The sequence below is a fragment of the Streptomyces caeruleatus genome, from assembly GCF_001514235.1.
Lineage (GTDB): Bacteria > Actinomycetota > Actinomycetes > Streptomycetales > Streptomycetaceae > Streptomyces > Streptomyces caeruleatus.
This window is the reverse complement of the sequence record NZ_KQ948932.1, coordinates 196,530-254,200: the sequence shown is the minus strand read 5'-3', so window position 1 is coordinate 254,200 and position 57,671 is coordinate 196,530. Positions and strand designations below refer to the sequence as shown.

Sequence of the window (57,671 nt, the reverse complement as noted above, 5' to 3'; positions counted from 1 at the left end):
AGGGGCATGCCCATGGGGAACTGGTGGGCCGGGGTGAGGAGCACCGCGCCGATCGAGCGGTCCTCCCCCAACCTCCCCGGGTTCGTGCCCAGTTCGTCGAAGGCCAAGGGTGTGGTGGTCAAGCCCGCCGCCGTCAGTTGTTTCCAGTGCGGGGGCAGGCCGTACGACTCCACCGCGACCGTGTCCAGGCCGCGCGCCCGCAGCGCTCTGCCGAGGAGTTGCAGGCCGTGTACGAAGCCCGCGCACACCACCACGCGCTCGGGGTCGGCGCGCACGCCCCGCGCTCGGGCGAGGTAGCCGGCGAGGGCGGTGCGCAGCTCGGGGCGGCCGCGGGGGTCGCCGTAGCCGAGGGCCTGGTTCGGGGCGGCGAGGAAGGCGCGGCGGGCCGCCTTGAGCCACTCCGTGCGGGGGAAGGCGGCGAGATCGGGGGTGCCGGGGACCAGGTCGTAGACGGGGCGCGGGCGCTCGCGGTGCGGTGGGGCGGTCGTGCCGGTCGGCGGGATCACCGGGCGGTCGGCGACGCGTGTGCCCGAGCCCTGGCGGGCGGTGAGCCAGCCCTCGGCGACCAGTTCGGCGTAGGCCTCGGCGACCGTGTTGCGGGCGATGCCGAGGTCGGCGGCGAGGGAGCGGGAGGAGGGCAGCCGGGTGCCGGGGGCGAGGCGGCCGGTGCGGACGGCCTCCCGCAGGGCTGCGGTCAGGCCTCGGCGCAGGCCCGGTCCCGCCGGTTCCAGGTGGAGGTCGACACCGAAAGCGGCCCAAGGTTTCGCCATGGAAGTGGACCATACTCCTGGGCTGCTTCGCTCCTAGGGTCGAGATCATGACGACCACTGAAGAGAGCACCACCACGACCGTCACCTATGCGTCCGAGCCCACCCCGCGCCTGGACTGGGCCGCTCTCGCCCCCGACGTCTTCAAGGCCATGATCCGGCTCGACGCGGCGGCCGGGCGGGGGCTCGACCCGGTTCTGCGCGAGCTGGTGAAGATCCGGGCCTCGCAGCTCAACCACTGCGCGTTCTGCCTCGACATGCACACCAAGGACGCGCTCGCGGCCGGCGAGAGCGTCGAGCGGATCGTGCAGTTGAGCGCCTGGGAGGAGTCGCGGCACTTCTACACCGAGAGGGAGCTCGCGGCGCTGGAGCTGACGGAGGCCGTGACCGTGCTGACCGACGGCTTCGTGCCGGACGAGGTCTACGAGCGTGCCGCCGCGCACTTCGAGGAGGCCGAGCTGGCGCAGCTGATCGCCGCGATCAGCGTGATCAACGCGTGGAACCGGTTCGGGGTGACCTGTCGGCGGACCCCGGGGCACTACCAGCCGGGGCAGCACCTGTGACCGTCCGGACGACGCCTCGGACGACACGTCGGACGACGCTGCTCGACCCCGCCGTCGCCCAGGCCATGTCGGCCGTGAGCGCCGCCGCGAAGAAGGGCCTCGGTGATCCGGCCCTCGCCGAGCTCGTCGTGATCCGGGCCTCGCAGCTCAACCACTGCGCGTTCTGCCTGGACATGCACCTCGGGATCGCCCGCGCGTACGGGGTGAGTGAGGACCGGCTGGACATGCTGGCCGCCTGGGAGGAGGCGGAGGGCCTGTTCGACGCGCGGGAACGGGCCGCGCTGGCGCTGACCGAGGCGGTCACCGTTCTCACGGACGGCTTCGTGCCCGACGATGTGTACGACCGTGCCGCCGCGCACTTCGACGACACCCGACTCGCCCATCTCATCGCGCTGATCGTCGCCATCAACAACTGGAACCGGATGATGGTCGGCCGCCGCATTCCACCAGGGGGACACACACCATGACCAAGGTCGAGACCTTCCGTGCCCTGCACCGGCGCACGGCACCCGGCGACCCGCTCGTCCTGCCCGGACCGTGGGACGCCGCCTCCGCGCGCGTCTGCGTCGAGGCCGGTTCCCCCGCGCTGGCCACGCCCAGTGCGGCCGTCGCCGCCTCCCTCGGCTACGAGGACGGGCAGACCCCGGCCGACGAGATGTTCGCGGCGGTCGCCCGGATCGTCCGGGCGGTGGACGTGCCGGTGTCGGCGGACATGGAGGGCGGCTACGGGATCGCGCCGAAGGAGCTGGTCGAGCGGCTGCTGGAGAGCGGTGCCGTGGGCTGCAACCTGGAGGACTCCGAGGCCGGGGTCCTGAAGGACCCGCGCGCCCACGCCGAGTGGCTCGCCGAGGTGCGGTACGCGGCCGGGGACCAGCTGTTCGTCAACGCGCGCGTGGACACGTTCATCCGGGGTGTGTCCGCTCCGGAACGGGCCATCGAGCGGGCCGCGCTGTACGTCGCCGCGGGCGCCGACTGCGTGTATCCGATCGGCGCCCCCTTCGACGTACTGCCGCTGTTGCGGTCCGGCATCCAGGGGCCGGTCAATGTGCACGGCACCGTGACCGGGGACGGCCCCTCGCCCAGCGCGCTCGGCGAACTCGGGGCCACCCGGATCACGTTCGGGCCGGGGATGCAGCGCAGCGCCGCACAGGCGCTGCGCGAGATCGCCGCGCACCTGAACCAGGGCGTCAGGCCCTAGAGGATCAGGACAGCCACGCCTTCCACGTGGACTCGTGGCTGTCCACCCACTTCTTCGCCGCCTCCTCGGGCGACAGCTTCTGCTCGGCGATCATCAGGGAGACCTCGTTCTGGTCCTCGGTCGTCCACTTGAACTTCTTCAGCAGGGCCGCCGCCTCGCCGCCGCTCTTGGCGAAGTCCGCGTTGAGGTACTTCTGCAGCGGGGTGTGCGGATAGGCGCAGGCGACCTTCTCCGGGTCGGCGTCGCAGCCCTCCTTGTACGCGGGCAGCTTCACCTCGGTCATGGGGACCTTCTTGAACAGCCACTGCGGGGAGTACCAGTACGTCAGGAAGGGCTTCTTCTCCTTGGCGAACTGTTTGATCTGCGTGATCTGCGCGGCCTCCGAACCGGCGAAGACCACCTGGTAGTCCAGGCCCAGGTTCTTCACCAGCGCCTTGTCGTTGGTGACGTAGGAGGGCGAGCCGTCCATCAGCTGGCCCTTGCCGCCGCTCTCGGCGGTGCGCAGCTGGTCGGCGTACTTGTCGAGGTTCTTCCAGTCGGTGACGTCCGGGTGGGCCTTCGCGAAGTACGTCGGGACGAACCAGCCGATGTGCCCGGTGACCCCGAGGTCGCCGCCGGGCACGATCGTCTTCTTGTCCTTGACGTACCGCTGCTCCTCCTCCGGGTGCCCCCAGTCCTCCAGGAGCGCGTCGACGCGGCCCTGGCTGAGCGCGTCCCAGGCGGGGACCTCGTCGATCTGGACGGTGTCGACGCGGTAGCCGAGCTCGTGCTCCAGCAGGTACTGGGCGACGGCCACGTTGGCCTGCGCGCCGACCCAGGACTGCACGGACAGGGTTACGGACTTCGCGCCCTGGGCGTTCGCGAACGGCGAGGCCTGCTTGGTCATGTCGGCGGCACCGCAGCCGGTCAGGCCGGTGAGCAGCGCCAGCGAGGACACGCCGGCCACTACGGCAGTCGTACGCATACGAACGCGCATGTCACGCTCCCTTCTTCGCGCGGCGTTCCGTCGGCTGGGTCACCCGGTCGAGCATCAGGCCCAGGCAGACGATCGCCACACCGGCCACCAGACCGGTCGCGAGGTCGCCCTGCGCGAGTCCGGCGACGACGTCGTAGCCGAGCGCGCCTCCGCCGACCAGGCCGCCGATGATGACGACGGCGAGGACCAGGACGACGCCCTGGTTGACGGCGAGCAGCAACGCCGGGCGGGCGAGCGGGAGTTGGACCTGTCGCAGCTGCTGGGCGGGCGTCGCGCCGAGCGAGCGGGCCGACTCCAGGGCGGCCGGGTCGACCTGGCGCAGGCCCTGGGTGGTGATGCGGACGACGGCGGGCAGCGCGTAGACGACGGCCGCCGCGACGGCCGGGGCGCGGCCGACGCCGAACAGCGCGACCACCGGGATCAGGTACACGAACTGCGGCATCGTCTGGAAGACGTCCAGGACGGGCCGCAGCAGCCGCTCCACGCGGTCGCTGCGGGCGGCCGCGATACCGGTCGCGAAGCCCAGGACCAGGGTGACGGCTACGGCCGCCAGCACCTGCGAGAGGGTGTCGAGCGCCGGTGTCCACACGCCCAGGACGCCGATCGCGGCCATGGCGAGGACGGCGGTCAGCGCGGTGCGCCAGGTGCCGATCAGCCAGGCCAGCGCGGCGACGATCAGCAGGAGCGACCACCAGGGCAGCCACTGCAGGGTGTCGCGCACGGGGTCGAGGACCCAGGTGGTGAAGTGGGCCGCCCAGTCGGCGGTGCCGCCGATGACGGGGACCCCGGAGTAGAGGTGGTCGGTCATCCAGTCGACGGCGCGGTTGACCGGCTCGGCGATGTTCAGGGTCCAGGCCTCGGGCCAGTCGAGACGGCCCACGAGACGCCCGGTGACGGCCACGGCGACGGCGGCGGCCAGGGCGAACAGCCAGCGTGCCCGGCCGTTCGGCCGCGGCTCCTCACCGAGGCCCTCCCCCGCCGCGCCGGTCACCCGGTCCAGGACGACGGCGAGCAGCACGATCGGGACGCCGGCCGCGAGGGCCGCGCCGACGTCGACCGTGGACAGCGCCTGGTAGACGCGGTCACCGAGGCCGCCGGCACCGATGACCGACGCGATGACCGCCATCGACAGCGCCATCATGATCGTCTGGTTGAGGCCGAGCAGGAGTTCGTGGCTGGCCAGCGGGATACGGGCGGTCAGCAGGCGCTGCCGTGCGGTGGCGCCGAGCGACTCGACGGCCTCCAGCACCTCCTTGTCGGCGCCGCGCAGGCCGAGGGCGGTGAGGCGGGCCATCGGCGGGGCGGCGTAGACGACGGTGGCCAGGACGGCCGCGGGGACGCCCATGCCGAAGACCAGGACGACGGGGAGCAGGTAGGCGTACGCCGGGAGCACCTGCATGGTGTCCAGGACGGGGCGCAGGATCTTGTCCATCCGGTCGGACAGTCCGGCGGCGAGGCCCAGCAGCGCGCCCACGACGACGGAGGCGAGGACCGCCACGACCATCAGCGCGAGGGTCTGCATGGTCGGGATCCACATGCCGAGGAACCCGCAGGCCAGCAGCGCCACGCCGGTACCGGCGGCGAGCCTCCAGCCCGCGACCCGCCAGGCGACCAGGGACGCCGCGGCGGTGACGCCGGCCCAGCCGGCCGCGAGCAGCACCAGGTACACGGCGCGTACGGAGAGCACGACCGCGTTGCTGATGTGCCCGAAGAAGTAGACGAACAGCGGGTGGCTGTCCCGGTTGTCGATGATCCAGACGCTGGCCTTGGTCAGCTGGTCGGAGAAGTCGACGGTCAGCGCGGCGGGCCAGCTGCCGCTCGCCCAGCGGGCGTTCGCCAGCGGCACGAGGATCGCGGCGGCGAGGGCGAGCAGCAGGAGCTTGCGGAGGACGGGGTGTTTGAGGGCGCCCGGAACGCCGATGCGCGGGGCGGCAGTGGTGACGGTGGCCATCAAGCCACCTCCTTGCGCTTCCCCGCCCCCGCTACGACACCGTGCTCGGCCCCGCCCGGGTCGTGGTGCTCCGTGCCCGCCACGACGCCGAGGAGCCGTTCGTGGTCGACGACCCCCAGACAGCGCCCGCCCTCCATGACCCGGGCCGGGGCACCGGTGCGCGCCACGGCCTCGATGGCCTCGGACACCGTCGCGTCCGGCGCGACCGCCGGCCCGTCGCCGCTCTCGTCCGCCGACGCGGCACGCATGGCCGTACGCACGGTCATGACCTGCTCGCGCGGCACGTCACGGACGAACTCGCGGACGTAGTCGTCGGCCGGGGAGCCCACGATCTCCTCGGGCGTGCCCAGCTGGACGACGCGGCCGTCGCGCATGAGGGCGATACGGTCGCCCAGCTTGAGGGCCTCGCTGAGGTCATGGGTGATGAAGACCATCGTGCGGCCCTCCTCGCGGTGCAAGCGGACGACCTCCTCCTGCATGTCCCGCCGGATCAGCGGGTCGAGCGCGCTGAACGGCTCGTCGAAGAGCAGGACCTCCGGGTCCACCGCGAGCGCCCGGGCCAGACCGACCCGCTGGCGCTGACCGCCGGACAGCTGGCCCGGCCTGCGGTGCTCCATGCCCTCCAGGCCGACCTTGGCGACGACCTGGGCGGCCCGCTCACGGCGCTCGGCCCTGCCGACGCCCTGGATCTCCAGGCCGTACGCCACGTTGTCCAGGACCGTACGGTGCGGGAGCAGGCCGAAGTGCTGGAAGACCATCGCGGCACGGTGCCGGCGCAGTTCGCGCAGCCGGGTCTTGTCCATGGCGCGGACGTCCTCGCCGTCGATGGCGATGGTCCCGGCCGTCGGCTCGATCAGCCGGGTCAGACAGCGCACCAGCGTGGACTTGCCGGAGCCGGACAGGCCCATGACGACGAAGACCTCGCCCTTGCGGACGTCGAAGGAGACGTCCTGGACGGCCGCCGTGCAGCCGGTGCGGGCGCGCAGCTCGGCGGACGTGAGCCCGGCGAGCTCGGGGTCGGCGGGGACGCGGTGCGCCTTCGGCCCGAAGACCTTCCAGAGACCGTCGACAGAGAAGACAGGGGTATCAGTGGCACCAGGGGTACCAGCGGCACGAGGGGTAGTAGCGGTACCAGGGGCAGTAGCGGTACCAGGGGCAGTAGCGGTACCAGGGGCAGTAGGGGTAGTACTCATCACGCCTCACCTCCAAGCAGATCGACGGCCTTCTCCCCGACCATGAGCACCCCGATCATCGGGTTCACGGCGGTCATCGTCGGGAAGACGGAGGCGTCGGCGATACGGATGCCGTCCAGGCCTCGGATCCTCAACTGTGGGTCGACCACGGCCAGTTCGTCGTCGGCGGCGCCCATACGGCAGGTGCCGGCCGGGTGGTACACGGTGTGCGCGACCTTGCGCGCGTACTCGCCCAGCTCCTCGTCGCCGTCGACGTCGGGGCCGGGGCACACCTCCCGCTTGAGCCAGCTCGCGAGCGGTTCGGTCTTCGCTATCTCACGGGCGATGCGGATGCCGTCGACGAGGGTGCGGCCGTCGTAGTCGTCCTCGTCGGTGAAGTAGCGGAAGTCCAGCGCGGGCTTCACGGCCGGGTCGGCGCTGGTCAGGTACAGCCGGCCGCGGCTCTTCGGCTTGGGGATGTTGGGGGTCATGGACACCCCGAACTCCGGGCGCCGGTAGCCCAGTCGCTCCGGGTTGTCCGTGAACGGGATCTGGTAGAAGTGGAACATCAGGTCGGGGCCCTGGTGTTCGGGGTCGCGCCGCACGAAAAGCCCGGCGTCCGAATCCATCGCGGAGTTGTCGGGGATCGGTCCGTTCGTCTCCCAGACGATCACCGACTCGGGGTGGTCGAGCAGGTTCTCGCCGACGCCGGGCAGGTCGTGGACGACCGGGATGCCCAGCTGGGTGAGGTCCTCCTTGGGCCCGATGCCGGAGTGCATCAGCAGCCGGGGCGAGTCGACGGCGCCGGCGCACAGGACGACCTCGCGCCGGGCGCGGATCAGGACTTCCTCGCCGTCCTTGGTACGGACGTGGACGCCCTCGGCCCGGGTGCCGTTCAGCTCCAGCTTGTACGCCCAGGTCTCCAGCAGGATCGTCAGGTTCTCCCGCTCGTCCATCACCGGGTGCAGATACGCCACCGACGCCGAGGAACGCTTGTTGTTCTCGGGGTGGTAGGCGAGGTCGAAGAAGCCGACGCCCTCGGTGAAGGGCTGCTTGTTGAAGCCCTCGACACGCGGGACGCCGAGCGCGCCCTGCGCCGAGTCGACGAAGTCGCGGGCGATGGCGTTCCGGTCCTTCTCGTCGACCGGGACGATGTTGTTCTTCAGCCGCGCGTAGTACGCCTCCATCGGCACCGCGCCCCAGCCCGTGGCACCGGCCTCCTCCCACTCGTCCCAGTCGGACGGCAGCGGCTTGAAGGCGATGAGCGTGTTGTGGCTGGAACATCCGCCGAGGACACGGGCCCGGCTGTGCCGGATGTGCGAGTTGCCGCGTGGCTGCTCGGTGGTGGGGTAGTCGTAGTCGAGGTCGCCGCCGAGGAGGCCCATCCAGCGGCGCAGCGTGAGGACGTCGTCGCGGCCGACATCACTGGGGCCGCCCTCGATGACGGCGACGGTGGTGTCGGGGTTCTCGGTGAGGCGGGAGGCGATGACGGAACCTGCGGTGCCGCCGCCGATGACGACGTAGTCGTAGACAGGGGTGTTCTGGGACATCAGGGGGTTACTCCAGGATGTGGCGCCGTGGGAGGGCCTGTAGTCATACGGGTGCGGGTTTCGTTGTGGCTGGTCGCGCAGTTCCCCGCGCCCCTTGGTTGGCTGCAGTCAGCCTGTGAACCAGCGCACCGGCCTTGGCGCCAGGTTCTGATACACGTGCTTGCTCTCGCGGTACTCGGCAAGCCCGGCAGGGCCGAGCTCGCGCCCCACCCCGCTCTTGCCGAACCCGCCCCACTCCGCCTGCGGAAGGTAGGGGTGGAAGTCGTTGATCCAGACGGTGCCGTGCCGCAGCCGCCCCGCGACCCGCCGCGCCCGGCCCGCGTCGGCGGTCCAGACGGCGCCCGCGAGCCCGTACTCGGTGTCGTTGGCGAGAGCGATGGCCTCGTCCTCGGTGCGGAAGGTCTCGACGGTGAGGACCGGACCGAAGACCTCCTCGCGGACGACACGCATCTCGCGGTGGCAGTGGTCGAGGACGGTCGGCTCGTAGAAGTAGCCGTTCTCCGGCCGCTCCGGGGACGGCTCGGGACGCCGGCCGCCGGAGCGCAGCACCGCGCCCTCCTTGAGCGCGGAGTCGACGTACGCCTCGACCTTCGCGCGCTGCTGCTCGGAGACGAGCGGACCGCACTCGACGCCGTCGGCGGTGCCCCGGCCGAGCCGGATCCTGCCTGCCCTGCGGGCGAGTTCGGCGACGAAGCGGTCCCGGACCGACTCCTCGACGATGAGGCGGCCGCCCGCCGAGCAGACCTGGCCACTGTGGATGAAGGCGGCGTTGAGGGCCTGGTCGACGGCGGTGTCGAAGCCCTCCTCCGTGGCGCAGGCGTCGGCGAAGACGACGTTGGGGTTCTTGCCGCCGAGTTCGAGCGCGACCTTCTTGACCGAGGGCGCGGCGGCCTGGGCCACCTTGGTGCCGCTGACCAGGCCGCCGGTGAAGGAGACGAGGTCGACGTCGGGGTGCTCGGCGAGCCGGGCGCCGACGGAGTGGCCGGGCCCGGTGACGATGTTGGCGACGCCGGCGGGCAGTCCGGCCTCGACCAGGAGGTCGATGAGCGCGACGGTCGTCAGCGGGGTGATCTCGCTGGGCTTGATCACGAAGGTGTTCCCGGCGGCGAGGGCCGGGGCGATCTTCCAACTGGCCTGCAGGAGCGGGTAGTTCCAGGGGGTGATCAGCGCGCAGACGCCGACCGGCTCGTGCACGACGACGCTGTGGAGGTCGGACGAGCCCGCGTCGACGACCCGGCCCGGGGCCTCGGCGGCGACGAGGTCGGCGAAGTAACGGAAGGCGTCGGCGACGCAGTCGATGTCGACCCGGCCCTCTTCGAGGGTCTTGCCGGCGTCGCGGCTCTCCAGCAGGCCGAGCTTCTCGCGGTCGCGCACGAGGAGGTCGGCGACGCGACGCAGCAGGGCGGCACGCTCGGCGACGGGCGTACGCGGCCACTCCCCCTGGGCGCCGTCGAAGGCTCGGTGGGCGGCCGCGACCGCCAGGTCGGTGTCCTTCTCGTCACCCTCGGCGACCACGGCGAACGGCGTCGCGTCCGCGGGGTCGAGGATCTCGCGCGTCGCGCCGGAGACGGCGTCGCGCCACTCGCCGCCCGCGTGAATCGTCTTCTGCGCCTGCTGTCCGGTCATGATCGGTGTTGCCTTCCGTTCCTGTTCAGTGCCCCTGAGTCACACAGGTGTCACTCACGAGGACCGTGACCGCCTGCCCCGGCCCTCCCATTGCATGCGCAATCGACGACCGAAAGTGCGGTGCATCACTGAACATCCGGACAAACAGGAACGAAAGCGGGCAGTGCGTGGGGTCGACCGGAATCGGACCTTTGACTAAAGTCAAAGAACTATGGAGCCGGTATCGATGGATCATGTGACGGCCTTCCGCCGCTTCAACCGTTACTTCACGCGCCGTATCGGCGTACTGGACGACCACTACCTCGGCCAGGACCGCCCGCTCGGCGAGGCCCGGCTGCTCTTCGAGATCGGCGACGGCGCGTCCCTGCGGGAGCTCAGGAGCCGGCTCGGGCTGGACGCCGGGTATCTGAGCCGGATGGCCAAGGCGCTTCAGGCCCAGGGCCTGGCACGGCTGAGCGCGCACCCGCGGGACAACCGGCTGCGCATGATCGAGCTGACCCCGGCCGGGCGGCTGGAGGTGACGGAGCAGGACCGGCGGGCGGGCGCTGCCGCGGCCGGGCTCCTCGAAGGCCTCGGCGAGGCACAGCGCGCCGAGCTGACCCGGGCCATGGCCACCGCCCAGCGGCTGCTGCGCCTCGCCGGCATCACCGTCACCCTCGTCGACGGCGCCGCACCGGACGCCCGGGCCTGTCTGGACGCCTACGCCGCCGACATCGACGCGCGCTTCCCCGAGGGCTTCGACAAGGACGACCTCGTACGGCCGCGGGAGGTGTCCGGCGACGCCGGGGCGTTCTTCGTCGCCTACGAGGAACACCGTCCCGTGGGCTGCGGGGCGCTACGGCGCCTGGAACCCGGCGTCGGGGAGATCCGCCACGTCTGGGTGCACCCCGACGCCCGCCGCCTCGGCCTCGCCCGCCGGCTGCTCGACGCCCTCGAACAGGAGGCCTCGGCCCGGCACTTCACCGTCGTACGCCTCGACACCCACGCCGCGCTCACCGAGGCACAGGCGATGTACCGGGCGTGCGGATACACCGACATCCCCGCGTACGACGACAACGTCTACGCCAGCCACTGGTTCGAGAAGCGACTGGACGGCTGAGGGGCTGGACGGCTGAGGGGCTGGACGACTGACGGCTGACGGCTTCAGTTCGGCGTGAACGCCGCCCTGGCGCTCTCCAGCGTCTTCCGCGTCCCGGCCCAGTCCTCCGTCGTACCTCGGACGACCATCGCGTAGAGGCGGCCGTCGTCCGTCTGGAAGACCCGGTCGACGGCTCGCACCCGCTCGCCCAGGTCCTTGCTGTCGTACTCGTAGACGAGCTCGCTCGCGTTCGTCTCGTCGGCGACGGTCTCCCGGCTGATCTGTGTGAAGCCCGGCTGCCCGGACAGGCTGTCGACGGCCACGTCGAGCGCGTCGTCGGGTGTGTAGCCCGCTTCGACCACCTCGAAGATCTGCAGGAGGCCGCGCTCGTCGGGCGCGGTGTAGAAGACGACGGCTCCGTCCTTCTGCTCGCTGCGGGTCCAGTCCTCCGGGACGACGGTGGAGAAGCCCGAGGCGTCCTCGACCGCCCGGTATCCGGCGGGCACTCCGGGTGACTCGGACGCGGCCGTGAACGGGTCCTCGGAGGACGGAGCCGGATCGGACGGGGTGTCCGGGGGCGGTGCGGACCGGTCGTCGCGGGAGACGCCGGTGGTGCTCGCCGGGGCGTGGTCCGCCTTGCCGTCGCCGTCGTCCCCCGCCATGTCGACCGCCAGCCAGCTCGCGACGGCGGTGACCGCGACCGCCGCACCGACCGCGGCGGCGATGACCCTCCCCCGTCGGCCGCGCGGGGCCCCGGGGGGTGAGGGGGGCGGCTGCGGCCAGTCGAGCGGGGCGTTGCGCGGTGGGGAGGGCGGCTGCGGCCAGTCGGGCGGGGCCGCGCCGTCCGGATGCGCTCCGGCCTGCCCCTCCCCCGGCGTCCCCACACCGGGGCCGGTCGGCACCCCTGCGGCCGTCGGTGGCCGGACGGGTTTCGCGGGCGGCGGTGGCGAGGCGGGGTGACCGCCTGCGCCCACCCGTTCCCACGACTGGGTGTCCTTGTTCCACCGGACCCCGCCGGTGCCCCCGCCGCCCATCGCTCAGCCCCCGATGAGTCCGGCCACGGCCGTACCGAGGGCCGTGGCGGACGTGATCGCGCCGAGGAGGCCGCCCGCCTCTTCGAGGGCGGTGCGGAGCCGGCTCAGCACGCCGGGCTGGGCGCGGCCGGTGCTGGTCACCTGTTGCTCGGTCTCCTCCAGGCTCGCGGAGAGCTCCTGGGTCTCGGGGGTGACGGGATACCTCCGCAGGTCCTCGCTGAGGTCTCGGACGGCCTGGAGCAGGGCCTGGTGCGAGGCGTCGGCCGGTGCCGTCGTCGAGGTGTAAGCGGCACTGGCGCCCGCACCGACCGCGATGCCGTTGCCGGTGACGGACCCGCCGACGTACGTGCCGGAGCCCTGGCCGTCGCCCGCTGGCGTCTGATTCATGTCACCCTCCGTTGTCTGCTTCTTCGCCGGTCCCGCTGTACTTCTTCGCCGGTCCCGCTCTGCTGCTTCGCCGGTCCCGCTCTACTTCCACGCCGGTCCCGCTCTACTTCTTCGCGGGGCCCCCGGCGCCGGCGGCGGACGGCTTGCCCGGCGCCGAGGTGGCCTTGCTGTCGCTGCCGATGGCGATCCCGTTGCCCTGGACGGAGCCCCCGACGAATGTCCCGCTGTTGTTGAACACGTTGGTGACCTTCTGCTCGAACTCGGCGATGTCGTACCCCGCGTTCCACAGCGCCTGGCGCACCCCGCCCGCGATCCGGTCCTGTATCGACTTCAGATAGCGGGCGATGTCCATCTCCTGGAAGAGGGTCGCCCGGTCGTCCGCACCCAGTTCCCGCACCGAGACACCGGGCCCGTCCGGCAGCGTGTCCGCGTGTACGCCGGTGAGCTGCCGCCACTGCTGGGCGAGGGCGCGGACCAGGACGCGCAGGGCGTCGCCGGTCGCGGCCGGGATGCGCAGCAGGGCGAAGACGTAGCGGCCTGGGCCGCCGCGGTGCAGATGCTCGTGGGCCTTCCTGTCGGCGGTGCCGAACAGCGGGTTGACCGGCGGCAGCACATGCGGCGCGACCTCCAGCATCAGCATCCCGCCCTGCGTGTGGACGCGGACGAACACGGTGACGACGATCTCCTCGTCCCAGCCGCCGACGCGCACCCGCAGGAAGTGCCGTCGCTGCTCGCCGCCCTCCTCCACGGCGTCGGCCCGGTGCATCGCGTACGTGTCCGGCGTGTAGGGAAAGGCCATCCGGCCCGGCAGCCCCTCCGCGGGCAGGAACACGCACTCGTCCACGACGAGTTCGCGCAGCCGGTCGAGCACGCTGTCGGCCGCCTGCGGGGAGCTGCGCGCCGAAGGCTCCCGCAACTGTTCGAGCAGCGGTTTGATCTTCGCCAGGACCGTGGCGTTGTCGAGCGGCTCCGCGGGCGCGGGCACCGTTCCGGGCTTGGTGAGGGCGTGCAGCGGCGAGTCGTCGTCGACCGTCGCTCGGGGGCGGAGTTCGATCGAGAGGGACCACGGCTCGAACGGCAGTCCGGCGCCACGGAACGGATCGGACTTCGCGTAGAGCACCAGCGGCGCGTGCTGCTCCTGACGGATGCGCCGGCTCAGTTCCAGCAGCCGGTGACCGGGCGCGGCCTCGGCGGGGTCGGCGGTGATGTCCGGGAAACGCTTCTTGGACAGTTCACCCGCGATCGAGCGCGCGAACTGACCGCGCTGCCCCACGCTGAGCAGCGCGAGCAGCAGGGGCAGTGCGAGCAGGCACGCGGCGGTGAAGCGGTTGGCCTCCGCGGCGCCCGCGTCCAGCAGGCCGAAGGGGCCTTCGAGGACGCCGCTGTCCGACGAGTCGAACAAGCTGTCACCGGAAGCGCCGTAGTAGTCGGACGAGTAACCGTCGGACTCCTCGGGACCGGCGATGAGCACCCGGAACTGCAGGACGTACACCGCCAACAGGGTGAGGCGGCCGTACCAGCGCAGTACGAACGCGAGGGCGCGCCGGAACAGGGCGAACTGCCGGAACTGTGCGTCGATGCTGAGGCTGCCGCCCAGCCGGCGGCCCACCGCGATCAGCAGGATGGGCCAGATCACCATCGCGATCTGCCATTTGGTGAGTGCCGCCGCGACCACCCACAGGCCGATCATGCCGGCCGCCCACGCCACTTCCTGGCGGCGGGCGCGCAGGGCGTGGGCGAGGACGCGAGCCGCGTCGAAGCCGTAGGAGGGCGCGGCGAACCGCTCGCGGTGCACATACAGTTCGTCGATCACCGCGTCCCGATAGCCGACGTGCAGGTACGTCCCCGCGCACAGCAGCCGACAGGCCTCACTTCGCGACGGATCGACCGGACGGCGTGTTCCAGGTCTCGGTGCTTCCGCCCGTTGAGGCGGGAGCTCGGGCTGGGTCATGGATCGTCCCCCGAGGTGCAGCAGTTCGATCAACCACCCCTGAATAAAGGGAAGTTGAGCTTGTCAGGATCGATCACCATAGCATCTGTGTGACCTGAGTCACCTCAGTATGGTCGCCGCCTCACCCCTCCGCTCACCTTTCCCGCGCAACACCCGCACGCTTCCCCCGCCACCGCCCACCCTCCGCCCACCCTCCGCCCGATCGAACGCTCCGACTTGGCGAACTCTCCTTCCTGCCTGCGGAGTTCGGCCACAATGTTGCGGTGTCCACCTTTCTGGAATCAGAGTTCGACGACGGTACGCCCGTGAGATTCCTGCTCACTCCCGCGCCGTCCCCCGAAGCGCCCTCGCCCTCGCGGGACGACGACCTTCCCGAGGGCATGGGAAGGGCGGTTCCCGTCGCCACCGGAGGCCGGGCCGCCGTCGCCGACCTCGCGACCGCCACCCTGCGCGGGGCGCTCAAGCCGCTCGGGCCGTTGCTGCAGGAAGTGCACGACGCCGCCTCCGCCGTACCGGATCCGCCGAGCGAGCTGAGCGTGACGTTCGGCATCCAGGTCGGCCAGGACCTCAAGCTCGGCATCGTCGGCGGCAGCGGGCAGGCGCACCTCACCGTCACCGCCAGCTGGAAGCCCGCGCCCGGCACGGAGTGACCGTGGGGTGGTTCAGGCCGATCGAGGCGTCGCCGGGCGACGAGACGGGACCCCGCCTGGCGTCCGTGCGCCGGACGAGCGACGACAAGACGGCGGGCGCGGGCCTCCTGCTCGGCGTCGACACAGTGCTCACCTGCGCGCATGTCGTCAACGACGCCTTGGGCAGAGCGCTGTTCGAGCCCCGGCCGCCCGGGCCCGGCGAGCTGTTCGTCGAGGTGAAGGGCGTTCGCAAGACAGACCGGTACGCCGCGCGCGTGGCGCACTGGATCGCGCCACGCACCCACGAGGGCGGACCCGTGCGCAACGACGACCGGGAATGGCTCGGCGATCTGGCGGTCCTGCGGATCGACGCGCCACCCGCGGGTCTGCCCGCACCCGATCGCCGTGCCGCCATGGTTCCCGGGCAGAAAGTGCGGGCCTGGCACGGCAGCGGGCACCGCGCGACCCTCGCCGATCTGCGGGTCGTCGCCCTCGACGGCCCCGTCGGCTATCTCGACGGAAAAGCCACGGGCATGGCGGTGGGCCCCGGCTACAGCGGCGGTCCGCTGTGGTGCGAGGAGGACGGGGCCGTCGTAGGACTCGTCGCCGCGCACTTCATGCCGCCGTGCGATCCCGGCGGGGAACCGCTTCCGCACAGCCCGCAGCACCTGGTCCGGCGTAGTTGGGCGATTCCCTGGCAGCGGATCGAGGCCGAACTGCGGCCCCTCGACGTCCTTGCCGACGAGGACGAAACCCCGGCCGACCGGGACGACCCGGCCTTCGGCATGCTCGTCGCGGCGATCTCGGACGCTCTGCCGTCGGCGTACTCGCTCGGCGACGCGGCCCGCCAGCTGGCCCTCGCGTGCGGCGCCGGACAGGGCAGCCCGGTGAGCCCGCCGCCCATCGAGGAATTCGCGGCCTTTCTGCTGCGTGATCGCCGTGCCGTCGCGGCCTTCACCGAGATCCTGCGCCCCCGGAACGCGATGGCGGCCGACCGCGTGCTGGTCGCCGGGCGGCTGTCGGAGGTCCCGCTGCTGCTCTCGCCGCGCGAACACCGTCGGCTGCACCAGTTGCTGCGCAACGTCGGCCGGTCCGTACTGGAGCGCTTCCCCGAGGCGGTGCGCGAGGCCACCAAGCGGGTCGCCGCCGTGTCCGACGGCGCCACCCTGGATGTCCTGCTGGACAGGCTGGAGAAGCTGTCCGGGGACGGCCACTCGGACGACGGCGAGGTACGGGTGCCGGCGTTGTTACGGGTCGTCGAGTACGTCGCCGCGCTGTGCCCGGCGCCCCGGCAGGCGGAGTTGCGTCTGTGGTCGGACAGCGTGGCGGTGCGGCTCGGCATCCCGGGCGCGGCCCTCAGGGAGCGGCGCTCGGACGCCCAGGACTGGGTCCGGATGCGGCGCGGTACGCCCCGGCGCCAGCGGGTCCTGGTCCAGCTGGGGCGGGCCGAGCGCGGGCGCCACCGGCTGCGGATCTGGTGCGACGAGGGCACCGGACCCCGGCAGGTGTCGGTGGACAGCGACGCCTCGTACACCGGCTCCCAGGCGGCGCGTGAGCTCCTGCGTGTCCTGGAGTCCCTCAGCCCCTCGGACCGGGACGGCGGACGGCCGCTGGTGGAGGTGCTCGTGGACCGGGCCGACCTGAACCTGCCGGTCGACGAATGGGCGGCCCAGGTGCCCGGGGAAGTCGTGCCGGGAGTGCTCGGCGTGGAGTTCCCGCTGGTCGTGCACTGTCCGGAACTCCTGCGCCAGCACGAGCGTTTCCTTCCCGACTGGCATGAACGGTGGCGGCACCTCGACTCCGGAGAGACCCTCTTCGTCACCGACCCTTCGCAGGATCCGCATCAGATCTACTACGAGGGCCGGCTCGACACGGTCCGTGTCTCCATCGACGTGCCACCGGGGCCACGGGACGCGATCGTTCAGATCTGTCTCGCCGTGGGCATACCGGTGGTGGTGTGGGACCGCGGTCGAGGCACCCCCTCGCACGTCACCAAGCACATGGCGGATGTCGCCACCCGTGAACTGCCCGACGGGGTGCGGGTCTACCGGGCCAACGCCCGGGGCTCCCGAGCCCCCGAGTTCCCCGGCCGCCCGGTCCTCGCCTGGGCGGACGCCGACCGCACCGTGCCGCGACTGCACCTGAGCGAACCACAGGAGAGCGCATGACCTCCGCGTCCGAGGCCGACTGGCGCCTCTTCCGCGGCGACGGCGTCCCGCGCGCCGTCATCCTGCCCTCGGCACCGCCGTGGCGCCGCTTCACCCCCACGCAGGCCGTCCGCCCCGAACTGCCGTATCTGATCGAGCCGGAACACGCGGACGTGGTCAACGCCGCCCTGCATCTGCGCCGCCCGCTGCTGGTCACGGGCCCGGCGGGCACCGGCAAGTCGTCGCTCGCCCGGGCGGTCGCGCACGAGCTGCGACTCGGCGAGTTGCTGCGCTGGTCCATCAACAGCCGGTCGACCGTACGGGAGGCGCTCTACCAGTACGACGCGATCGGCCGCCTGCGCGAGACCACGCTCAGCCGCGACCGGGGCGAACGCGAGCCGTCGATCGGGACGTTCATCCGGCTCGGCCCTCTGGGCACGGCCCTGGTGCCGTCGGTCACCCCGCGGGCGCTGCTCATCGACGAGATGGACAAGGGGGACGTCGACCTGCCCAACGACCTGCTGACCGTCTTCGAGGAGGGCTACTTCGACATCCCCGAACTGACCCGGCTCCCCGAGGACATGGCCGACATCGAAGTGCAGACGGCCGACCACCGGGGCGCGGTGACGGTCCACCAGGGGCGGATGCAGTGCGCCGAGTTCCCGGTGGTCGTCATCACCAGCAACGGCGAGCGCGAGTTCCCGCCGGCGTTCCTGCGCCGCTGTGTACGCCTCGCCCTGCCGGTCCCCGACGAGGCCCGGCTGCGCGCCATCGTCACGGCACACCTCGGCGAGGAGGCACTGCGCGACGCGGACGAACTCATCGCCGCCTTCCTGCGCCGTCGCGCCCCCGGCGAGCTGGCGACCGATCAGCTCCTCAACGCGGTGTTCCTGCGCACCGGCGGCGTCGATCTCGACGCGGAGGGGCTGCTGGACGCCGTACTGCACCAGCTGACCGGGGCGCTGTGACGGCATGAGCACGGGCGGGGGTGGGGGTGGGGCGCGGCTCGTCGAGGTGCTGCGGGTGCTGGCGGCCTGTGGGCAGGAGCTGGACGCGGACCAGGTGCTCGACGTGCTGTGGCTGGCCCGGCGGGTGCCGGACGGGGACGACACACCACTGAGCCGCGCCGCCCGGCCCGTGCAGCCGACGCCCCAGCCGCCGCCCCCTGCCGAGCCGGACGGGACCACGCCGCCCCGGCCCACGCCGGACCCCGATCCCGCCGACCCGGAACTGCCCGATCTCACAGCCCCGTCCCTCTACGCGGCCGCCCGGCAGTCCCCACCGGTCATTCCGGGGATACGGCTGCGGCAGGACCCCGAACCGGGCAAGGCGCTCCCCGTGCGGGTCCCGGAGAACAAGGCCCTGACCGGCGAGCTCGCACTGGGTCGCGCACTGCGGCCGTTGCGGCGCCGTCAGGCCAGCCCGCACCGGCTGGAGATAGACGAGGAGCGCACGGCCGCCGAGCTGGCCGAAACCCTGCTGCCCGACGTGGTGCTACGGCCGGTGCAGGAGCGCTGGCTGCATCTCGTACTGCTCGTGGACGACGGCCTGTCGATGCTGCTGTGGCACCGGCTCGGTGCCGAACTGCGCACCCTGCTCGAACGTCTGGGCGCCTTCGCCACCACCCGGATCCTCGGTCTCGACGCCGGCGGCGTCTCCGAGCCGCGCCTGCACGCCCGCCCGTTCCGGCCGGACAGTGCCCCGGTTCCGCTGAGCACGGTGGGCGATCCGTCGGGACGCACCCTCGTCCTCGTCGTCAGCGACGGCATGGGCGCCGCCTGGCGCAGCGGTGCCCTGCACGACCTGCTGTCCCTGTGGGCCTCCCGCGGCCCCGCCGCCCTGCTGCACACGCTGCCGCACAGCCTGTGGGAGGGATCCGGCATCCACGGGGAGCGGTGGCAGGTCACGACCCGACGGATCGGGGGTGCCAACACCTCCTGGGAGATCACCGATCCCGTGCTGCCGCCCGACCTCGCCCGCTTCGACGGCGTGCCGGTGCCGGTCCTGGAGCCGACGGCCGCCTCGCTGCGGGACTGGGCCCACCTCGTCGCCTCGCCCGGGACCACGGTGGAGCTGCCCCTGCTGGCTCGGCCGCGCCGGCACCGCACCGGCGCCGCGCCGCCGGCCGCGGGCGACGTACAGCACTTCCGGGACGCGGCCACGCCCGAGGCGTACCGGCTCGCCGCCCATCTGGCGGCTGTGTCACCGGTCACGGTGCCGGTGATGCGGCTCGTCCAGTCGGCGGTCCCGTGGCAGGCCCGGACCTCCCACCTCGCCGAGGTCTTCCTCGGCGGCCTCATGCAGCCGCATCCCGCGCCGGTGGCGGGGCCGCTTCCCGCCAAACACCAGGTGTTCGACTTCTCCGACACGTCACGCTCGATGCTCCTCGACGCCGTCCCGCAGTCCGAACTCCTGCGGACCAGCCGCAGCATCGGGCGGCACCTGGAGCAACTCGCCGGCAGCTCCCCCGACTTCCCGGCCTGGCTCGCCCATCCCGACGGCTCCGCCCAGCTTCCCGGCTCGCACCGGCCGTTCACGAGCGTGGAGCGCAGGCTGCTGACCCGGTTCGGGGTGACGTTCGACCAAGGCGTGCACGGGCTGGAGCGGGAGCCGGGGCAGAACACCACCACGGAGGACGGCTGGCAGCCGCTGACCGACGACGATCCCCGGGAACTGGGCGGCTATCGGCTTCGCCGCAGACGACGGCTGCGGCGGACGGTGGAGTACGACGCCATCGACGAGCACAGAGTCCCGGCCCTGGTCCGCACCGCACGCCCCGACCTCCCCTTCGACACGTCCGAGCTGATCAGGCTGGAGTACGAGGCGCTGAACCTGTTGGACGGGCAGTACGCGCCCGTCCTGCGCGGCTACGGGTACGACGCCCGAAGCGCCCGGGACTGGGTGGCGACGGCCCCGGTCCTGGACGATTCCGGACCCGTGCCGCTGCCGCCACCACGGCTCTCGGAGATCTTCAACCAGGCCCATGCGACGGGCACCGCCCCCTTCGACAAACTCACCGCGCTCCTCGTCGGCTGGCATCTGGCGAGCGCCCTGGCGCTGTGCCATCTCCACGAGATCGTTCCGGTGGACCTCAGCGCCGAGAACATCTTCGTGCAGCGCCGCACCGTGCTGCTCGGCGACCTGTCCGACTGCGCCGTGTCGGGCCGCTACGCGGGTACGGGCCCCACCCCGACCCCCAAGGACAACGTGCGCGCGCTGGGCGATCTGCTCCAGCTGATCAGCAGCAAGGCGGGCCGGGAACTGCACCGGCAGGTGCCAGGCGGTTCCGAGGGCATGCACATGTGGCAGGGCGACACCTGGGCGCCGCTGCGGCAGGTCGTGCGGCGCTGCTTCGACCCCGATCCGGCCGAGCGTCCCAGCGCCGGAGAGGTCGCCGACGTCCTGGCCAACTACATCGCTCAGTCACGCGCCGAGCGTGTCCCCGCACCGCAGCCCGAGGCGGTCGTACGGCCGACGGTGCAGGCGCCGCTCACCCTGCCGAGGGCCGGCGGCGCACGCCCGGCCGACCCGCCGATCCGGCCGCCCCGGCTCCCCGCCGCCCGCCGTGAACGGGCGGCCCGGTTGGCGCGGCTTCGGACGCCGCTGCGCCACGCCCGACGGCTCACCCTGGTCGGGACCTACCACTACAGCGGTCGGGCCACCACGACGATGGTGCTCGGCTCACTGCTCGCCGCCGTCCGCGGTGAGCCGGTGCTGGCCCTCGACGGAGCGGCCGCCGACGGCGCCCTCGGTGCCTTCCTCACCCAGCGGAACCCGGCCACCGTGCGTGATCTGGCCGACCTGCCGGCCGACGCGTCGTACGAGGAGATCCGCGCCCGCACGACCCGGCTGTCCTCGGGGCTGGAGGTCGCCGCTCATCCACCGGGCCACGTCCCGCCGAACCTGGCCCACACCCAGGCGTACACCCAGGCGCTCACGCGCACCGCGCCCTACTACTCGTTCGTCCTCACCGACTGGGCTCCGCTGCGGCTCGACCGTTCGGCCGACACCGTCCTGGAGCTGACCGACCGGCTGATCCTGTGCTGTGGCGGCGCCGGCTGGTTCCTCGACGCCGCGTGGCGGGTGCTCGACCGGCTGCGCAGCGGCGGGCGCCGACGGCTGGCGGACCGGGCGATCGTCGTGGTGACCCAGGTGGAGGGGGTCTCCAGCCGGCCCGTACCGGACGACCTGCCCGCGCGCTTCGGCATCGGTGCGGACCAGGTGGTCGCCGTCCCCTTCGACAAGGCCCTGCACTCTCCGGGCTTCCGGGAGCTGGACCAATTGCGGACGCCGACGCTCAACGCGTTCCTGGACCTGGCCGAGTTGGTCGTACGGGAGTAGACGCGCCGATCCCCGGGCGGTCACGGCCGCCCGGGGATCGGGGTGGGAGTCGACTCGGAACCGTCAGATCGGAACCGTCAGATCGGACCGTCAGATCAGGCCGAGGGAGCGGACCGCCTCGCGCTCCTCCTCGAGCTCCTTGACGGAGGCGTCGATACGAGCGCGGGAGAACTCGTTGATCTCCAGGCCCTGGACGATCTCGTACTTGCCGTCCTTGGTGGTGACGGGGAAGGAGGAGATGAGCCCCTCCGGAACGCCGTACGAACCGTCGGACGGGATGCCCATGGAGACCCAGTCGCCGTCGGCGGTGCCGTTGACCCAGCTGTACACGTGGTCGATGGCGGCGTTGGCGGCGGAGGCCGCGGAGGAGGCGCCGCGGGCCTCGATGATCGCCGCGCCGCGCTTGGCGACGGTCGGGATGAAGTCCTCGGCGAGCCACTTCTCGTCGCTCACGACCTCGGCGGCGTTCTTGCCGGCGACGGTGGCGTGGAAGATGTCCGGGTACTGGGTGGCGGAGTGGTTGCCCCAGATCGTCAGGCGCTTGATGTCGGCGACCGTCGAGCCCGTCTTCTTCGCGAGCTGGGTCAGCGCGCGGTTGTGGTCCAGGCGGGTCATGGCGGTGAAGCGCTCGGCCGGTACGTCGGGCGCGGCGGCCTGCGCGATGAGCGCGTTGGTGTTGGCCGGGTTGCCGACGACGAGGACCTTGATGTCGTCCGCGGCGTGCGCGTTGATGGCCTGGCCCTGCGGCTTGAAGATGCCGCCGTTGGCCTCCAGGAGGTCACCGCGCTCCATGCCCTTGGTGCGGGGGCGGGCGCCGACGAGGAGGGCGACGTTCGCGCCGTCGAAGGCGACGTTCGGGTCGTCGCTGATGTCGATGCCCTGGAGGAGCGGGAACGCGCAGTCGTCGAGCTCCATGGCGGTGCCCTCGGCGGCCTTGAGCGCGGGCGTGATCTCCAGGAGGCGCAGCTTGACCGGCACGTCCGCGCCGAGCAGCTGGCCGGAGGCGATGCGGAAGAGCAGGGCGTAACCGATCTGGCCGGCCGCGCCGGTGACGGTGACGTTCACGGGAGTGCGGGTCATGGCGTTCTCCGTATGACAGCTGGTAGAGATGATCGATCTCTTGGCGTCGAGAGATCCAGCGGTCAGGCTATCGCGCATCCGGGATCTCGCACGGCCGGGTCCGTGTGGCCCGCCCCACAGAAATGACCTTGACCGCACGAAAGGGCGGCCGCCCTGTCCGGGAGAGGGGGACGTGGGCGGCCGCCGGGTGGGGGTACCGGTTGCCGGACTCCCGTGGGGGTACGGTGCGCGTGCCCACAATCCCGACGACCATTCCTACCGTCGACGATTTTCTCGCCCCCGCCGCTGTCGGCCCTGCGGGCCTCGTCCTCAAAACGCCGGACGGGCTGAGAACCTCAAGGGGCGCGGGGAACTGCGCGACCAGCCCCCACCGGGCGGCGGCCGCGCGGGCGACCTCAGCCCCCTACTGCGTGCACCCTTCCTGCCCAGCGGCCAGCGTCACGCAGGCCTTTGCCTCGCCCGCGTCCTTCACGGCCACCATCGGCGTGTACGCGATCGTGTCGCCGACGGCGGTGATCGTGCCGGTCTCCTTCGCCTTGCCCACCGTCACCACCACCTCGTCGCCCTGCGTGGCCTGCGTGACACGCCCCCAGGCCGCGCCGCACGTCTCGCTGTAGCGGACCTCGACCACGGACGTGCCGACGGTCGCGGTCTTGGCGGTGGTCACGAGGTCACCGCTGCACCCCATGGCCTCGGCGTCCTTGCCGGTGCAGGAGTCACCGCTGCACTTGACGCCGGCCGGCAGATCGGGGTCGGTGGTCGCGGACGGCGAGGGCGACCGCACGGCGTCCTCGTTCTTCTTGCCGCCGCCGTCCGTGAGGAAGAAGACCGCGGCGATCGCGACCAGCACCCCGACGACCCCCGCGAGGAACATCGTCAGCCGCCGCTTGCCGTTCCCGCCGCCGGAGGAGCCGTGTCCCGGCACGGGCCCCCGCGGAGGCTCGCCGTACGGACCGGGCATGCCCGAGGAACCCGGCACGGCACCGGTCGCCCCGGTCGCGCCGGACGTGCCGGGCCTACCGGACGTGCCGGGCGTACCGGACGGACGGACGGCACCCGTCGGCGCCGGTCCCCGATACCCCGCCAGCCCCCACGAGTTGGCCCCGGAGGAGCCGCCGTCCCGTACCGGAACGTCCCGTACCGGAGGAGCGTCCCGTACCGCCGAGTCCCGCACCTCCGGCGCCGTCGGCTGAGCCGGCACCGGTGGCACGGTCGGGGCCACGCCCGCCGGCCCCGCCACACCGGGCGTCGCCGTCGCGCTCCCGCTCCTGCGCGCGGCCTTGGCCGCCTTCGTGCTGCTCTTGACGTTCGCCGGCGGCGCTCCGAACTCGCTCAGGGCCGCGCGGGCCTGGGAGATCCGGATCGCCTCCATGGTCATGTCGTGGCGCATCTCCGAACGGCTCCACGCCCGTTCGGCGAGCTCCCACATCGTCGTCAGATGAACGGGATTGGTGCCCGTGACCTCCGCGAGCGCCACGATCGCGCCCTTGGGCGCGAGCAGCCGCCCGTTCAGGTACCGCTCCCAGGACGTCTTGCTGTAACCCGTCCGGTCGGCCAGCGCCGCGATGCTCAGACCGCTGCGGTCCACGAGCCGCCGCAACTGGCTCGCGAACTCCCTGACCTGCGGATCGAGTTCATCCGGCAAGGCCCTCCAACGAGGCATTGCTTCCCCCTCTTCCCCCGGTTCGTGCTGGTGTTTCTCGCGTTCCCCCGCGCGTGACGCCCTCTGCCGAGTCCCCGTTCTGGCTACCCACAGGGATGCGCCCGACAAGGATCTCAGTTCCCGGGGTGGGGGCGCACGGGAGCATCCGGACCGTGGCCATGCACCGTCGCACGCCCACCGGATGGCGTCCAGTGTTCCACCGGCCTCCCTCTCCGGCCGACACAACCCTGGTAGTAAGCCCTTACAGACCAGCGGGACGCCCCGGACGTCCCGATCGACCACGCTAGCCCGCTTACCGAACGAATTCCTTGCAAATCCGCGAACTTGTCAACACATCGACACACGGAAAGCACATAGGAGAATACTCAGGTCACACGTGTTGTATCCGGGCGATTCGGACACATCACTCCCGGCGTGCTCAGCCCAGCACAACGGCCCCGACCACAGCCGCCAGCACCAGTGCCACGGCGAGCACCACGGCGACGGCCAGCAGCCTCCCCGTGGGCGGCCCGGACCTACGGGGCGGCGCGTCCCACCACGGCAGCGTGGGATCGTCCTCGTACTCCTCGCCGCCGCCCCCGGCCGCCGTCTCGGCCGACCCCTCCGGCTTCGTCGGCAACGGCCCCGTCACCGGCTTCGGCCAGGCCTGCACCGCCAGTTCCCACCGCACCCCGAAGCGCTCCGCCTCGTCCTTGCCGACGTCCGCGACCCGGCACAGCGCGACCACCGCCTGCCGGGGCGGGGGCTGGGTGGCGTTGAGGTAGCGCTGCCAGGAGGACTTGCTGTACGCGGTACGCGCGCCCAGCGCGACCAGACTCAGGCCCGTGCGGTCCTTGAGCTGCCGCAACTGCTCCACGAAATGCCGCACCTCCGACGGCAGATCGTCGGGCAGCGGCTGCCAGGCACCCATCGCTCACCTCCGAACCAGATCCGATCAGGTGACGACACGCAACGGCACATCGGTTCCCGGACCGGCCCCGACGTAGCGGAACGGTCACTTCCGTGCCACAGCGCACGGACAGCCGTTGAACAGCCTCGCCGCCGTGCCCGAGGGTGGACGCGCGACGGCGGCCCGTCCTTCCTCGGGGGAGAGGACGGGCCGCCGTCACGCGCCGGAACCGGGGCCCCGGCGTCAGCTGTCCACCGTGAAGTGCAGCGCGTCCTTCAGGAACGGGACCTTCAGCAACGGATCCGGCTGCGCCATCAGCGCCAGCAGCACGATCACCAGGCCCAGCACGCCGTACGTCACGATGTCGGTGAAGCGGGAGCGTACGGCGAGCATGCCGACGCTCGGCAGGAACCAGCGCAGCACCGCACCGGCCAGCAGCGCGCTGCCGATCACCAGCGTGCCGACCCGGAACACGTCGAGCGCGGTGATCAGCAGGCCCACGCCGACCATGCCGAGGACCAGCAGGACCGGCCACTGCCGGGCGGGCGCCGGGGCGTCACCCGACGCGGCGCGGCCGCCGCCCTCGGGGCGGGCCGTGTCCCTGGTGAACAGCGGGAAGCGGCGGGTGGTGCGCCGGGGCACGCCCGCCGCGTCCGGGGCGCTCACCGGGTCCCGGACCTCGATCTCCTCCGCCTTGTCGGAGCCCGTCTCAGCCGGCACTGCGCTCCGCCGCCTCGACCACGTTGACCAGCAGCTGCGCCCGCGTCATCGGGCCCACGCCACCGGGGTTCGGGGAGATGAAGCCGGCCACCTCGGCGACACCGGGGTGGACGTCGCCCACGATCTTGCCCTCGGCGTTGCGCGAGACACCGACGTCGAGGACGGCCGCGCCGGGCTTGACGTCCTCGGGGCGGATCAGGTGGGCGGAGCCCGCGGCGGCGACGATGATGTCGGCGCGACGCAGGTGGGCTGCCAGGTCCCGCGTGCCGGTGTGGCACTGGGTCACCGTCGCGTTCTCGCTGCGCCGGGTCAGCAGCAGCGGCATCGGACGGCCGATGGTGACACCGCGGCCGACGACCACGACCTCGGCGCCCTTGATCTCCACGCCGTACCGGCGCAGGAGGGTGAGGACGCCGTTGGGGGTGCAGGGCAGCGGGGCCGGCTCGTTCAGGACGAGGCGGCCGAGGTTCATCGGGTGCAGGCCGTCGGCGTCCTTGTCCGGGTCCATCAGCTCCAGGATCCGGTTCTCGTCGATGCCCTTGGGCAGCGGCAGCTGGACGATGTAACCGGTGCAGGCGGGGTCCTCGTTCAGCTCGCGGACGACCGCCTCGATCTCCTCCTGGGTCGCCGTGGCGGGCAGTTCGCGCTGGATGGAGGCGATGCCTACCTGGGCGCAGTCGCGGTGCTTGCCGGCGACGTACTTCTGGGAGCCGGGGTCTTCCCCGACCAGGATCGTGCCGAGGCCGGGCGTGACGCCCTTCTCCTTCAGCGCCGCCACGCGGGCGGTCAGATCGGACTTGATCGCGGCTGCGGTGGCCTTGCCATCGAGAATCTGGGCGGTCATGCCTCCCATCCTCGCGGATGACGCCCTCCCGGTTCCAATCCGGGTCTCCCCAGACCCGCGCCGCCGCATCTCCTCCCGTATCCGCCCATGATCAGTGATGTTGCACTTGCACAACACATAGGGAATGCGGCTGGACAAGTAAGAGGCGTCTAAAGAACGATGAGACGCTAGTGCCGCGGGGCAGTACCGGGGGGACGAACCGCATCCGTAGAACTTCCTCCGAACCGTGCCACGCGTCGTCCCCGCACTGGATTAAAAACGGAGGAAGGACCGCCCGATGAGCTTCGGCGACCCGAACAACCCCTACGGCCCGCCCCAGGGCCAGCAGCCCGGCTACCCGCCGCAGCAGCCCCCTGCCCAGCCGGGCTACGGCTACCCGCAGGGCGCGCCCCAGCAGCAGCCCGGCTACGGCTACCCGCAGGGTCAGCCGGCCCAGCCCGGCTACCCGGGATACCCGGGTTACCCCGGCGGGAACGGGATGCCGATGGAGATGCCCGGTCTGATGAAGACCGCGCGCGTCTTCCTCTTCATCCTCGCCGGCTTCCAGATCCTGTTCGGCGTCATCACCGGCGTCTTCGTCGGCGCCGCCCAGGACGTGTCCAACGGCGTCGGCTCGGGTGACTCCACCGACGCGCTGGCGGGTCTCGGCTTCCTGATCGCGGCGCTCATGGTGGGCCTGGGCGCCCTCTCCATCTTCCTGGGCGTCAAGTTCAAGAACGGTGGCAGCGGCATCCGCGTCACCACGATCGTCTACGCGTCGCTGATGATCCTCGGCGGCATTGGCAACATCGTGAGCGGCGGGAGCGGCTCCGCCACCTTCGGCGGGCTCATCTCCCTCGCCATCGCGGGCATCATCCTCGCCTCGATGGTCAACAGCGCGGCTTCGGCCTGGTTCAACCGCCCGCGGTACTGAACGCTTCACCGAACTCACCGAAAGTTCACGCACGTTCACGCGTGACTGAAGAGTTCGCGCCATTTAACAGCCGGGGCCGTGTCTCACTCGTACGAGGGGGACACGGCCCCGCCGCGTCCCCCTAATCTGGCGTGGGTAGCCGTCAGGCACGGGGAGACGCACCTTGTACAGCATCATCGTGGTACCTCCGCCGACCACGGAGGACGAGACCGATCGCGGCCAGCTGCGGCTGGCGCCCGGCGAGCGGCTCGGCTTCGGCCGTTCCGCCGGTGACAACGACCTGACCATCGCGCACGACGGGGTGTCCCGCAGAGCGGGTGAGATCACCGCGCAGGGCGCCTTCTGGATACTGAGCAACCTCAGCCGGGAACAGACGTACGTCGTGGAGAACCCGGAGGGGGCGGGCGAGCACATCAAGGTGGGGCCGGGGCGCCTGGACGCGCCGATCCCGTTCGAGTTCTCGCGGATCGTGCTGCCCGCGGCCGGCGATCTGCTGGCCATCGAGGTGTGGGCGCCGCGCCATGACTACCTGAGCTCCGACGGCGGCCTGGACGGCGCGACCACCGCGCCCGCCTTCTCCGTGGACCGCACCAAGCGCTACTTCGCGGTCCTCGCGGCGCTGTGCGAACCCCGGCTGCGCGGCGAACCGCACGCCGCGCTGCCCACGGTGGACCAGGTGGTGGACCGGCTGCGGCCGCACTGGCCGACCGCTTCCCGTACGTCCGTGCAGTGGAACATCGACTACCTCGCCGTGAAACTGCGCCTCAAGCCCGGCCCGGACACGGCGGACACGGGTCCGCGGCTCAACGGCAAGAAGGAGTCGCTGGTCTCGCTGGCGCTGCGGTTCGACCTGGTGCGGGAGGACGACCTCGTCGTGCTGAGCAAGTCACCGCGCGAGCCCTCGTCCGCCTCGGCTCCGGGTCGGCAGGACCGGTGACCGAGCCGTACGCCGTGCCGGTGCCGAGGGGGTACCGGGTGGGCGCGTGGGAGGTGCGGGAGCCGATCGCCACGGGGGCGTTCGGAAGTGTGTACGAGGGCAGGCGCGTCGCGTCCGACGGGGATCCGCCGGGCCTGCCGAAGGCGGCGGCCCTGAAGTTCCTGCCCACCGGCACCGGAACCCCGCGCCAGCTCACCCACCTGCGCGAGATCGTCGAGCGCGAGGTCGAGTTGTACCGCCGGCTGAAGCAGCCGCGGCTGATCCGGATGTACGACACCCTCACCGTCGACGACCCGGCGAGCCCCGCCCTCGACGGCGCCACCGTCCTCGTACTGGAGCGGGCGGAGGGCTCCCTGTCGGCGCTGCTCGCGGCGGAGCCCCGCCCGGACGCCGGGCCCGTGCTGCTCGCGCAGATCTGCGAGGGGCTGGCGCAGCTGCATCACGCGGGCTGGGTGCACGGGGATCTGAAGCCGGCCAACGTGCTGCTGATGGCGGACGGTTCGGCCCGGCTGGCCGACTTCAACATGGCGGCGGAGTTGGAGGGCACGCACGCGTACACGCCCGCCTTCTCGACGCCCGACTACACCCCGCCCGAGCTGCTGTGGTCGGAGATCGGTGAACGGGGCCGCCGGATCCGTCCGTCGGCGGACGTGTGGGCGTTCGGCGTGCTGGCCCATCTGGTTCTCACCGACACTTTCCCGCTGCCCGGCGCCACCCCGACGGCCCGCCGCGACGCGGCCGCCGCCTACGCCCGTGGCACCGACGAGCTGCGGCTGTCGCCCGAACTGCCGGACGTCTGGCGGGAGATCGTGCGGGACTGTCTGGCCCGGACGCATGCCGGCCGGATCCCCACGAACGATCTGCTGCGGCGGGTCGAGGAGGCGGCGGGCACGGGCCGATCGCCCCGGCTGCCCCGCAGGCTGCTGCCGCGCCGCCGCCTGCGCCGGACGCGGGTCCTGGCCACGGCGGTCGCCGTCGTCGCCGCCTCGGTGCTCGGCTACGGCGTCAGCGACTGGGCGGGCGTCGGCGGCTCGGGCGGCTCGGACGGGGAGAGCGAGAAGGTGACGCCCGCGAACTACGGTGCCGGCGAGCTCCGTACGGACAAGGGCATCCCGGCCGCGTATCGCCGGCTGATCGTCGACTCCGCTCACGACTGTGTGCAGCCGGAGGTCACGCCCGCGCTAATCGCCGCGCTGCTGAAGGCCGAGAGCGACTTCGATCCGGATCTCTCCGATCCCGACAAGGACGAGTACGGCATCGCCCGCTGGACGCCGGCCGTGCTGCGCTGGTGGATCCGGGACGACGGTGTGCCCGCGAAGGAGACGCCCCGACCGCCCATCACGCCCTCCGAGTCGATTCCGGCCGTGGGCCGCTACCTCTGTTTCATCGAGCCCCGGCTGCGCGACAACCTGGCGGGCGACCGCCGGGTGCTGCTCGCCACCGCGTACCGGACGTCGTACAAGAAGGTGAACGAGGCGGGCGGTGTCCCCCCGAACACCGGCTCCTACGCCACTCGTGTCGCCCGTTTCCTCAAGGAGTACACGCCGCAGGACCGCGACTACACCGCCCGGGTCGCTCACTACATAGAGGAGTACACCCCGCCGCGGAAGGCGTGACCCTGTGAGTTCACAGGTACCGCGCGCGGGCGAGCGAGGTCATCGTGGTCCTGTGGCCGCCTGGTGACGGCCCGGTTCGCGGCTTCCGGCTCCCTCGGGGGAGGGCCGGAGGCCGCGACGCGCCATGCCGGCCCAAAGCTTCGCTGCCGCAATCAGGTCTCCCTTACCCTTTCCCCTGTTGAACGTTGAACTGGGGATCTTGAGGGGGACGGGTCCATGTACAGCGTCATCGTGGTGCCACCGGACTGCGTCAGTGTGGACGGCCAGGTGCGGATCGCGGCCGGTGAGCGGCTCGCGTTCGGCAGGGCCGCGCCGGACGGCGGACTGACCATCGCGCACGAAGGGGTGCCCCGGGTCGCCGGGGAGATCACGGCCCACCGGTCCTTCTGGCTGCTGAGCAACCTGAGCGAGCATCAGACCTATGTGGTGGAGAACCCCGAGGGCGCCGGAGAGCACCTCAAGATCGCGCCGGGGCGACTCGACGCGCCCGTGCCGTTCGAGTTCGCGCGAGTGGTCCTGCCCGCCGCGGGTGACCTGCTCACCTTCGACGTCTGGGCCCCGCGCCACGCCTTCCGCAGCGCCGACCGCCAAGGTCTCCCCGGTCCCGTCACGGCCCCCGCGTTCGCTCTGGACCGCACCAGCAGGTACTTCGCGGTGCTGGCCGCCCTGTGCGAGCCCCGGCTGCGCGGCGAGCCGCACGCGCCGCTGCCCGCGGTAGAAGAGCTGGTGGAGCGGTTGCGGGGCGTCTGGCCGGCCGTCAGCCGGTCCGCCGTGTACTGGAACATCGACTACCTCGCCCTCAAGCTCCGGCTGCGCCCGGGCCCCGACACCGCCGAGCCCGGCCGGCGCGTCAACGGCAAGAAGGAGTCCCTGGTCTCCCTCGCGCTCCGCTTCGACCTGGTCGGCGAGGACGACCTGACGGTGCTGACGGCCCCCGTCGCCGAGTCGCTGCGATGACCGGCCGGTCCTACGCCGTATCCGTCCCGAAGGGCTACCGGGTCGGCCCGTGGGAGGTACGCGAGCCGCTCGCCTCCGGCGCCTTCGCCACCGTGTACGCGGCCCGGCTCGCCAAGGCGGAACGGGACGCGGAGCTGCCCGCCCGGGCGGCCCTGAAGTTCCTGCCCACCGGCACCCGCACCCCCCGCCAGCTACGGCACCTGCGGGAACTGGCCGAGCGCGAGGTGGAGTTGCTGGGCCGGCTGCGCGCACCGCGCCTGATCCGCATGTACGACACCCTGACCGTGGACGACCCGGACCACCCGGAGCTCGACGGCGCCAGCGTGCTCGTACTGGAACTGGCCGAGGGCTCCCTGGACGCCGTGCTGGACCACGACCCGACACCGGAGTCGGCCCCGGCGCTGCTGGCCCAGATCTGTGAGGGCCTGCACCAGCTGCACCACGCGGGCTGGGTGCACGGTGACCTGAAGCCGGCCAACGTGCTGCTGCTGAAGGGCGGTTCGGTACGGCTGGCCGACTTCAACATGGCCGCGGAACTGGAGGGCACGCACGCGTACGCTCCCGCCTTCGCCACCCCCGACTACACCCCGCCCGAGCTGCTCTGGCCGGAGATCGACGAACGCGGCACCCGCATCCGCCCGACCGCGGACATCTGGGCCTTCGGCGTCCTCGCCCATGTCGCCCTCACCGGCTCCTTCCCGCTGCCGGGCGGCAGCACGGAGGCCCGCACGGACGCGGCGACACGGTACGCGCGCGGCACCGAGGAGCTGCGGCTGTCGCCCGAACTCCCGGAGCCATGGCGGGAGATCGTCCGGGACTGTCTGGCCCCCACACACGCGGCGCGCGTCGCCCGGGTCCCCGACACCGAGGCCCTTCTGCGCCGCGTGGAGGAGGCCGCGGGCGCCTCGCCCTCCGCCCGCCTGCCGAGGCTACGGCCCCGTCGGTGGCGCCGCCCGGTGCTGGTCGCGTCCCTCGCGGTCACGGCGGTGCTGGGCGCGACGGCGGTGACGTACGCCCTGCGCGACGACCCGCCGGTCGCCTCGGCGGCGCCGCCCAGCTGCGAGAAGCCGGCGGTGTACGAGGACCAGAAGCACGGCGTCGGCTACACCGCCGGCTGGAACAGCACCTGGGACTTCGCCGTGAAGCAGGGCGAGGGCGGCAGCCAGGTCCGCGAGGCGCAGTGTCTGCTCCGCTACCTGCACGGCATCACCGAGGTCGGCGAGGCGGACGGGATCTTCGGTCCGCTGACGCACGACGCGGTGGTGACGTTCCAGAAGCGGAAGGGGCTGGACGCGGACGGCGTGGTGGACGCGCGGACGTGGAGCGCGCTGCGGAAGAGCGGCGAGGTGTGACACCTGCGGTGATCTCCGGCGCGGTCGCAGAGAAGATACGCGTACCGGCAACTGGCGCACGTGCGTTCGACGTCCTCAAGTCGACGTACTCAAATCGACGTACTCAAGTCGACGTACTCAACTCCAAGGAAGGCCACACGTGAGACTCACCCGTACCGCCCTGACCCTCGCGGCAACCGCCGCCCTGGCCCCGGCGCTTCTGCTGGCGGGCCCGGCGTTCGCCGCGGAGTCCGTGCCGTCGTCCGCCGTCACCGTGACGACGGCCTCCGACACCGCCGGTTCCGGAGTCGACGACATGTCCGACGACGACGTCCGAGTCGCGATCATGCGCATCATCGGTGACCCGAACACCGGCAGGGCCGTCTACGCCGCCGCGCAGAAGGCCATGGACGGCACCATCGAGGACCAGCGGTACTTCCTGGAGACGGGCCGCTGGGTCGCCCAGGCCGAGGACGACCGGGTCGCGATAGCCCGGATCCTCGCCTCCGCCGACCCGAAGACCGACAGGGCGGTCATCAGGGAGGCCAACGAGGCCCTCGACACCAACACCCCAGAAGCCCTGCGCGCCTTCCTGGAGACCGGTTACCGCCTGGCCGTCGCCGAGGACGACCGCGTCCGTGTCGCCCGTATCCTCGCCGACCCGACGATCAGCGACGCGCTGCGGGCCGCCGCGGAGGACGCGATCGACGGGACGCCGGAGGAGTTGCGGTACTTCATCGAGGTGGGCCAGTACGAGGTGGACGGCTAGGGCCTGTCGCCGGGATCGGGGGAGGGGCCGGCCGGCCGGCGAGGCTGATCCGGCCCTCCCCCGCAGGGCCGCCCTGAAGTTCCTGCCGACCGCATGCACGAGACGCTGACGGTCGACGACCCGGAGCTGGACGGCGCCACCGTCATCGTCCTGGCGCGTGCCGAGACCTCCCTGGACGCCGTACTGGCCCACGACCCGACACCCCGGTCCGGCCGCGGAACTGGAGGGCACGCACGCCTACGCCCCCGCCTTCGCCACCCCCGACTACACCCCACCCGAACTGCTCTGGCCGGAGATCGACGAACGCGGCACCCGCATCCGCCCGACCGCAGACATCTGGGCCTTCGGCGTCCTCGCCCATGTCGTCCTGACGGGCGAGTTCCCACTGCCGGGCGGGACGACCGAGGGGCGTATCGACGCGGCGACGCGTTACGCACGCGGCACGGACGAACTGCGTCTCTCCCCCGAACTCCCGGACGGCTGACGGGAGATCATCACGGACCGCCTGGCCCGCACGCACGCCGAGCGCACCACCGCGGCGGCGCTGCTGCCCCGCGTGACGAAGGCCGCGGACGTCGCCACGCCCGCCCGTGCGTCTGGCAGGGGGACGACCGGGACTGGCAGTCGGGCTGCGGATCAGCAGACCCACTTGTTGGAGGCGATGCCGTTCTTGAACTTGCCGCCCTGGAACGTGCTCAGGTCGGGAACGGACTTGCCGCGAGCGAGCAGGAAGCTGGCGCCCTGGAAGTCCTTCTTCACGTAGAGCCGGACGTCACAGGAGGTGCCCCTGTTGAACACCGACTTGGCCTTCTTGAACTTGTCGTACTGCAGGAGGTCCTTGTTGTCGCCCTTCACCTGGCCCGGCGTCCCCGCGTAGTGGGTGCCGACGTAGGCGCACAGGGAGCCAGGGTCACAGTCCGACAGAGCGGCCTGCGCCGGTGACGCCGTCGCCGCGACCCCCAGACCACCCAGCAGCATCGCCCCCGCCGCGATGACCGCCTTGGCTCGCGTTCCCCCGAACTTACGCATATCGCTTCCCCTTTCAGGGCCCCGTTGTTGCTTGACCAGGTCCACTGTGTCCGCCGGTCACCTCGCCTGGCGAGACCGTTGCGGTCGACTGCAAAAGGCCAGGTCAGCGAGGTGCGGCGGCCCGCAGCACCGAGGCGCCCGCCGGGGTCAGCGTGTGCAGCACGCTCGCGCCGTTGCGGCTGGTGGTGATCAGGCCCGCGTCCCGCAGCACGGTGGCGTGGCGGCTGGCGGAGGACGCGGAGACGCCGATGACCCGGGCGATCTCACCCGTGGTGGCGCCGCCCGCCGCGGTCGACAGGACACCGGCCCGCGCGGGTCCGAGCAGGGCGGTGAGGGATTTGCCGGGCGCGCAGCCCTGGGCGGCGAGGGCCGTGGTGGACGGTGCCGTGCGGGCCGGTTCCTTCAGGACCGGGTAGCACAGGACCGGTCGCAGGCCCGGGTCGGCCAGGCTCACCGGCGTACCCCACGAGAAGTAGGACGGTACGAGCCGCAGTCCGCGGCCGTTGAGGTGGAGGTCCCGGTCCGCCACGGGGTACGTGACGTGCAGGACGGGGTTCTCCCAGCGCATCGTGGGGCCGAGTCCGGCCAGCATTCCCTCCACGCCGCCCGTCATGAGAGCGCGGGAGCAGGTCGCGCGCTCGGCCTCGATCCGGGCCCGCATCCGCTCGCCGTGCGGCGCGATGGCCGCCGAGTGATAGGCGCGCAGCAGCCCCACGAGTTCCTGTCGGCCCTGCGCGCAGGGGAGTTGCGCGGTCCAGGGGGAGAGCCGGGAGGGCCGGGGTGCTCGGGGAGATCGAGGTGATTCGGCGGTACGGGCGAGTCGGCGGATCTCCGCCGTGATCCGGCCGGGGTGCTCGTCGAGGATCGCCGAGAGTCCGCCTTCCAGGCCGTCCGCCGCCTGTTCCGGCGTCAGGAAGTCCGGGAAGTAGCCGCCTGTCGGGTACAGCGGCACGAGGAGTGCTCGGACGGCTCGTTCCAGGCCCCGCTCGCGCAGGGTGTGGCGGGCCTCGTGGTGCCACTGGGCGAAGGCCCAGCGGCCGCGACGGGTCTGCAGGCGGTGCAGGCTCGCGGCGATCTCCCAGAGCGGATCCGGGTCGACGGCCAGCGTCGTCCGGGCCAGGTCGACCTCGGTGAAGTGGATACGCAGCATCATCTCCCCCTTATGAGCTGGGGTTTTGCGGTCAGCCGCAACGGTAAGGGGGGATGCCCGGCAGCCGACCCTCAAAGGTTCCAGGTATCAGTTCCACCCGGCGTCCTCTCGCCCGGGCACGGTAGCCTCGCGTCAACTGACGTGACGCGAGGGCACGTTGAGACACCACAGCATTTCGGGGGATCCATGAACGACCAGCGGCTCCTGGAGGACGCGGGCGCCACCCCGCTGCGCCCCGCCGACCCCGGCCGCATCGGGCCCTACCTGTCCCTCGGCCTCCTCGGCAGCGGCGGCATGGGCCGGGTGTATCTGGCCCGCCCCGTCGACAACTCCCCCGGCCTCGCCGCCGTCAAGGTGATCCGCCCCGAGTACGCCGAGGATCCCCGCTTCCGCCGGCGCTTCGAGCGGGAGGCGTCCCTGCACGCCCGGGTGCGTTCGGCGCAGGCGCCGCAGCTGCTCGGTACCGGGTTCGACGACTCGCTGCTGTGGATGGCGACGCAGTACCTGCCCGGTCTGAACCTGGCCGACGCCGTCCGCGAGTGCGGCACGCTCGAATGCCTTGGGGTGTGGCGGCTGGTCGGCGATCTCGGACAGGCCCTGTCGGCGCTGGCCGTCGCCGGTGTCGTGCACCGGGACCTCAAGCCGTCCAACGTGATCCTGTCCCCCCAGGGCGCGCATGTCATCGACTTCGGCATCGCACAGGCCACCGACAGCAGCGCGATCACCTCCACCGGCAGCCGGGTCGGTACGCCCGCCTTCATGGCGCCCGAATATCTGCGCGAGGGCCGCTGCGACACCGCCTCCGACGTCTTCTCCCTCGCCGGAAGCCTGATCTACGCCGCCACCGGGCACGCCCCCTTCGGCGACGGGACCGGCGTCGACGTGATGCACCGGGTCGCGTTCGAGGAGCCCAAGGCCGACGTCATGGCCGGACTCGCGGCACGCGACGCCGACCTGGCCGCGCTGCTGTCGGCCTGCCTCTCCAAGGACCCCGCGGGCCGTCCCACCCCGGGGCAGTTGACGCAGGCCGCGGCTGCCGCCGGTCACGGTCGCGTCCCTTCCTGGCACGAGCCGCTGGCCGGCCGGCTGCTGGCCCGACGGCAGGCCTGTGACGTACTCGAACAGGTCCCCGTCCAGCAGCTGGTGCAGAACCAGCAGGGCGCGTACGAGACCGTCCAGTTGCGTACGCGTACGGCGCATTCGGCCTTACCGACCCCTGGCCCCACGCAGGCGCCCACCCTCGGAGACGGCGGCGGACGGAAGCGGCGGAGGGCCTACCTCGCCGTCACGGCCGGCCTCGCCGTGTGCGCTCTCGCCGCGGGCGCCTTCCTCCTCACCCGACCGTCCCCCGCCGACACGGCCCCGGCCGCGGCGACGGCCGCCCAGAGCAGCGCCCCCGCCGAGGCGACGGCCTCCCCCTCCCCCACGGCCTCGCCCTCCGCCGACAAGGACAAGGGGAAGGGGAAGGGGAAGGAGAAGGGGAAGGGCGACGACAAGGGGACCGGGAAGGACACCGGCTCGGCGGCCGAGGAGTCCGCGGACCCGGACGCATCCACCGGCGGCACGGGCGGCGGGACGCGGGCCACTCCCACCGACGAGACCTCCGCCCCCTCCGGCGGCGACGGCAGTGGTGGCGGCAACGCCCCGACCCCCACCCCGACCAAGACCGCCACCACCCCCGCCACCCCGCCCTGGCTCTCCGACTGCACCCACTACTCCGGCACCGAACTCACCGCCCGCGGCGACAAAGGCCGGCGTGTCCTCCAGGTCCAGTGCATGCTCACCAAGCGCGGCTACAGCGTCGGCGGTTCGGGCGTGGACGGCGAGTTCGGCGCGGACACGGAGTCGGCGGTCAGGCTGTTCCAGAGCGACAAGGGGCTGGCCGTCGACGGCGAGGTCGGGCCCAACACCTGGGCGGGGTTGCGCCGTTCGACGTGACGGGGCCGACCGCCCCGGCGTTGCCGCGAGCACGGTGTTTGCGGCAGCACGCAATCTCCTGGCCCCGGACTCACCCGCTCCGGAGACTGACAGGCATGGACACGACACGTCCATGACGATCGGCACAGTCACCGGAAACGGGGGAGAGTTCCATGAGAAAACGCCTGGCCATGATGCTCGGCGCGGCGCTGGCCGCGGTGGCCCTGAGCGCACCGACCGCATCGGCTGATCCCGACAACCCGCCGGACTTCAAACTGCCGTTTCCCTGCGGCCAGACGTGGGTGATGTTCACCTACGACAACCACGGCCCCGGGGACGGCAGCCAGGAGCAGAAGCGGATCGACATGCAGTGGACGGAGGGCGAGACGGACGGGGCGGACGTCGTCGCATCGGCGGGCGGCACCGTGTCGCACGTCGAGCCCGGTGGTGTCCACATCGACCATGGCGACGGCTGGTTCAGCCAGTACCTTCACATGAGCGACCGGGTCGCGGAGGGCACCGAGGTCCAGGAGGGCGACTGGATCGGCACGGCAAGCAACGTCGGCACGAACGACCCGCACCTGCACTACCAGCAGATGTACGACTCCGACGGCAACGGCTACCCCACCGAGGGCAGCCAGACCGGCGGCCCGGACGAGCTGGTGTACCCGATCATCCAGGGCAAGGAGTACCGGCTCACGCCGGGCAACGCCGTCAATCTGAAGAGCACCAACAACTGCGACGGCGACCCGGGCGAGCCCGAGCCCGAGCCCGAGCCGGAGAAGACCAAGCTCGAATACACCGGCGACACCTCCCTCGCGGACGGCGAGAGCGCCGAGCTGTCGGCCGTCCTCACCGAGGAGGAGTCCGGTGCCCCGGTGGCCGACCAGAAGGTGAGCTTCGAACTCGGCGCCGAGGACAGCGCCCAGACCTGTGAGGCCACCACGGACGCCGAGGGCTCCGCGACCTGCACGGTCGAGGAGGTGGACCAGCCCCTGACGGACGAGGCCACCGTGCCGGTCACGGCCGCCTTCGCCGGAGACGACGCCTTCGAACCGTCCGAGGCCTCCGCCACCCTGGACCTGCGGTACGTGACCGGACGCGCCTACGGCCTGTCGGCACAGATCCCGCTGCCGCTGCTGCCCATCGGCATCGACCCGACCCCGGACACCGGGACCGTACGCACGGCCGGTGCCGAGACGAAGGCTCCGCAGTGCGCCGAGCGCATCGAGGCACTCGTCCTGTCGGCCGGCCCGCTGTGCGCCGAGGTGGTGACGAAGACCGGCCCGAACTCGTCCACGGCCACCTCGACCGTGGCCGAGGCCAGGATCGGACTCACGGGCCTGCCCGTCGTCGAGATCTCCGGACTCACCGCGGAGTCCTCCAGCACCTGCTCCACCACCAAGGGCAGCGTCGGCCTCGACCTGACGGTGGGGGGTACGCCGGTCACGATCCCGGACACCCCGAATTACGAGATCAACCTGGGTCTGGGCGCGAAACTCGTCGTCAACGAGCAGACACCGGTCGAGGGCGCGGACCAGGGCCTGACGGTCAACGCGGTGCACCTGACCGTGGCCGGCGGCACTGACCTGGTGATCGGGTCCACCACGTCGGCGGCGCACAACTGCGCATAGCCACCGGCGTCTCCCGTACGCCCGTCGGGGCGGCGGCCGCAACCGGCCGCCGCCCCGACGCACGCCGTCAGCGGCGCGTCATGCCCAGTGGAACGCGAAGTGCTCAGTGGAAGTGCTCAGTGGAAGTGCTCAGTGGAAGAAGTGCCGCGTCCCCGTGAAGTACATCGTGACCCCGGCCTTCTGCGCGGCTTCCACGACCAGTTCGTCACGGACCGAGCCGCCGGGCTGGACCACGGCCTTGACGCCGGCCTCGGTGAGGATCTCCAGGCCGTCCGGGAACGGGAAGAAGGCGTCCGAGGCGGCGTACGACCCCTGCGCGCGCTCGGCTCCGGCCCGCTCGACGGCCAGCTTCGCGGAGTCGACCCGGTTGACCTGGCCCATGCCGACGCCGACCGAGGCACCGTCCTTGGCAAGGAGGATGGCGTTGGACTTGACGGCCCGGCAGGCCCGCCAGGCGAAGGCGAGCTCGGAGAGCTCCTCGGCGGACAGCGCCTCGCCGGTCGCCAGGGTCCAGTTGGCCGGGTCGTCGCCGTCGGCCTGGAGCCGGTCGGTGACCTGGAGGAGGGCGCCGCCGTCGATGGGCTTGACCTCGGCGGGGTGCGCGGGCGCGGCCGGGGCCTTCAGCACGCGGATGTTCTTCTTCTTGGCGAGGGCTTCGAGGGCGCCGTCCTCGTAGTCGGGCGCGACGATGACCTCGGTGAAGATCTCGGCGACCTGCTCGGCCATCTCCTTGCTGACCGGCCGGTTGACGGCGATCACGCCGCCGAACGCCGACAGCGGGTCACAGGCGTGCGCCTTGCGGTGCGCCTCGGCGACGTCCGAACCGACCGCGATACCGCAGGGGTTGGCGTGCTTGATGATCGCGACGGCCGGCTCGGCGTGGTCGTACGCGGCACGGCGGGCGGCGTCCGTGTCCGTGTAGTTGTTGTACGACATCTCCTTGCCGTGCAGCTGCTCGGCCTCGGCGAGACCGACTCCCGTGCCGTCGACGTAGAGGGCGGCGGGCTGGTGCGGGTTCTCGCCGTAGCGCAGGGTGCTCTTGCGCTCCAGGGCGGCGGCGATGAACTCGGGGAAGGGGGAGTCGTCGGCCGGGGCGTACGCGCTCGCGAACCAGCTCGACACCGCGATGTCGTACTCGGCGGTGTGCCGGAAGGCCTCGGCGGCGAGCCGCTTGCGGGTGGCGAGGTCGAAGCCGCCGTCCGCGACCGCGGCCAGGACGTCCGCGTACCGCTCGGGGCTGGTGACGACGGCGACCGACGGGTGGTTCTTGGCGGCGGCGCGCACCATGGACGGGCCGCCGATGTCGATCTGCTCGACGCACTCGTCGGGCGAGGCGCCGGAGGCGACGGTCTCGCGGAACGGGTAGAGGTTGACGACGACCAGGTCGAACGGCTCGACGCCCAGCTCGGCCAGCTGCCGCTGGTGGTCCTCCAGGCGCAGGTCGGCGAGGATGCCGGCGTGCACGCGCGGGTGCAGGGTCTTGACCCGGCCGTCCAGGCACTCCGGGAAGCCGGTGAGCTCCTCGACCTTGGTGACGGGGACGCCGGCGGCGGCGATCCGGGAGGCGGTCGAACCGGTGGAGACGAGGTCGACCCCGGCCTCGTGCAGCCCGCGCGCCAGCTCTTCCAGACCGGTCTTGTCGTAGACGCTGACGAGCGCCCGGCGAATGGCCCGCTTGTTGCTCTCGGCGGTGGCGGTCACTGGATAACTACCTTTCGTCCCTCAATGCGATAGCCGTTACGGGCGAGCCGCCCCACGACCTCGACGAGCAGCCTTCGCTCGACTTCCTTGATGCGCTCGTGCAGAGCGCTCTCGTCGTCCTCGTCCCGGATCTCCACCACGCCCTGGGCGATGATCGGTCCGGTGTCGACGCCGTCGTCGACGAAGTGGACGGTGCAGCCGGTGACCCTGGCGCCGTACGCGAGGGCGTCGCGGACGCCGTGGGCGCCGGGAAAACTGGGGAGCAGGGCCGGGTGGGTGTTGACGAACCGGCCGCCGAAGCGCGCGAGGAACTCCTTCCCCACGATCTTCATGAACCCGGCGGAGACCACGAGGTCGGGCGCGTGGGCGGAGACGGCGTCGGCGAGCGCGGCGTCCCACTCCTCGCGGCTGCCGTGGTCCTTGACCTTCCGCACGAAGGTGGGCAGTCCGGCGCGCTCGGCCCGCGCGAGCCCCTCGATGTTCTCGCGGTCCGCGCCGACGGCCACGACCTCGGCGCCGTACGCCTCGGCGCCGACGGCGGCGATCTCGTCGAGCAGCGCCTGGAGGTTGGTGCCGGATCCGGAGACCAGCACGACGAGGCGCTTGGCCACGGTGGAGCCCTTTCTCGGGGTGAGCGTCTTTGTATGGTCGTACGAATGCTTCGCGCCCCCGGATACGGGGAAGTCTACGAAGCGGCCGACCGTCAGCAACGATACCGGCACTCCCGCCGCCCCCCACGGGACGGGGGCGTGGCCGGAAGGTAGCGTCTGGGGGGGCCGTCCCGGGAACGCGGTGGTGATGTGGTGCGTTCACGAGGTGACAGCCCATTCGGATCAGTCGTTCATCATGTCGTTCACCAAGGGGAAGACGCTCACTTGATGTCGGACCGCAGCCTGCGACTCCTCACCCTCCCTCCGCAGTCCGCGCCGGGAGGGAAGCGTGACGCCGTCCTGCTGCGCGAGCGGCCCGCCTCGCCGCCCGACGCGCCCTCGGACAAGCCGTCCGGCGACGAACAGAGCAGTGGCACCCAGGACGACAACCCCTTCGCCCCGCCGCCGGAGGGCACTCCGGACCGCCCGTGGCGGCCGCGGCGCCCGTCCGGCGAGGACGGCTCGCAGGGCTCCGGCCAGGGCGGCGGCCACTCGCCCTGGGGCAACCAGTGGAGCGACCGCCAGCCGGGCCGCTCCCCCGGCGGCTTCGGCGACCACCCCCGAGGCACCGGCCAGGACGGCCCGGGGAACGGCACCCCGGGCACCGGCATGCGCTGGGACCCCACCGACCCCGCCCAGCGCCGCGCGCGGTACGCCCTGCTCTCCGGCATGTGGGCCTTCTTCTTCGCCCTGTTCAGCTGGCCGTACGTGGCCCTGCTGCTGGGCGCGCTGGCCCTGTACTGGGGCATCAGCAGCCTGCGCACCAAGCCCCGCACCCCCGACCCGGACACCCCGGCCGCGCCCCGGCCCTCCGGCCGCCCCCAGACGACCGCGGCGGTGAGCGGCCTGGTCACGGCGTCTCTGGCCATCGCGGTGGTCGCCGCCGGGTTCACGGCGCAGGTGGTGTACAGCGACTACTACACGTGCACGAACGACGCGCTGACCAACGAGGCCAAGCAGTCGTGCGAGCAGCATCTGCCGGAGGAACTGCGGGGGGTTCTGGGGACGGGGGACTGACCGGCCGGGTTCCACGGCTGGTCGGCGCCCAGGGTCAGGGGGCGGCCGGTGATCCGGGGGATTTCGGTGTCTCGGGAGCCTCGGGAGCCTCGGGACCTTCGGCGCTCTCGGGGTCGTCGGCGGCCTGCTGGGCCTCCCCGGCGGCGTCCTGAACCTTCGGGACTTCGGGTGCTTCAAGGGCTGTCGACCGCTCCGGGGCCGCCGGCGGCTCCTCCGGCTCCGAGACCTCCTTCATCGCCGCCCAGCGCGCCGCTCGCGCGTCCTCGTCGTGCCAGGGTGACGGCTCGGCGGGCGGGAAGTCGTCCGGCTCGAAGGTCGTGTCGTGGTCGTACGCCCCGTACGGAACCTCCTGGTCACCGGCCTCGTACGGTCCGCCCTCGGCGTACGCCGCCGCGGACCCGGCGTCCTGTTCCCTGCCGTGCGGGCCTGCCTGGTCCTGCGCCAACGCCGTGAACGGCCCTTCCTCGCCGTAGGCGGAGTGCCGGTGCCGCGATTCCGTGTCGGTCGGCGCGCCCTTGCCGTCCTTCGATTTCCCCGCCTTCTCCGCCTTCCCGAGCTTTTCCGCCTTCTCCGCCTTCCCGAGCTCCTCCGCCTCCCCCGGCATCCCCGAGTTCTCCGGCTCGACGCGGGGCTTGCCGATCCGGGCCTCCCGCGTCTCCGTCTCGCTCGCCCGAGACGTCCGCGGCACCCAACCCGTCCGGCACCGCCACCCGCGCACGGCCACCGCCACGGGAACCGCCACCGCCGTGACCCAGCCCAGCGTCGCCGCCCCCACCTGCCACCACACCGGCCCGAACTGCGCCAGCACCCCGCGGCCCAGCGGCCCGCCCGACAGCGCGGCCAGCACCGCGACCACGGCCGCGCAGAACACGGCCGCCAGCAGCGCGACCCCGGCGGTCCGCCCCGGCGCCCAGGCCACGGAGGGCGCCCGCCCGGCCCGGGTCCCTGTCGTCGTGGACGTCCGCCGCTCCTCGTACCCGCCGCCCCACCCCGCCGCGAGCGACCCCACCACCACACCGGCCAGCACCGGCACCGCCCCGACCGCCCACTGCAGCGGCCCGCCCACCCCGGCTCCCGGCACCGCCTCCAGCAGCGGAAGCGGCGGCAGCAGGGGCGCGGGCGAGGAGTGCAGCGGGCCCACGACATGCCCCGCGCCGAGCACGAACCCGGGGCCGAGGGCGTACGACGCCGCCCAGACCGCCGCGTTCGGGACGAGCGCCGCGCACAGCAGCAGCACCGCGAACCGTCCCGACCAGCCCGCCGTCAGCTCCAGGAACGACGCCCGCGCCGCCCCGCCGTGCCAGACCAGCGAGCCGCACACCAGCACCGCCCCGCCGCCGACGAGCGCCGCCGCCCCGGCCCCGGCCGCCCGGGCCGCCGCGCCGACACGGGCGGGTGCCTCCGCGACCGGCACCAGCCGCCGTACCTGGGTCGGCATCGCGCCCAGCACGCCGTTCGCCGCCTCGGGCCGGCGCTCGCAGGCCGTCCACACCCCCACGCCCGCCGCCGCCATCGTGACCAGGGGCACGCACAGCACGGTCCACAACCACGCCGGCCGGAGTTCACCCCCGGTGGCGTAGACCGCGGCAGCCGCCCCGACGCCGAGGTACCCGAGCACGACGCCCGTCCACGCCGTACGGCCCGACACCAGCGGTGCCCCGTCGCCGCCGTCCGCCGCCGCGTCACGGGCGGCCCGGTGCACCAGCCACACCGGCAGCATCAGCAGCAGCAGCGGGGTGACGCCGACCGGGGCGGGGACGCCGGAGAGCGTGTCGGCGCGGACCAGTTCGGCGCCGTGCGCCAGGAGCCACAGCACGGAGGCGACCTGGAGCGCGCCGCCCGGTCCGCTGTCCGGGTAGGGCGAGCTGATCCACAGCGCGATCACCAGTACGGCGAGCACGCCGAGTCCCAACCCGGCGGCCACGGCACCGTTCAGCAGGCTGGCGCCGAGGCCGGGCATTCGGTAGCGGATGCGAGTGAGCAGGGACGACAAGGGCGTTCGACGGGCGGTCATCTCGGTCACGAGCGCCATGCTCCCAACGACACGCGCTTTCCCGTCGTAACAGGCGAACCTCCGATGTGTCGCTCAATATATGTTTATGTACCTTTTCCACCGAAGGGGCGTGCGGTGACGCAATTGACGCAGGATCAGGGCTCGGGAAGCCGCAGGGGAACCTGAGGTGACGGCGCGTCAGCGGTCCGAGGACCAACACCTGCCCCCGACCCCGGAACCCCGCCCGGAAGCACCCCTCACCCCCGCCCAGGCCTTCGACGCGCTCTACGCCTTCTGCGCACCCGCCCTCGTCCGGCAGACCTATCTGCTCAGCGGGCGCCGTGAACTCGCCCGCGAATCGGTCGAGCGGGCCTTCCAGGCCGCCTGGCAGCGGTGGCCCGAGGTGGCGCGGGACCGGGATCCGGCGGGCTGGGTGCGGGCGACGGCGTACGACTTCGCGCTCTCGCCCTGGCACCGGTTCCGGCCCCGCTACCGGCACCCGGAACCCCCGCCCTCCGACGCGTCCGACCGTGCCCTGCTGGACGTACTCCTCGAACTCCCGCCGCCCCAGCGCCGCACGCTGCTCCTGTACGACGGGGTGGGGCTGGACCTGCCGGACACCGCGGCGGAGACGGAGGCGACCACGCCGGCGGCCGCGAACCGTCTCCTGCACGCCCGCGCCGCTGTCGCCACCCGGCTTCCGGGGCTGTCCGACCCCGCCGAACTCCACGAACGCCTGGCCGAACTGGCCTCCACGGAGCGGCTGCGCGCGCCCAAGCCGGCGGTGGTGCGGGACGGCAGCGAGCGCCGGGCGCGCTTTTGGACTCGGGCCGCCATCGCGTTCACGGTGGCCCTCATCGGCACGACGGCGCTCACGCTGCGGACGGCTCCCACCCAGTACGAGCCCCCTGTGCCGCCGGGGGCGACGGTGCGGGGGGTGCCGCCCCGGGTGGCGCCGGGGCCGCTGTCGTCGAAGGAGCTGAAGCTGAGGGCCAAGTTGCGTGAGGAGATGCAGAACGGGCCGGAACGGCTGGCTCCGCAAACGGAGTGAACCACGCGGCGGAGCCGCATATTCAGCACAGCCCCGCGCCCCTGGGACAACGCCGGTGGGCCCGCCCCCACACAGGGAACGGGCCCACCGACGCTCAGCCAGATGCCGTAACTACGACGGTCAGCCGCCCAGGATCTCGCGGGCGAGCTTGGCCGTCTCGGTCGGGGTCTTGCCGACCTTGACGCCCGCGGCCTCCAGGGCCTCCTTCTTCGCCTGGGCGGTGCCCGACGAACCGGAGACGATGGCGCCGGCGTGGCCCATGGTCTTGCCCTCGGGGGCGGTGAAGCCCGCGACGTAACCGACGACCGGCTTGGTCACGTTCTTCGCGATGAAGTCCGCGGCCCGCTCCTCGGCGTCGCCACCGATCTCGCCGATCATCACGATCAGGTCGGTGTCGGCGTCGGCCTCGAACGCGGCGAGCGCGTCGATGTGCGTGGTGCCGATGATCGGGTCGCCACCGATGCCGACGGCGGTCGAGAAGCCGATGTCACGCAGCTCGTACATCATCTGGTACGTCAGCGTGCCGGACTTCGAGACCAGGCCGATACGGCCCGGCTTGGTGATGTCGCCCGGGATGATGCCGACGTTCGACTGGCCCGGGGTGATGATGCCGGGGCAGTTCGGGCCGATGATGCGGGTCTTGTTGCCCTTCTTGCCCGCGTACGCCCAGAAGTTCGCGGAGTCGTGCACCGCGATGCCCTCGGTGATCACGACGGCGAGCGCGATCTCGGCGTCGATGGCCTCGATGACCGCGTCCTTGGTGAACTTCTCCGGCACGAAGATGACGGAGACGTTGGCGCCGGTCTTCTCGATGGCCTCCTTGACGGTCCCGAAGACGGGTACCTCGGTGCCGTCGAAGTCCACGGTCTGACCCGCCTTGCGCGGGTTCACGCCGCCCACGACCTCGGTGCCGTCACCGAGCATGAGCTTGGTGTGCTTCATGCCCGTGGCGCCGGTCATGCCCTGGACGATGACCTTGCTGTCCTTGTTGAGCCAGATAGCCATGGTGTGTTGTGTCCTCGTCCTGAGTGCTTACTTGGCGGCGTGAGCCAGTTCGGCGGCCTTGTCGGCCGCGCCGTCCATGGTGTCGACGCGCTGGACCAGCGGGTGGTTGGCGTCGGTGAGGATCTGCCGGCCGAGCTCGGCGTTGTTGCCGTCGAGGCGGACGACGAGCGGCTTGCTGACGTTCTCGCCGCGGTCCTCGAGGAGCTTGAGGGCCTGGACGATGCCGTTGGCGACCTCGTCGCACGCGGTGATTCCGCCGAAGACGTTGACGAAGACGGACTTGACGTCCGGGTCGCCGAGGATGATCTCCAGGCCGTTGGCCATGACCTGGGCAGAGGCGCCACCGCCGATGTCCAGGAAGTTGGCCGGCTTGACGTTGCCGTGGTTCTCACCGGCGTACGCGACGACGTCCAGCGTCGACATGACCAGACCGGCACCGTTACCGATGATGCCGACCTCGCCGTCGAGCTTGACGTAGTTGAGGTTCTTCTCCTTGGCGGCGGCCTCGAGCGGGTTGGCCGCGGCCTTGTCGTGCAGCTCGTCCCAGTCGTGACGGAACTCGGCGTTGTCGTCGAGCGACACCTTGCCGTCCAGGGCGATGACGTCACCGGAGGCGACCTTCGCGAGCGGGTTGACCTCGACGAGGAGGGCGTCCGACTTGATGAAGGTGTCCCAGAGGGTGATCAGGACGTTGACGACCTTGTCCGCGACCTCGGCCGGGAACTTCGCGGCCTCGACGATCTCGCGGGCCTTGGCCTCGTCCACACCGTCGATGGCGTCGATCGCGATCTTCGCGACGGCCTCCGGACGGGTGGCCGCCACCTCCTCGATCTCCATGCCGCCCTCGACGGAGGCGATGGAGAGGAAGGTGCGGTTGGCACGGTCGAGGAGGAAGGAGACGTAGTACTCCTCCAGGATCTCCGGGGCCGTCTCGGCGATCATGACCTTGTGGACCGTGTGGCCCTTGATGTCCATGCCGAGGATGTCCGTCGCACGCGCGACGGCCTCGTCCGCGGTTGCGGCGAGCTTGACGCCACCGGCCTTGCCACGGCCGCCGACCTTCACCTGGGCCTTGACGACGGACTTGCCACCGAGACGCTCAGTGGCTGCGCGGGCCGCCTCAGGCGTGTCGATGACTTCACCGGCCAGCACCGGTACATCGTGCTTGGCGAAGAGGTCCCTCGCCTGGTACTCGAACAGGTCCACGCGCTTCCGTCCCTATCAGTGATCTCGCGGTTCGTTGTCTGCGTGGGCGTGCCGCGAGGGCAACGTGACGTCCGACCGCTGTCTGTCACAAGGGAGGCGCACACGGTGTCCGAGCGCGCGGCATGTCCGTCTCGCAGGTTATCTCTGCTTGCAGGAGCCCCCTAAATCGAGGGTCACACCTGAGCGGTGATACCTGTCACATGATGCCGCGATCAGCAAAGATCTCTGGCACGGCGTGCCGACTGTGAGCAGACGGGAACCTGCCGGGCACATACAAGGACCAGGCACAGCCAAGGGCCGGACACACAAAGAAAGGACCTCACCGGGTTGGGGTTTGACCCGGTGAGGTCCCTTGAGCAGCCCGAAGGGGCACGAATGGGCCGCCCCTGTGGGCTCTGGCCGGGGTGATCCCCACCCCAATGGGGATCACCCCGGCCGGTCCGCGAGGATCCGGTCGGACCGGCCGACGGTTTTCGGCCGTCCGGGTCCATCCGCCCCGCGGAGTCGGTCGGTCACCTCGGGGGTGACTCGTGGGGGCGCGCGTCAGACGCGGTACGCGCCGCCGTCGTGGAGGTTCTGCGGGAGGTGCTGCGGGAGGTGCTGCGGGAGCTCCTGCTGGAGGTTCTGCTGGAGGTTCTGCGCGTAACCCGGCGTGGCGGAGTGGGCCACCTGCCGCACGCCGACGACGGCGTTGCCGGCCAGCGGTCCGGCCGAGTCCTGGACCGTGCCGGTCAGGTCCTCGGCGAAGGGCGCGACCTGCCCGGCGACCCCGTACGCGAACGGGTCGACCTCGCCGACCACGCCGTACGCCAGCGTCGCGGCGCTGCCGCCGACGCCCCGCACGAGCGGCCGGACGGTGTCCACGACGGTCTCGACGACGGGCCGCACGGCCCCGTTGACGCCCTCGGCGAAGGGCGCGACCTGCCCGGCCACGCCGTGCGCGAACGGGTCGACCTCGCCGACCACGCCGTACGCGAACGGCCGGACGTCGCCGACCACGCCATGGCCGAGCGCCCCCGCGTCCGCGACGGCCTGCCCGGCGACCGGCACGACACCGTGCACGGCGGCGTCGGCGACGGGCGGCAGGACGGTACCGGTGACATCTCCGGTGACGTGCCCGGCCAGACCGGTGGCGTACGGGGGTACGTCGGTGGCGACGCCCCGCACGACCGGCTGCACGTCGGCGACCGCGCCGTCGGCGACGGGCCGGACGTCGGCGACGGTGCCGTGGGCGAGGTGCTGGGCGTCGCCGACCGCTCCGTGGGCCACCGGCTGTACGCCCTCGACGACCCCGCCGACGACCGGCTGGACGCCCGCGACAGCCTGGCCGGCCACGGGCTGGACGTCGGCGACGACGCCGTACGCCAGTGCCGTCGCGGCATCGACCGTGTGCCCGGCGGTCCCGGCGACCCCGGCCACCGCGCCCCCGGCGACCGGAACGACGCCGTTCACCGCCTGACCGACGACCGGCACCACGCCGCTCACCGCGCCGCCGGCCACGGACTGGACGCTGTCGACCGCGCTCACGGCGACCGGCGTCACCCCGGCGACGGCGTGGTCGACGGTAGGGACGACGCCCTCGACGGCGTACCCCGCGATGGGCACCACGCCGTTCACGGCCTGGCCGGCGACCGGCGGGACGACCGCGTCGGCGGTCTGCGCGACGACCTGGGCGACCGTGCCGGGAACCGCGGAGACCGTCCCGACGACGCGCTGCTCGACGCCGCCGACCGTGCCGGTGACGTGGCCCGGGACGGCGGAGACGGAGGCCTCGGCGGCCGTCCTGACGGCGGTGGCCTGGCCGGTCGCGGTGGACGCGACGGCACTCACCGCGCCCTGGGTCCTGCCGTCGACGATGGCGACGGTGGCCTGCCCGACGTCCCGCGCACCCGCGGCGGTACGGCCCGCGCCGGCGACGGCGTACTGCGCCTTCGTCCGTACGGTCCCCTCGACGCCCTGCGCCTGCGAACGCGCCGCGGCCTGCGTGCCCTGCAACCGCGTCTGCGCCGCCGCGAGCGCCTGCTCCAGCTCGGGGGCGAAGGCGGCGAGCGGGCCGAAGAGGTAGTCGACGGTGCCGGGGATCTCCGGGGCGTCCTGGGGCACGTCCCGGACGTCGGAGACGGTGGCGAAGGCGGCGGAGGTGGCAGCGGAGACGTGTGCCGAGGCATCGGCCTCCGCCCGCGCCGCCGCCTTGTCCGCGCGGGCGGCCTTGGCGCCCAGGATGACCTGGGCGGCACGCTTCGCCTTGGCGGCGGACGGGACCGTGACCTTGGCGTCGACGTAACGGCGGGACTGCTCGACGGCGTCCGTGGGCGCGGTCCGGGCCGTGCCGACCGCGCCGTCCGTGGTGCCCGAGACGGTGTCGGTGACGGTGCCTGTGTCGGTGTCGGTGTCGGTGCCCGAGACGGTGTCGGTCACGCCGGAGACGACGCCGTTGACGGTGCCGGTGACCCCGCCGAGCAGGCCGGATGCGCCGACGTTGTCGGCCGCGTCGGCCGCGTCGGTGGTCGTGTCCGGGACGGAGTGGGTGGAGGCGGGCAGCTCGTCCGCGCTGGCGGCGGCCGAACCGAGCGCCCATGCGCCGGTGACACCGGCGGCTATGACGATCGAACGGCGGATGTTCTTGTTCATACTGCGTCGGATCCCTAGATCTCGGGCTCCGAAGGCCCCGGAGGCTCGCAGCGGCGAGGAATTCCGGGACTTCGGACGGTTGGGGACATTCGGCGCCGCTTCCGATCGCGGTCCGGGCAGCTGAGGAGCTGGGACCAGCGGGACCGGGTAGTGCGGCTCCGGAAACTTCCGTCCGGGGGATGTCGGGGGACATCCGGGAAGTGGGGAGTGTCCGGACGGGCGGGCAGACCTGTTTCCGCCCCCGCGCGGCAGGTCTACGGCGGGGAGGGCCGGCCTTCGGGCCTAGGCGGGGGAAACCGGAACGTCCCGGTGCCTGTCCTGGATCTCGTCCGCTTCGACGCGGGCGGCCGCGCCGGGCGCCAACCGCAACGGCGCCCTCGGGTTCAGCGACACGACGTGCGCGTCCCCGTGCCGCGAGCTGCTGCTGTCGCCCGCCGAACGGTTGCCCAGCACACCATCGGGGTGATCGACCGGCGCCTGCTGAACGGGCGTGTACCCGGCCGGCGCGACACCGTGCGCACCGCCGGCCGCCGGGACATGGGCCGCGCTGTCGTCGGCGGACGCCACGAACCTGGGCCCGTAGGCCACGGCCGCTTCGTCACCGTCACGCCCCTCACCGGTACGCCCATCGCCGTCCCGTCCGTCACCGGACCCGGGCACCTGCGCCTCCGGCTGCGAAGCCCCGCCGTCGGGCGCCGGCAACGTCCGCCCGGGCACGGTGGGCACGGCGGGCACATCGGGAAGCGCAGGAAGGTCAGCACCGGGAAGCCCCGGGAACTCCGGCAGCTCCGGCCCCGGCCCACTCGGCCACGCCGAGGTCGGCGGCGCCTTCGCCCGCACCTCGGCCAGTCCCTCGGTCACCGACTCGACCAGACCACCGACCGGCTGTACGACATGCGTGCCGACTGTCCGGGCGACCCGCTCTGTCACGGGGCGGAGAACCTGCCCCGCGCCGCGCCCGGAAGCCTCCGGCTCGCCAGGCACCGGCGTAGCAGTCGCCGTCGACTCGGCGGAGTCGTTCGGCTCCTCGTGCCCGCCAGGCTCGGCCGGAACGCTCAGGACCCGCTCGACGTCTCCTCCCACCGACGCACCCAGATCTACGGGCGCGCCGGAAGCGCCGGACGCGACGGACGCGACGGACGCGACGGACGCGACGGACGCGGCGGACGCGGCGGACGCGGCGGACGCGACGGGCGCGACGGGCGCGACGGAGGGAGCAGACGCGGCGGACGGAGCAGACGCGGTACCCGCCGACACCACCCCGTCCGCCGCAGACGCCTGCCCTCCGCACAGCAACCCGATCGCGAACAGGACGCCCAGCAACAGCGCCAGCTCCAGCGCACGCCGCCCAGCCGCGATGCGCAGGACGCGCAGTGCGGCAGCGGGTGACATGGCTGACCAGGTCAAGACGGGGCAGTCCTCCCGGGTGGCGGAACGAAGTGCACAAGTACACGTGCCGAGCGACGAGTCAGCTGGACGCGGTACGGACGAGGGGCGCGCGGCGCGCCGCTGATGAGGCGTCGATCCTCGCACGCCCCTCCCGAGGTCGCGCAAGCCCCCCACTACCGATGGGCACTCATGTCCGTTTTGCTGGCCGAAGTCGGTAGTCACCGGGTCGACAAATCACCGGTAATTCCTCGCCATCCCCCTCCTCACCCAGCCTCCTCACCCCGCCTCCGGCACCGGAATCGGCCGCTTCTCGATGGCCGCCGCCATCACCTCCGGGAACAGGTCGGGCGTACACGCGAAGGCCGGTGCGCCCAACGCGGCGAGCGCGGCCGCGTGGTCCCGGTCGTACGCGGGCGCCCCCTCGTCCGACAGCGCCAACAACGCCACGAACTGCACCCCCGACGCCTTCATCGCGGCGACCCGCTTGAGCATCTCGTTGCGTATGCCTCCCTCGTACAGGTCGCTGATCAGCACGACGACCGTCTCCGCGGGGCGGGTGATCTGCGATTGGCAGTACGCGAGCGCCCGGTTGATGTCGGTGCCTCCGCCGAGCTGTGTGCCGAACAGGACGTCGACCGGGTCGTCGAGTTGGTCGGTGAGGTCGACGACGGAGGTGTCGAAGACGACGAGCCGCGTGTTGATGGACCGCATGGACGCCAGCACGGCCCCGAACACCGACGCGTACACCACCGATGCCGCCATCGACCCGGACTGGTCGATGCAGAGGACGACCTCCTTCTTCACCGACTGCGACGCCCGCCCGTACCCGATCAGCCGCTCCGGCACGATCGTCCGGTACTCCGGGAGGTAGTGCTTGAGGTTGGCCGCGATCGTGCGGTTCCAGTCGATGTCGTGGTGGCGCGGCCGGTTGACCCGGGCGCTGCGGTCGAGGGCGCCGGTGAGGGTGGCCCGGGTGCGCGTGGCGAGCCGCTTCTCCAGGTCCTCGACGACCTTGCGCACCACGGCACGCGCCGTCTCCTTCGTGGTCTCCGGCATCGCCCGGTTGAGCGAGAGCAGCGTGCCCACGAGATGCACGTCCGCCTCCACCGCCTCCAGCATCTCCGGCTCCAGCAGCAGCGTGGACAGCCCGAGCCGGTCGATGGCGTCCCGCTGCATGACCTGGACGACGGACGACGGGAAGTACGTCCGGATGTCCCCGAGCCACCGCGCCACCGACGGCGCCGACGCCCCGAGCCCCGCCGAACGGTCCTTCCCCGACTGCCCCTTGTCCCCCTTGCCGTAGAGCGCGGCGAGCGCCCCGTCCATCGCCGCGTCCCGTCCGGAGAGCGCGCACCCGGTGCCGTCGGCGTTGTCCCCGCCCAGCACCATCCGCCACCGCCGCAGCCGCTCCTGGGCCGGCTCCGTCACCTCGGCCGTCATCGGCACGCTCCCTCACGAGGCCGCTCCCACAGCGGGATCACCGGCACGGTCGTCGTCATCGGCCGCCCCGGCGCCACGAACCCGTGCGACCGCCGCACGGTGCCCACGACTCCAGCCCGCTCCCTGGACTCCCTTACTCCACCAACCGTCATCCCGCCGCCCCCACAAGTCCGTTGTCCGCGAGGCCGCCCCCGGCGTCCTCTCCTATCTCCGTTTGGCCCATGCCCACCTGGTCCATGTCCTCTTGGCCCATGCCCACCTGGTCCGTGTCCGCTTGGCCCATGCCCACGCGGTCCGTGTCCACGTGGCCCATGTCCACCGGGTCCAGGCCCAAGAGCAGCCGCACCACCGGCACCACCGCGTCCGCCCGCTCGACGTCGAGCCCGGCCGCGAAACCGGGTATGCCGGAGCCGCCGCCGGCCGCCGCACGCCCCCGCTCCCCCGGCCCACGCCGAACCAGCTCCCCCAGGGTCCGCCGCACCCCCGGCTCATAGGCCGAGAAGGTCCGCCGCAGCAGCGGCAGCACGTCCGTGAACGCCTCCGCCGACACCCCCGTCAGCCACGCGTCGACCAGCCCGAGCAGCCGTTCGTCGTGCACGAGCAGCATCCCGCCGCCGGAACCCCCGCCGACGAACCCCTCGATCCACGCGGCCGCGTCCCCAGGCGGCGTCCCCGGCGACAGAGCCAGCCCCATCAACCGAGCCGCTTCCTCCTGCCCCAACTCCCCGTCGTCCAGGAGCAGCCGCACGCCCCGCCCTCTGATGACGCCGGGCACGGTGTCCCGCACGGACAACACCCGCAGCACCGCGTGCCACCGCGCCCGAAGGTCGCCGTGCCCGAGGGCGGACGCCCTGTCCGGAGCGCCGGGGTCAGCGGGCGTGTCCTTGACCACCGCATCGCCCAGCAACCCCACCGCCCCATGGACCGCGTCGACATGCCCCCGCATCTCGTCGGCGGCATCCGCGTCCAGCGCGGCGCACGCCGGGGGCAGGCCGACGAAGATCCGCTCGGCGAGCCCCGCGGCGACCTCAGTGAGCGCCGCGGTGTCCGTGCCGCGCACATCGCCGTATCTCAGGGAACGGACCAGCGCGGGAAGGGCCTGGGCCAGATGGCCGACGTCGGCGTCGAGGGCGGCCCGGTCGGCGAGGGCCTGCATCACGGTGGGCAGCGCGTCCGACAGTTCGGCCAGCAGACAGCGCTCGGCGAGAGCGGTGACGTCGGCGAGGGACTGCGCGGCCACGGCGTCCGCCTCCGCCTTGGCGGTCGCCGCGGCGAACACGGTCGTCCCCCACACCCCGGCCTCGGCGACCCGCACCGACAACTCGGGCTGCCACCGCAGCCGCCACGTCTCCCGGAAGGTCCCCGTGCTGCCCCGCGACGCGACCGGTTCACCCCACCCCACGCCGAGCAGCCGCAGCCGGTGCAGCAGCCTGCTGCGCTCGGCGTCGTTCTCCTTGCGCAGGTCGAGTTCCAACTCCCTCTCCAGCGCCTCCGGTTTGAGCCGCAGCCGCCGCTGGATCCGGTCGAGGTCGCGCTGCAACGGCACCGCCGGCGCCGACGGCGGCACCTCCCCCAGCACATCCCCCACGACCAGCCGGTCCCGCACGAGTGCCAACGGCACGTCCGAGCCGTCACACATCACCGCCCGCACCGCGTCGGTGGTCTCACTCAGCCCCGGCAACGGGCGTCCGCGCATCGCCGCGAGGGTCTCCGCGAGTCGCACCGCCTCGATGACATGCGCCGAGGACACGATGCGGTCCTCGTCCCGCAGCAGCCCCGCCACCTTGGTCATCCACCGCTCGACCGGCCGGTCCGGCGCACTGAAGAGATGCCCGTACCACCCCGGTGAGTCGATCCCCGCCCCGTACCCACTGGCCCGGGCCAGCCGGCGGTAGGTCCACGGCACCCAGGTCATGTCGGCCTTGACCTTGGGCAGCCCCTTCAACAGGGCCTTGTCGGTGGCCACGGTGGTCTTCTGTCGCAGTGCGGGCACATGCCACGCCCCGCACACGACGGCCACCTCGTCCCCGAACTCCCGCTGGGCGGCACGTACTTGAAGCCGCATGTACGCCTCCCGCACGAGATCCCGCTCATGCCCCCCGCTGCCGTACGCCTCCCGCAACGCCCCCATGGCCTCCTCAAGCCCGAGAAACGGCGCGAACGCGTCCCCGTCCCCCTCCCCGTCGCCCGTCCCCCGGTGCTCGACGACGTCCTCCCACCACCGCTCGGGATCGTCGTATCCGGCGACCTCCGCGAGAACGGCGAGGGGATCGACCCGGACATCGGCGACCGCGCCGGCGCCCGGGGCAAGGTCGGCGCCGGGGCCGTTCCCGTCGGCCGGACCGGTCTCCGCGTCCTGACCGGCCGCCCCCACCTCCGGATCCTGACCGGCCACCCCCACCTCCGTGTCCGGACCGGCCACCCCCACCTCCGTGTCCGGACCGGCCACCCCCGCCTCCGGATCCTGACCGGTCGATCCCGTCTCCACGTCTTCCCCCCACGCCAGCGTGTGCGTGACCGGCAGGTCGATGAAGCGGGCCGGGACCTGGTGCTCCAGGGCCCAGCGGATCGCGACCCACTCCGGGGAGAACTCGGCCAGCGGCCAGAAGGCCGAGCGGCCGGGCTCGCCCACGGCATGGGCGAGGAGGGCGACCGGCGGCCGCATGGCCTCGTCTGCGGCGAGCGCGATCAGGGCGTCGGCCTCCGGTGGCCCTTCGATCAGCACGGTCCGCGGCCGGGCCGCTTCCAGCGCCGCCCGAACGGCCCGCGCCGACCCGGGCCCGTGATGCCGCACGCCGAGCAGCAGCGGCCCGCCGCCCCGGCCGTCGCTCCCGAACCTGTCCACGCCGGTCACACCGTCCCCCCTCGCTCCTCGACCGTCCGGCGGCGCCACCGCCCTTGCCCCGCACACCGTCGCGCTCCCCTCCGCGGCCGGCGCACCTCCTCACCCCTCGTCACGGCGCATCCCTTCCTACGCGGCCACGGGACGCCGCCGCCGAACGCGCCCTCTCCACCACGGATCCGCCCTTGGTCGACCCGCCGCTCGGGCGTCCCCATCCGAGGTCGTCGTCGCTCACGCGCTCACCTCCCGGCACGCCCGGTAGAAGTCCGTCCATCCGTCCCGCTCGCGCACGACCGCCTCCAGGTACTCCTGCCAGACGACCCGGTCGGCCGCCGGGTCGCGGACAACGGCACCGAGGATGCCCGCGGCGACATCGCCGGGTCGGAGCACCCCGTCGCCGAAGTGGGCGGCCAGGGCGAGGCCATTGGTGACGACGGAGATCGCCTCCGCCGTGGACAGCGTGCCGCTCGGCGACTTCAGCTTGGTGCGGCCGTCGGCGGTGATGCCGTCCCGCAGCTCCCGGAAGACGGTGACGACGCGGCGGATCTCGTCGATGCCGTCGGGCGCGGCCGGCAGGTCGAGGGAGCGGCCGATCTGGTCGACGCGGCGGGAGACGATGTCCACCTCGGCCTCGACGCTCTCCGGCAGCGGCAGCACGACCGTGTTGAAGCGGCGGCGCAGGGCGCTGGAGAGGTCGTTGACTCCCCGGTCGCGGTCGTTGGCCGTGGCGATGAGGTTGAATCCGCTCACCGCCTGCACCTCCTGCCCCAACTCCGGTATCGGCAGGGTCTTCTCCGACAGGATCGTGATCAGCGTGTCCTGCACATCGGCCGGAATCCGGGTCAGCTCCTCGACCCTGGCCGTCATCCCCTCCGCCATGGCCCGCATGACGGGGCTGGGCACGAGGGCGTCACGGCTGGGCCCGTGCGCGAGCAGCTGCGCGTAGTTCCAGCCGTACCGGATCGCCTCCTCCGGTGTGCCCGCCGTGCCCTGCACCAGCAGCGTCGAGTCGCCGCTGACCGCCGCGGCAAGGTGCTCGGAGACCCAGGTCTTCGCGGTGCCGGGGACACCGAGCAGAAGCAGGGCGCGGTCCGTGGCGAGCGTGGTGACGGCGACCTCGACCAGGCGGCGCGGGCCCACGTACTTCGGTGTGATCACCGTGCCGTCCGGCAGTGTGCCGCCCAGCAGATACGTGGCCACGGCCCACGGCGACAGCTTCCAGCGGGCCGGACGCGGCCGGTCGTCCTGCGCGGCCAGCGCGGCCAGTTCATGGGCGAAGGCGTCCTCGGCATGCGGTCGCAACGCCGTGGTCGATTCCGTCTCCCCCACTTCGACGGACGTCGGCTCAACGGACACAGTCATGGCAAAGTCCCCTCCAGCTCGGCCGGTTCGGATCTGCCACCAACGTTGCACCACGCCACTGACAATGCGTTCCCACCTGCGGAAACGCGTCTGCGAGGCTGGCCGCGAGACGTCGGCCCCGGCCGATTGTCAGTGGTGGGATCTACCTTCGATGTCATGACTCAGCAGGGGGTGCGCTGGACCGCGGACCAGGTGTTGGCACTGGCTCCTGACGCCGCGTCACGCAAAGCGGGAAGCAAACTCGGCGCGGCAGGGCCGTGGTCCGAGGCGGGGAGTTCGAGCGAGGGGACGGTGTGGGGGCTGTGCAAGGGCAGTGGCAGCAAGCCGTATCAGACGGTCATCGACATCGCGGACGCCGCCGGGCCCGCGTACAAGTGCAGTTGCCCGAGCCGGAAGTTCCCCTGCAAGCACGCCCTCGGGCTGCTGCTCCTCTGGGCGGACGGGGAAAGCGCGGTGCCGTCGGCGCAGGCGCCGGACTGGGCGGAGCAGTGGATAGAGGGGAGAAGGCGGCGCGCCGAGGAAAAGCAGACGGCGGGCGCGTCCGGCTCCTCGTCGGCGTCCGGTG

At 72.3% G+C, this 57,671-nt stretch carries 45 protein-coding genes and 1 pseudogene (2 of these 46 cut by a window edge); 20 read left to right on the top strand and 26 right to left on the bottom strand.

The window, feature by feature from the left end:
• Positions 1-770: the 5' portion of a MocR-like pyridoxine biosynthesis transcription factor PdxR gene (gene pdxR / locus AQJ67_RS26925; RefSeq protein WP_062721873.1), read on the bottom strand. Its footprint begins 628 nt before the window's first position; 770 of the gene's 1,398 nt are visible here — the first part of the coding sequence; its start codon is at positions 768-770; its stop codon lies beyond the left edge, outside the window.
• Positions 771-817: 47 nt separating this feature from the next.
• On the opposite strand from pdxR, the gene AQJ67_RS26920 reads away from it, so the two are divergent.
• The 3 genes from AQJ67_RS26920 to AQJ67_RS26910 are packed head-to-tail and all read left to right on the top strand — an operon-like array spanning position 818 to position 2,528.
• Complete coding sequence (locus AQJ67_RS26920; RefSeq protein WP_062721872.1) at positions 818-1,330, top strand: carboxymuconolactone decarboxylase family protein; 513 nt, start codon at positions 818-820, stop codon at positions 1,328-1,330.
• Positions 1,327-1,797, top strand: coding sequence for a carboxymuconolactone decarboxylase family protein (locus tag AQJ67_RS26915; RefSeq protein WP_279616903.1), 471 nt, complete (start codon positions 1,327-1,329; stop codon positions 1,795-1,797). Before AQJ67_RS26920 ends, AQJ67_RS26915 begins: the two co-directional genes overlap by 4 nt.
• The gene (locus AQJ67_RS26910) at positions 1,794-2,528 is read left to right on the top strand and encodes an isocitrate lyase/PEP mutase family protein (RefSeq protein ID WP_062721871.1); all 735 of its coding nucleotides are present in this window, start codon (positions 1,794-1,796) and stop codon (positions 2,526-2,528) included. Before AQJ67_RS26915 ends, AQJ67_RS26910 begins: the two co-directional genes overlap by 4 nt.
• A gap of 4 nt (positions 2,529-2,532) precedes the next feature.
• Here AQJ67_RS26910 and AQJ67_RS26905 read toward each other — a convergent pair whose 3' ends face one another.
• The 5 genes from AQJ67_RS26905 to AQJ67_RS26885 form a co-directional block, all read right to left on the bottom strand.
• Positions 2,533-3,504, bottom strand: coding sequence for an ABC transporter substrate-binding protein (locus AQJ67_RS26905; RefSeq protein WP_062721870.1), 972 nt, complete (start codon positions 3,502-3,504; stop codon positions 2,533-2,535).
• A 1-nt stretch (position 3,505) separates the two neighbouring features.
• Positions 3,506-5,455 (bottom strand): ABC transporter permease, encoded by a 1,950-nt coding sequence (locus tag AQJ67_RS26900; RefSeq protein WP_062721869.1) that lies wholly within the window; start codon positions 5,453-5,455, stop codon positions 3,506-3,508.
• Entirely contained in the window at positions 5,455-6,648 is a 1,194-nt protein-coding gene (locus AQJ67_RS26895; RefSeq protein ID WP_167366227.1) for a quaternary amine ABC transporter ATP-binding protein, read from the bottom strand. The genes AQJ67_RS26900 and AQJ67_RS26895 overlap by 1 nt, the downstream gene beginning before the upstream one ends.
• Entirely contained in the window at positions 6,648-8,177 is a 1,530-nt protein-coding gene (locus tag AQJ67_RS26890) for a GMC family oxidoreductase (protein WP_062721868.1), read from the bottom strand. The genes AQJ67_RS26895 and AQJ67_RS26890 overlap by 1 nt, the downstream gene beginning before the upstream one ends.
• Positions 8,178-8,285: 108 nt before the next feature.
• Positions 8,286-9,803, bottom strand: coding sequence for an aldehyde dehydrogenase family protein (locus tag AQJ67_RS26885; protein ID WP_062721867.1), 1,518 nt, complete (start codon positions 9,801-9,803; stop codon positions 8,286-8,288).
• A 226-nt stretch (positions 9,804-10,029) separates the two neighbouring features.
• Here AQJ67_RS26885 and AQJ67_RS26880 point away from each other — a divergent pair, with 226 nt between their 5' ends.
• Positions 10,030-10,902, top strand: coding sequence for a GNAT family N-acetyltransferase (locus AQJ67_RS26880; protein WP_425264182.1), 873 nt, complete (start codon positions 10,030-10,032; stop codon positions 10,900-10,902).
• A 44-nt stretch (positions 10,903-10,946) separates the two neighbouring features.
• On the opposite strand, the gene AQJ67_RS26875 is transcribed toward AQJ67_RS26880, so the two are convergent.
• The 3 genes from AQJ67_RS26875 to AQJ67_RS26865 all read right to left on the bottom strand — a co-directional run bounded on the left by AQJ67_RS26875 (position 10,947) and on the right by AQJ67_RS26865 (position 14,115).
• Positions 10,947-11,783, bottom strand: a complete 837-nt coding sequence (locus AQJ67_RS26875) for a hypothetical protein (protein ID WP_062721865.1) — start codon at positions 11,781-11,783, stop codon at positions 10,947-10,949.
• A 135-nt stretch (positions 11,784-11,918) separates the two neighbouring features.
• Complete coding sequence (locus tag AQJ67_RS26870; RefSeq protein ID WP_062721864.1) at positions 11,919-12,302, bottom strand: hypothetical protein; 384 nt, start codon at positions 12,300-12,302, stop codon at positions 11,919-11,921.
• Positions 12,303-12,405: 103 nt separating this feature from the next.
• Positions 12,406-14,115, bottom strand: a complete 1,710-nt coding sequence (locus tag AQJ67_RS26865) for a hypothetical protein (RefSeq protein WP_107122984.1) — start codon at positions 14,113-14,115, stop codon at positions 12,406-12,408.
• A 401-nt stretch (positions 14,116-14,516) separates the two neighbouring features.
• On the opposite strand from AQJ67_RS26865, the gene AQJ67_RS49580 reads away from it, so the two are divergent.
• Genes AQJ67_RS49580 through AQJ67_RS26845 form a run of 4 tightly spaced genes read left to right on the top strand, consistent with a single transcriptional unit; the run spans position 14,517 to position 21,370 of the window.
• The gene (locus tag AQJ67_RS49580; protein WP_062721862.1) at positions 14,517-14,903 is read left to right on the top strand and encodes a CU044_2847 family protein; all 387 of its coding nucleotides are present in this window, start codon (positions 14,517-14,519) and stop codon (positions 14,901-14,903) included.
• Positions 14,904-14,905: 2 nt separating this feature from the next.
• Positions 14,906-17,050 carry a VMAP-C domain-containing protein gene (locus AQJ67_RS26855; protein ID WP_063807378.1) on the top strand — a complete coding sequence of 715 codons (2,145 nt, stop codon included), beginning with the start codon at positions 14,906-14,908 and terminating at the stop codon, positions 17,048-17,050.
• Positions 17,047-17,997, top strand: coding sequence for an AAA family ATPase (locus tag AQJ67_RS26850; RefSeq protein WP_062721861.1), 951 nt, complete (start codon positions 17,047-17,049; stop codon positions 17,995-17,997). The genes AQJ67_RS26855 and AQJ67_RS26850 overlap by 4 nt, the downstream gene beginning before the upstream one ends.
• A gap of 4 nt (positions 17,998-18,001) precedes the next feature.
• The gene (locus tag AQJ67_RS26845; RefSeq protein WP_062721860.1) at positions 18,002-21,370 is read left to right on the top strand and encodes an SAV_2336 N-terminal domain-related protein; all 3,369 of its coding nucleotides are present in this window, start codon (positions 18,002-18,004) and stop codon (positions 21,368-21,370) included.
• 90 nt (positions 21,371-21,460) lie between these two features.
• Here AQJ67_RS26845 and AQJ67_RS26840 read toward each other — a convergent pair whose 3' ends face one another.
• From AQJ67_RS26840 to AQJ67_RS26820, 5 genes are all read right to left on the bottom strand, one after another.
• Positions 21,461-22,450 (bottom strand): malate dehydrogenase, encoded by a 990-nt coding sequence (locus AQJ67_RS26840; RefSeq protein WP_062721859.1) that lies wholly within the window; start codon positions 22,448-22,450, stop codon positions 21,461-21,463.
• Between the two features lie 403 nt (positions 22,451-22,853).
• On the bottom strand, positions 22,854-24,113 hold the full coding sequence (locus tag AQJ67_RS26835) for a helix-turn-helix domain-containing protein (protein WP_079056191.1): 1,260 nt from the start codon (positions 24,111-24,113) through the stop codon (positions 22,854-22,856).
• Between the two features lie 418 nt (positions 24,114-24,531).
• The gene (locus tag AQJ67_RS26830; protein ID WP_062721857.1) at positions 24,532-25,023 is read right to left on the bottom strand and encodes a helix-turn-helix domain-containing protein; all 492 of its coding nucleotides are present in this window, start codon (positions 25,021-25,023) and stop codon (positions 24,532-24,534) included.
• 222 nt (positions 25,024-25,245) lie between these two features.
• Complete coding sequence (locus AQJ67_RS26825) at positions 25,246-25,722, bottom strand: DUF3017 domain-containing protein (RefSeq protein WP_062721856.1); 477 nt, start codon at positions 25,720-25,722, stop codon at positions 25,246-25,248.
• A complete protein-coding gene (locus AQJ67_RS26820) occupies positions 25,712-26,566 on the bottom strand; it encodes a bifunctional methylenetetrahydrofolate dehydrogenase/methenyltetrahydrofolate cyclohydrolase (RefSeq protein ID WP_062721855.1) in 855 nt (284 codons plus the stop codon). Before AQJ67_RS26820 ends, AQJ67_RS26825 begins: the two co-directional genes overlap by 11 nt.
• 277 nt (positions 26,567-26,843) lie before the next feature.
• On the opposite strand from AQJ67_RS26820, the gene AQJ67_RS26815 reads away from it, so the two are divergent.
• The 7 genes and pseudogenes from AQJ67_RS26815 to AQJ67_RS45625 all read left to right on the top strand — a co-directional run.
• Positions 26,844-27,479, top strand: coding sequence for a hypothetical protein (locus AQJ67_RS26815; protein WP_062721854.1), 636 nt, complete (start codon positions 26,844-26,846; stop codon positions 27,477-27,479).
• A 163-nt stretch (positions 27,480-27,642) separates the two neighbouring features.
• Entirely contained in the window at positions 27,643-28,416 is a 774-nt protein-coding gene (locus AQJ67_RS26810; RefSeq protein ID WP_062721853.1) for an FHA domain-containing protein, read from the top strand.
• A complete protein-coding gene (locus AQJ67_RS26805; RefSeq protein ID WP_079056190.1) occupies positions 28,413-30,032 on the top strand; it encodes a serine/threonine protein kinase in 1,620 nt (539 codons plus the stop codon). Before AQJ67_RS26810 ends, AQJ67_RS26805 begins: the two co-directional genes overlap by 4 nt.
• A 216-nt stretch (positions 30,033-30,248) precedes the next feature.
• A complete protein-coding gene (locus AQJ67_RS26800; RefSeq protein WP_062721852.1) occupies positions 30,249-30,989 on the top strand; it encodes a hypothetical protein in 741 nt (246 codons plus the stop codon).
• Positions 30,986-32,341, top strand: a complete 1,356-nt coding sequence (locus AQJ67_RS26795) for a serine/threonine-protein kinase (RefSeq protein WP_062721851.1) — start codon at positions 30,986-30,988, stop codon at positions 32,339-32,341. The genes AQJ67_RS26800 and AQJ67_RS26795 overlap by 4 nt, the downstream gene beginning before the upstream one ends.
• 139 nt (positions 32,342-32,480) lie before the next feature.
• Complete coding sequence (locus AQJ67_RS26790) at positions 32,481-33,089, top strand: ALF repeat-containing protein (protein WP_062721850.1); 609 nt, start codon at positions 32,481-32,483, stop codon at positions 33,087-33,089.
• A gap of 90 nt (positions 33,090-33,179) precedes the next feature.
• Positions 33,180-33,681 (top strand): annotated as a pseudogene (locus AQJ67_RS45625) (protein kinase domain-containing protein); the annotation flags it as partial.
• A 44-nt stretch (positions 33,682-33,725) separates the two neighbouring features.
• Here AQJ67_RS45625 and AQJ67_RS26780 read toward each other — a convergent pair.
• Together AQJ67_RS26780 and AQJ67_RS26775 are read right to left on the bottom strand one after the other, a co-directional pair.
• Positions 33,726-34,118 (bottom strand): peptidase inhibitor family I36 protein, encoded by a 393-nt coding sequence (locus AQJ67_RS26780; protein ID WP_062721848.1) that lies wholly within the window; start codon positions 34,116-34,118, stop codon positions 33,726-33,728.
• A 103-nt stretch (positions 34,119-34,221) separates the two neighbouring features.
• On the bottom strand, positions 34,222-35,268 hold the full coding sequence (locus AQJ67_RS26775) for an ArsR/SmtB family transcription factor (protein WP_062721847.1): 1,047 nt from the start codon (positions 35,266-35,268) through the stop codon (positions 34,222-34,224).
• A 186-nt stretch (positions 35,269-35,454) separates the two neighbouring features.
• On the opposite strand from AQJ67_RS26775, the gene AQJ67_RS26770 reads away from it, so the two are divergent.
• Together AQJ67_RS26770 and AQJ67_RS26765 are read left to right on the top strand one after the other, a co-directional pair.
• Positions 35,455-37,206 carry a serine/threonine-protein kinase gene (locus AQJ67_RS26770; protein ID WP_062721846.1) on the top strand — a complete coding sequence of 584 codons (1,752 nt, stop codon included), beginning with the start codon at positions 35,455-35,457 and terminating at the stop codon, positions 37,204-37,206.
• 152 nt (positions 37,207-37,358) lie between these two features.
• Entirely contained in the window at positions 37,359-38,819 is a 1,461-nt protein-coding gene (locus tag AQJ67_RS26765; RefSeq protein ID WP_079056189.1) for a M23 family metallopeptidase, read from the top strand.
• Positions 38,820-38,948: 129 nt separating this feature from the next.
• On the opposite strand, the gene purH is transcribed toward AQJ67_RS26765, so the two are convergent.
• Both purH and purN read right to left on the bottom strand, forming a co-directional pair.
• The gene (gene purH / locus AQJ67_RS26760) at positions 38,949-40,520 is read right to left on the bottom strand and encodes a bifunctional phosphoribosylaminoimidazolecarboxamide formyltransferase/IMP cyclohydrolase (protein WP_062721844.1); all 1,572 of its coding nucleotides are present in this window, start codon (positions 40,518-40,520) and stop codon (positions 38,949-38,951) included.
• A complete protein-coding gene (gene purN / locus AQJ67_RS26755; RefSeq protein WP_062721843.1) occupies positions 40,517-41,131 on the bottom strand; it encodes a phosphoribosylglycinamide formyltransferase in 615 nt (204 codons plus the stop codon). The genes purH and purN overlap by 4 nt, the downstream gene beginning before the upstream one ends.
• Before the next feature lie 267 nt (positions 41,132-41,398).
• Between purN and AQJ67_RS26745 the strand changes: the two genes are divergently transcribed.
• On the top strand, positions 41,399-42,187 hold the full coding sequence (locus tag AQJ67_RS26745; RefSeq protein WP_062721841.1) for a hypothetical protein: 789 nt from the start codon (positions 41,399-41,401) through the stop codon (positions 42,185-42,187).
• Between the two features lie 34 nt (positions 42,188-42,221).
• Here the strand turns inward: AQJ67_RS26745 and AQJ67_RS26740 are convergent, their stop codons facing one another.
• Positions 42,222-44,219: a cell division protein PerM gene (locus AQJ67_RS26740; protein WP_063807374.1), complete on the bottom strand. Its 1,998-nt coding sequence runs from the start codon at positions 44,217-44,219 to the stop codon at positions 42,222-42,224.
• 148 nt (positions 44,220-44,367) lie between these two features.
• Between AQJ67_RS26740 and AQJ67_RS26735 the strand changes: the two genes are divergently transcribed.
• Entirely contained in the window at positions 44,368-45,231 is an 864-nt protein-coding gene (locus AQJ67_RS26735) for a SigE family RNA polymerase sigma factor (RefSeq protein WP_062721840.1), read from the top strand.
• A gap of 120 nt (positions 45,232-45,351) precedes the next feature.
• Here AQJ67_RS26735 and sucD read toward each other — a convergent pair whose 3' ends face one another.
• The 7 genes from sucD to AQJ67_RS26700 form a co-directional block, all read right to left on the bottom strand.
• Positions 45,352-46,236 (bottom strand): succinate--CoA ligase subunit alpha, encoded by an 885-nt coding sequence (gene sucD, locus AQJ67_RS26730; RefSeq protein WP_062721839.1) that lies wholly within the window; start codon positions 46,234-46,236, stop codon positions 45,352-45,354.
• Between the two features lie 27 nt (positions 46,237-46,263).
• On the bottom strand, positions 46,264-47,442 hold the full coding sequence (gene sucC, locus AQJ67_RS26725) for an ADP-forming succinate--CoA ligase subunit beta (RefSeq protein WP_062721838.1): 1,179 nt from the start codon (positions 47,440-47,442) through the stop codon (positions 46,264-46,266).
• Between the two features lie 543 nt (positions 47,443-47,985).
• Positions 47,986-50,073: a hypothetical protein gene (locus AQJ67_RS26720; protein ID WP_062721837.1), complete on the bottom strand. Its 2,088-nt coding sequence runs from the start codon at positions 50,071-50,073 to the stop codon at positions 47,986-47,988.
• A gap of 282 nt (positions 50,074-50,355) precedes the next feature.
• Positions 50,356-51,465 (bottom strand): hypothetical protein, encoded by a 1,110-nt coding sequence (locus AQJ67_RS47805; protein ID WP_062721836.1) that lies wholly within the window; start codon positions 51,463-51,465, stop codon positions 50,356-50,358.
• Between the two features lie 273 nt (positions 51,466-51,738).
• Positions 51,739-52,902 carry a VWA domain-containing protein gene (locus AQJ67_RS26710; protein ID WP_062721835.1) on the bottom strand — a complete coding sequence of 388 codons (1,164 nt, stop codon included), beginning with the start codon at positions 52,900-52,902 and terminating at the stop codon, positions 51,739-51,741.
• A gap of 148 nt (positions 52,903-53,050) precedes the next feature.
• Complete coding sequence (locus AQJ67_RS26705; protein WP_079056186.1) at positions 53,051-55,756, bottom strand: DUF5682 family protein; 2,706 nt, start codon at positions 55,754-55,756, stop codon at positions 53,051-53,053.
• Between the two features lie 219 nt (positions 55,757-55,975).
• Positions 55,976-57,106: an ATP-binding protein gene (locus AQJ67_RS26700; protein WP_062721834.1), complete on the bottom strand. Its 1,131-nt coding sequence runs from the start codon at positions 57,104-57,106 to the stop codon at positions 55,976-55,978.
• Positions 57,107-57,262: 156 nt separating this feature from the next.
• On the opposite strand from AQJ67_RS26700, the gene AQJ67_RS26695 reads away from it, so the two are divergent.
• Positions 57,263-57,671 carry the start of an SWIM zinc finger family protein gene (locus AQJ67_RS26695; protein ID WP_062721833.1) on the top strand. Its footprint extends 947 nt past the window's final position, so the window shows 409 of its 1,356 coding nt (coding positions 1-409); the start codon lies at positions 57,263-57,265; the stop codon falls past the right edge of the window.

Excerpts from the sequence above, each read along its gene's own strand:
- AQJ67_RS26920 (WP_062721872.1), top strand. The coding sequence starts at position 818 with ATGACGACCACTGAAGAGAGCACCACCACGACCGTCACCTATGCGTCC.
- AQJ67_RS26910 (WP_062721871.1), top strand. The coding sequence starts at position 1,794 with ATGACCAAGGTCGAGACCTTCCGTGCCCTGCACCGGCGCACGGCACCC.
- AQJ67_RS26905 (WP_062721870.1), bottom strand. The coding sequence starts at position 3,504 with ATGCGCGTTCGTATGCGTACGACTGCCGTAGTGGCCGGCGTGTCCTCG.
- AQJ67_RS26900 (WP_062721869.1), bottom strand. The coding sequence starts at position 5,455 with ATGGCCACCGTCACCACTGCCGCCCCGCGCATCGGCGTTCCGGGCGCC.
- AQJ67_RS26895 (WP_167366227.1), bottom strand. The coding sequence starts at position 6,648 with ATGAGTACTACCCCTACTGCCCCTGGTACCGCTACTGCCCCTGGTACC.
- AQJ67_RS26890 (WP_062721868.1), bottom strand. The coding sequence starts at position 8,177 with ATGTCCCAGAACACCCCTGTCTACGACTACGTCGTCATCGGCGGCGGC.
- AQJ67_RS26885 (WP_062721867.1), bottom strand. The coding sequence starts at position 9,803 with ATGACCGGACAGCAGGCGCAGAAGACGATTCACGCGGGCGGCGAGTGG.
- AQJ67_RS26880 (WP_425264182.1), top strand. The coding sequence starts at position 10,030 with ATGGATCATGTGACGGCCTTCCGCCGCTTCAACCGTTACTTCACGCGC.
- AQJ67_RS26870 (WP_062721864.1), bottom strand. The coding sequence starts at position 12,302 with ATGAATCAGACGCCAGCGGGCGACGGCCAGGGCTCCGGCACGTACGTC.
- AQJ67_RS26850 (WP_062721861.1), top strand. The coding sequence starts at position 17,047 with ATGACCTCCGCGTCCGAGGCCGACTGGCGCCTCTTCCGCGGCGACGGC.
- AQJ67_RS26845 (WP_062721860.1), top strand. The coding sequence starts at position 18,002 with ATGAGCACGGGCGGGGGTGGGGGTGGGGCGCGGCTCGTCGAGGTGCTG.
- AQJ67_RS26840 (WP_062721859.1), bottom strand. The coding sequence starts at position 22,450 with ATGACCCGCACTCCCGTGAACGTCACCGTCACCGGCGCGGCCGGCCAG.
- AQJ67_RS26835 (WP_079056191.1), bottom strand. The coding sequence starts at position 24,113 with ATGCCTCGTTGGAGGGCCTTGCCGGATGAACTCGATCCGCAGGTCAGG.
- AQJ67_RS26830 (WP_062721857.1), bottom strand. The coding sequence starts at position 25,023 with ATGGGTGCCTGGCAGCCGCTGCCCGACGATCTGCCGTCGGAGGTGCGG.
- AQJ67_RS26820 (WP_062721855.1), bottom strand. The coding sequence starts at position 26,566 with ATGACCGCCCAGATTCTCGATGGCAAGGCCACCGCAGCCGCGATCAAG.
- AQJ67_RS26815 (WP_062721854.1), top strand. The coding sequence starts at position 26,844 with ATGAGCTTCGGCGACCCGAACAACCCCTACGGCCCGCCCCAGGGCCAG.
- AQJ67_RS26800 (WP_062721852.1), top strand. The coding sequence starts at position 30,249 with ATGTACAGCGTCATCGTGGTGCCACCGGACTGCGTCAGTGTGGACGGC.
- AQJ67_RS26795 (WP_062721851.1), top strand. The coding sequence starts at position 30,986 with ATGACCGGCCGGTCCTACGCCGTATCCGTCCCGAAGGGCTACCGGGTC.
- AQJ67_RS26780 (WP_062721848.1), bottom strand. The coding sequence starts at position 34,118 with ATGCGTAAGTTCGGGGGAACGCGAGCCAAGGCGGTCATCGCGGCGGGG.
- AQJ67_RS26775 (WP_062721847.1), bottom strand. The coding sequence starts at position 35,268 with ATGCTGCGTATCCACTTCACCGAGGTCGACCTGGCCCGGACGACGCTG.
- AQJ67_RS26770 (WP_062721846.1), top strand. The coding sequence starts at position 35,455 with ATGAACGACCAGCGGCTCCTGGAGGACGCGGGCGCCACCCCGCTGCGC.
- AQJ67_RS26765 (WP_079056189.1), top strand. The coding sequence starts at position 37,359 with ATGAGAAAACGCCTGGCCATGATGCTCGGCGCGGCGCTGGCCGCGGTG.
- AQJ67_RS26745 (WP_062721841.1), top strand. The coding sequence starts at position 41,399 with ATGTCGGACCGCAGCCTGCGACTCCTCACCCTCCCTCCGCAGTCCGCG.
- AQJ67_RS26740 (WP_063807374.1), bottom strand. The coding sequence starts at position 44,219 with ATGGCGCTCGTGACCGAGATGACCGCCCGTCGAACGCCCTTGTCGTCC.
- sucD (WP_062721839.1), bottom strand. The coding sequence starts at position 46,236 with ATGGCTATCTGGCTCAACAAGGACAGCAAGGTCATCGTCCAGGGCATG.
- AQJ67_RS26720 (WP_062721837.1), bottom strand. The coding sequence starts at position 50,073 with ATGAACAAGAACATCCGCCGTTCGATCGTCATAGCCGCCGGTGTCACC.
- AQJ67_RS47805 (WP_062721836.1), bottom strand. The coding sequence starts at position 51,465 with ATGTCACCCGCTGCCGCACTGCGCGTCCTGCGCATCGCGGCTGGGCGG.
- AQJ67_RS26710 (WP_062721835.1), bottom strand. The coding sequence starts at position 52,902 with ATGACGGCCGAGGTGACGGAGCCGGCCCAGGAGCGGCTGCGGCGGTGG.
- AQJ67_RS26700 (WP_062721834.1), bottom strand. The coding sequence starts at position 57,106 with ATGACTGTGTCCGTTGAGCCGACGTCCGTCGAAGTGGGGGAGACGGAA.